The 57,671-nt window shown below is 60.6% G+C and carries 50 protein-coding genes and 1 tRNA gene (1 of these 51 running past the window's edge); 17 read left to right on the top strand and 34 right to left on the bottom strand.

The genetic code is table 11. The features are described 5' to 3' along the window. The 5 genes from FF098_RS03575 to FF098_RS03555 all read right to left on the bottom strand — a co-directional run. Nucleotides 1-403, bottom strand: partial view of an NUDIX domain-containing protein gene (locus FF098_RS03575; RefSeq protein WP_155137484.1) — the 5' portion only. Its footprint begins 191 nt before the window's first position; the window shows 403 of its 594 coding nt (coding positions 1-403); the start codon lies at nt 401-403; its stop codon lies off the left edge, out of view. Next, on the bottom strand, nt 400-1,311 hold the full coding sequence (locus tag FF098_RS03570; protein ID WP_166426300.1) for a peptidylprolyl isomerase: 912 nt from the start codon (nt 1,309-1,311) through the stop codon (nt 400-402). The genes FF098_RS03575 and FF098_RS03570 overlap by 4 nt, the downstream gene beginning before the upstream one ends. After that, nucleotides 1,311-1,775, bottom strand: a complete 465-nt coding sequence (queF, locus tag FF098_RS03565; protein ID WP_229714506.1) for a preQ(1) synthase — start codon at nt 1,773-1,775, stop codon at nt 1,311-1,313. The genes FF098_RS03570 and queF overlap by 1 nt, the downstream gene beginning before the upstream one ends. 77 nt (nt 1,776-1,852) lie before the next feature. Continuing rightward, nucleotides 1,853-2,950: a M48 family metallopeptidase gene (locus FF098_RS03560; RefSeq protein WP_155137479.1), complete on the bottom strand. Its 1,098-nt coding sequence runs from the start codon at nt 2,948-2,950 to the stop codon at nt 1,853-1,855. A 42-nt stretch (nt 2,951-2,992) separates the two neighbouring features. Further along, complete coding sequence (locus tag FF098_RS03555; protein ID WP_155139373.1) at nt 2,993-5,371, bottom strand: DUF305 domain-containing protein; 2,379 nt, start codon at nt 5,369-5,371, stop codon at nt 2,993-2,995. A gap of 243 nt (nt 5,372-5,614) precedes the next feature. Between FF098_RS03555 and FF098_RS03550 the strand changes: the two genes are divergently transcribed. The 5 genes from FF098_RS03550 to FF098_RS03530 all read left to right on the top strand — a co-directional run bounded on the left by FF098_RS03550 (nt 5,615) and on the right by FF098_RS03530 (nt 12,483). Beyond that, nucleotides 5,615-7,873, top strand: a complete 2,259-nt coding sequence (locus tag FF098_RS03550) for a M20/M25/M40 family metallo-hydrolase (protein ID WP_166426299.1) — start codon at nt 5,615-5,617, stop codon at nt 7,871-7,873. 78 nt (nt 7,874-7,951) lie between these two features. Continuing rightward, the gene (gene radA / locus FF098_RS03545; protein WP_155137473.1) at nt 7,952-9,313 is read left to right on the top strand and encodes a DNA repair protein RadA; all 1,362 of its coding nucleotides are present in this window, start codon (nt 7,952-7,954) and stop codon (nt 9,311-9,313) included. Nucleotides 9,314-9,417: 104 nt separating this feature from the next. After that, nucleotides 9,418-9,942 (top strand): CvpA family protein, encoded by a 525-nt coding sequence (locus FF098_RS03540; RefSeq protein ID WP_155137470.1) that lies wholly within the window; start codon nt 9,418-9,420, stop codon nt 9,940-9,942. A gap of 39 nt (nt 9,943-9,981) precedes the next feature. Further along, on the top strand, nt 9,982-11,520 hold the full coding sequence (gene purF / locus FF098_RS03535) for an amidophosphoribosyltransferase (protein ID WP_155139371.1): 1,539 nt from the start codon (nt 9,982-9,984) through the stop codon (nt 11,518-11,520). Between the two features lie 87 nt (nt 11,521-11,607). Beyond that, nucleotides 11,608-12,483: a phytanoyl-CoA dioxygenase family protein gene (locus FF098_RS03530; protein ID WP_155137467.1), complete on the top strand. Its 876-nt coding sequence runs from the start codon at nt 11,608-11,610 to the stop codon at nt 12,481-12,483. A 3-nt stretch (nt 12,484-12,486) separates the two neighbouring features. Here FF098_RS03530 and FF098_RS03525 read toward each other — a convergent pair whose 3' ends face one another. The 4 genes from FF098_RS03525 to FF098_RS03510 form a co-directional block, all read right to left on the bottom strand. Next, complete coding sequence (locus tag FF098_RS03525; RefSeq protein ID WP_155137464.1) at nt 12,487-13,503, bottom strand: hypothetical protein; 1,017 nt, start codon at nt 13,501-13,503, stop codon at nt 12,487-12,489. A gap of 70 nt (nt 13,504-13,573) precedes the next feature. Next, nucleotides 13,574-14,581 carry a hypothetical protein gene (locus FF098_RS03520; RefSeq protein WP_155137461.1) on the bottom strand — a complete coding sequence of 336 codons (1,008 nt, stop codon included), beginning with the start codon at nt 14,579-14,581 and terminating at the stop codon, nt 13,574-13,576. Nucleotides 14,582-14,655: 74 nt separating this feature from the next. Continuing rightward, complete coding sequence (locus FF098_RS03515) at nt 14,656-15,693, bottom strand: hypothetical protein (protein WP_155137458.1); 1,038 nt, start codon at nt 15,691-15,693, stop codon at nt 14,656-14,658. 70 nt (nt 15,694-15,763) lie between these two features. Next, nucleotides 15,764-16,762: a hypothetical protein gene (locus FF098_RS03510; protein WP_155137455.1), complete on the bottom strand. Its 999-nt coding sequence runs from the start codon at nt 16,760-16,762 to the stop codon at nt 15,764-15,766. A gap of 82 nt (nt 16,763-16,844) precedes the next feature. On the opposite strand from FF098_RS03510, the gene FF098_RS03505 reads away from it, so the two are divergent. Continuing rightward, complete coding sequence (locus tag FF098_RS03505; RefSeq protein ID WP_373291471.1) at nt 16,845-19,169, top strand: ATP-dependent helicase; 2,325 nt, start codon at nt 16,845-16,847, stop codon at nt 19,167-19,169. Between the two features lie 202 nt (nt 19,170-19,371). Next, complete coding sequence (gene acs / locus FF098_RS03500; protein WP_155137449.1) at nt 19,372-21,312, top strand: acetate--CoA ligase; 1,941 nt, start codon at nt 19,372-19,374, stop codon at nt 21,310-21,312. An 11-nt stretch (nt 21,313-21,323) separates the two neighbouring features. On the opposite strand, the gene FF098_RS03495 is transcribed toward acs, so the two are convergent. From FF098_RS03495 to FF098_RS03485, 3 genes are all read right to left on the bottom strand, one after another. Then, nucleotides 21,324-21,725, bottom strand: coding sequence for a metallopeptidase family protein (locus FF098_RS03495; RefSeq protein ID WP_155137446.1), 402 nt, complete (start codon nt 21,723-21,725; stop codon nt 21,324-21,326). Between the two features lie 72 nt (nt 21,726-21,797). Then, nucleotides 21,798-23,267 carry a UdgX family uracil-DNA binding protein gene (locus FF098_RS03490; protein ID WP_155137443.1) on the bottom strand — a complete coding sequence of 490 codons (1,470 nt, stop codon included), beginning with the start codon at nt 23,265-23,267 and terminating at the stop codon, nt 21,798-21,800. Continuing rightward, nucleotides 23,264-24,502: a putative DNA modification/repair radical SAM protein gene (locus FF098_RS03485; protein WP_155137440.1), complete on the bottom strand. Its 1,239-nt coding sequence runs from the start codon at nt 24,500-24,502 to the stop codon at nt 23,264-23,266. Before FF098_RS03485 ends, FF098_RS03490 begins: the two co-directional genes overlap by 4 nt. A gap of 108 nt (nt 24,503-24,610) precedes the next feature. On the opposite strand from FF098_RS03485, the gene FF098_RS03480 reads away from it, so the two are divergent. Then, nucleotides 24,611-24,892 (top strand): acylphosphatase, encoded by a 282-nt coding sequence (locus FF098_RS03480; RefSeq protein WP_155137437.1) that lies wholly within the window; start codon nt 24,611-24,613, stop codon nt 24,890-24,892. A gap of 184 nt (nt 24,893-25,076) precedes the next feature. Here the strand turns inward: FF098_RS03480 and FF098_RS03475 are convergent. The 6 genes from FF098_RS03475 to FF098_RS03450 all read right to left on the bottom strand — a co-directional run bounded on the left by FF098_RS03475 (nt 25,077) and on the right by FF098_RS03450 (nt 30,985). Beyond that, nucleotides 25,077-25,152: transfer RNA gene (locus FF098_RS03475), tRNA-Val, on the bottom strand. A gap of 149 nt (nt 25,153-25,301) precedes the next feature. Beyond that, on the bottom strand, nt 25,302-25,574 hold the full coding sequence (locus tag FF098_RS03470) for an HU family DNA-binding protein (protein ID WP_155137434.1): 273 nt from the start codon (nt 25,572-25,574) through the stop codon (nt 25,302-25,304). Between the two features lie 152 nt (nt 25,575-25,726). Beyond that, the gene (locus FF098_RS03465) at nt 25,727-26,059 is read right to left on the bottom strand and encodes a chorismate mutase (protein WP_155137431.1); all 333 of its coding nucleotides are present in this window, start codon (nt 26,057-26,059) and stop codon (nt 25,727-25,729) included. Between the two features lie 116 nt (nt 26,060-26,175). Further along, a complete protein-coding gene (lon, locus tag FF098_RS03460; protein WP_155137428.1) occupies nt 26,176-28,578 on the bottom strand; it encodes an endopeptidase La in 2,403 nt (800 codons plus the stop codon). Between the two features lie 309 nt (nt 28,579-28,887). After that, nucleotides 28,888-30,180, bottom strand: coding sequence for an ATP-dependent Clp protease ATP-binding subunit ClpX (clpX, locus tag FF098_RS03455; RefSeq protein WP_166426298.1), 1,293 nt, complete (start codon nt 30,178-30,180; stop codon nt 28,888-28,890). Nucleotides 30,181-30,355: 175 nt separating this feature from the next. Further along, nucleotides 30,356-30,985 carry an ATP-dependent Clp protease proteolytic subunit gene (locus FF098_RS03450; protein ID WP_155137425.1) on the bottom strand — a complete coding sequence of 210 codons (630 nt, stop codon included), beginning with the start codon at nt 30,983-30,985 and terminating at the stop codon, nt 30,356-30,358. 268 nt (nt 30,986-31,253) lie between these two features. On the opposite strand from FF098_RS03450, the gene FF098_RS03445 reads away from it, so the two are divergent. The 6 genes from FF098_RS03445 (at nt 31,254) to FF098_RS03420 (ending at nt 36,312) form a co-directional block, all read left to right on the top strand. Further along, entirely contained in the window at nt 31,254-31,823 is a 570-nt protein-coding gene (locus FF098_RS03445; RefSeq protein ID WP_155137422.1) for a lipocalin family protein, read from the top strand. An 86-nt stretch (nt 31,824-31,909) separates the two neighbouring features. After that, on the top strand, nt 31,910-32,902 hold the full coding sequence (locus FF098_RS03440) for a tetratricopeptide repeat protein (protein ID WP_155137419.1): 993 nt from the start codon (nt 31,910-31,912) through the stop codon (nt 32,900-32,902). A gap of 172 nt (nt 32,903-33,074) precedes the next feature. Next, entirely contained in the window at nt 33,075-33,746 is a 672-nt protein-coding gene (locus FF098_RS03435) for a 50S ribosomal protein L25/general stress protein Ctc (RefSeq protein ID WP_155137416.1), read from the top strand. 114 nt (nt 33,747-33,860) lie between these two features. After that, entirely contained in the window at nt 33,861-34,601 is a 741-nt protein-coding gene (pth, locus tag FF098_RS03430) for an aminoacyl-tRNA hydrolase (protein WP_155137413.1), read from the top strand. 18 nt (nt 34,602-34,619) lie between these two features. Further along, nucleotides 34,620-35,717: a redox-regulated ATPase YchF gene (gene ychF / locus FF098_RS03425; protein WP_155137410.1), complete on the top strand. Its 1,098-nt coding sequence runs from the start codon at nt 34,620-34,622 to the stop codon at nt 35,715-35,717. Nucleotides 35,718-35,727: 10 nt separating this feature from the next. Then, complete coding sequence (locus tag FF098_RS03420; protein ID WP_155137407.1) at nt 35,728-36,312, top strand: rhomboid family intramembrane serine protease; 585 nt, start codon at nt 35,728-35,730, stop codon at nt 36,310-36,312. A 4-nt stretch (nt 36,313-36,316) separates the two neighbouring features. Here the strand turns inward: FF098_RS03420 and FF098_RS03415 are convergent, their stop codons facing one another. The 4 genes from FF098_RS03415 to petA form a co-directional block, all read right to left on the bottom strand. Continuing rightward, entirely contained in the window at nt 36,317-37,192 is an 876-nt protein-coding gene (locus FF098_RS03415; RefSeq protein WP_155137404.1) for an S-methyl-5'-thioadenosine phosphorylase, read from the bottom strand. A 91-nt stretch (nt 37,193-37,283) separates the two neighbouring features. After that, nucleotides 37,284-38,207 (bottom strand): cytochrome c1, encoded by a 924-nt coding sequence (locus FF098_RS03410; RefSeq protein ID WP_155137401.1) that lies wholly within the window; start codon nt 38,205-38,207, stop codon nt 37,284-37,286. Between the two features lie 14 nt (nt 38,208-38,221). Further along, nucleotides 38,222-39,529 (bottom strand): cytochrome b, encoded by a 1,308-nt coding sequence (locus tag FF098_RS03405; RefSeq protein ID WP_155137398.1) that lies wholly within the window; start codon nt 39,527-39,529, stop codon nt 38,222-38,224. A 14-nt stretch (nt 39,530-39,543) separates the two neighbouring features. Beyond that, nucleotides 39,544-40,137: a ubiquinol-cytochrome c reductase iron-sulfur subunit gene (gene petA, locus FF098_RS03400; RefSeq protein WP_155137395.1), complete on the bottom strand. Its 594-nt coding sequence runs from the start codon at nt 40,135-40,137 to the stop codon at nt 39,544-39,546. A gap of 148 nt (nt 40,138-40,285) precedes the next feature. Here petA and FF098_RS03395 point away from each other — a divergent pair, with 148 nt between their 5' ends. Beyond that, nucleotides 40,286-40,735 carry a tRNA (cytidine(34)-2'-O)-methyltransferase gene (locus FF098_RS03395; RefSeq protein WP_155137392.1) on the top strand — a complete coding sequence of 150 codons (450 nt, stop codon included), beginning with the start codon at nt 40,286-40,288 and terminating at the stop codon, nt 40,733-40,735. A 15-nt stretch (nt 40,736-40,750) separates the two neighbouring features. On the opposite strand, the gene FF098_RS03390 is transcribed toward FF098_RS03395, so the two are convergent. After that, the gene (locus FF098_RS03390; protein ID WP_155137389.1) at nt 40,751-41,689 is read right to left on the bottom strand and encodes a hypothetical protein; all 939 of its coding nucleotides are present in this window, start codon (nt 41,687-41,689) and stop codon (nt 40,751-40,753) included. Between the two features lie 112 nt (nt 41,690-41,801). On the opposite strand from FF098_RS03390, the gene hemF reads away from it, so the two are divergent. Beyond that, nucleotides 41,802-42,695 (top strand): oxygen-dependent coproporphyrinogen oxidase, encoded by an 894-nt coding sequence (gene hemF / locus FF098_RS03385; RefSeq protein ID WP_155137386.1) that lies wholly within the window; start codon nt 41,802-41,804, stop codon nt 42,693-42,695. Between the two features lie 59 nt (nt 42,696-42,754). Here the strand turns inward: hemF and FF098_RS03380 are convergent, their stop codons facing one another. The 10 genes from FF098_RS03380 to FF098_RS03335 form a co-directional block, all read right to left on the bottom strand. Continuing rightward, entirely contained in the window at nt 42,755-43,222 is a 468-nt protein-coding gene (locus tag FF098_RS03380; protein WP_155137381.1) for a hypothetical protein, read from the bottom strand. Between the two features lie 156 nt (nt 43,223-43,378). Continuing rightward, nucleotides 43,379-44,596 carry a TIGR03087 family PEP-CTERM/XrtA system glycosyltransferase gene (locus FF098_RS03375; protein WP_155137378.1) on the bottom strand — a complete coding sequence of 406 codons (1,218 nt, stop codon included), beginning with the start codon at nt 44,594-44,596 and terminating at the stop codon, nt 43,379-43,381. A gap of 4 nt (nt 44,597-44,600) precedes the next feature. Next, on the bottom strand, nt 44,601-45,680 hold the full coding sequence (locus FF098_RS03370; RefSeq protein ID WP_155137375.1) for a FemAB family XrtA/PEP-CTERM system-associated protein: 1,080 nt from the start codon (nt 45,678-45,680) through the stop codon (nt 44,601-44,603). After that, entirely contained in the window at nt 45,677-46,513 is an 837-nt protein-coding gene (locus FF098_RS03365; protein ID WP_205967429.1) for an XrtA system polysaccharide deacetylase, read from the bottom strand. Before FF098_RS03365 ends, FF098_RS03370 begins: the two co-directional genes overlap by 4 nt. A gap of 86 nt (nt 46,514-46,599) precedes the next feature. Further along, nucleotides 46,600-48,396, bottom strand: a complete 1,797-nt coding sequence (locus tag FF098_RS03360) for an ExeA family protein (RefSeq protein WP_155137369.1) — start codon at nt 48,394-48,396, stop codon at nt 46,600-46,602. A 27-nt stretch (nt 48,397-48,423) separates the two neighbouring features. Continuing rightward, nucleotides 48,424-50,202, bottom strand: coding sequence for a TIGR03016 family PEP-CTERM system-associated outer membrane protein (locus FF098_RS03355; protein WP_155137365.1), 1,779 nt, complete (start codon nt 50,200-50,202; stop codon nt 48,424-48,426). A gap of 3 nt (nt 50,203-50,205) precedes the next feature. Then, nucleotides 50,206-51,213, bottom strand: a complete 1,008-nt coding sequence (locus FF098_RS03350) for a P-loop NTPase family protein (RefSeq protein ID WP_155137361.1) — start codon at nt 51,211-51,213, stop codon at nt 50,206-50,208. Next, a complete protein-coding gene (locus tag FF098_RS03345; protein ID WP_155137357.1) occupies nt 51,210-52,766 on the bottom strand; it encodes an XrtA system polysaccharide chain length determinant in 1,557 nt (518 codons plus the stop codon). Before FF098_RS03345 ends, FF098_RS03350 begins: the two co-directional genes overlap by 4 nt. A gap of 59 nt (nt 52,767-52,825) precedes the next feature. Beyond that, on the bottom strand, nt 52,826-53,515 hold the full coding sequence (locus FF098_RS03340; protein WP_166426414.1) for an XrtA/PEP-CTERM system exopolysaccharide export protein: 690 nt from the start codon (nt 53,513-53,515) through the stop codon (nt 52,826-52,828). Nucleotides 53,516-53,750: 235 nt separating this feature from the next. After that, on the bottom strand, nt 53,751-54,461 hold the full coding sequence (locus FF098_RS03335) for an exopolysaccharide biosynthesis polyprenyl glycosylphosphotransferase (RefSeq protein WP_205967360.1): 711 nt from the start codon (nt 54,459-54,461) through the stop codon (nt 53,751-53,753). Between the two features lie 382 nt (nt 54,462-54,843). Here FF098_RS03335 and FF098_RS03330 point away from each other — a divergent pair, with 382 nt between their 5' ends. Further along, the gene (locus FF098_RS03330; RefSeq protein ID WP_155137351.1) at nt 54,844-57,027 is read left to right on the top strand and encodes a glycosyltransferase; all 2,184 of its coding nucleotides are present in this window, start codon (nt 54,844-54,846) and stop codon (nt 57,025-57,027) included. A gap of 27 nt (nt 57,028-57,054) precedes the next feature. Here the strand turns inward: FF098_RS03330 and dksA are convergent, their stop codons facing one another. After that, nucleotides 57,055-57,471 carry an RNA polymerase-binding protein DksA gene (dksA, locus tag FF098_RS03325; RefSeq protein ID WP_155137348.1) on the bottom strand — a complete coding sequence of 139 codons (417 nt, stop codon included), beginning with the start codon at nt 57,469-57,471 and terminating at the stop codon, nt 57,055-57,057. Nucleotides 57,472-57,671 lie beyond the last annotated feature (200 nt).

Raw genomic sequence — 57,671 nt, 5'->3', positions numbered from 1 at the left:
AAGACAGGCCGGTGGCGATATAGGCGAAGGAGATCTCGTCGGTGACCGAATTCGACAACTGCCATGAGCCTATTGGCGTCAGCTTTTCTGCTTTCAGCCCGGTTTCCTCCTCCAGCTCGCGCAGGGCCGCCGCTTCCGGCTCCTCGTCCAGCGGACCACCGCCTTCGGGCAATTCCCAGCTATAGGCATCGAACGGAAACCGGTGCTGGCCGACGATCCAGGTGTATCCCTCCTCATCCAGCGGCAGGACACCGATCGCGCGATTTTTGAAGTGAACGACACCATAGCGGCCCGGATCACCGCTCGGCATCGTCACCGGGTATTCGTGGACGGCAAGCCATGGGTTGTCGAACGAGACGCTCTCGCCATGGACTGTCCAAGGTCCGCGCTTCACATCGCTCATTCGCTCTCGCCTTCGACCGGCTTCAACCGGACCGGCAGCTGCAGCTGGCACAGGTCGAGATAGTCGTGCTGGACATAGAAGAACTCGCCCATGCGGTTGCGGCGCGCCTCGATCAGCTCGAGGAAGACATCGCTGTTCGTGTCCATCATCTGAAGGTCGAGCAGCTCCTCCTCCGGCACATCACTGGCGAGGCGGGCCGACAGGATCGGCGTCCAGTCCTCTTCGTTTTCGATCACGCCGCCATTGTTCGGACGGCCGCGCTTGATCGCCTGGACCACATCCATGCCCCAGATCACCCGACCGAAGACGGTCAGGTTCCGGTCAAGGTAACGTTGCGGCTGCAGGGTGATGTAGAACTCGGTCGAGGCTGAATCGCGCTCGTTGTTGCGGCCAAAGGCGAAGGCACCGGTGCAGTGGGCAAGCCAGACACTGTCGCGCTCCCGGTCGATGCCTGCCGGCATGCCGTTGATGAAGCCTGCCTCCGGTGCATAGCCGTCGAAATTGCCGAGCGGCGTGAACGCCAACCCATCCGGGATCGGCTCTTCATATTCTGCGACGAGCGACGCCGCCGCGCTGCCCTTGTCTTTCTCTTCGGCAGCATCCCCGCCCTGGGCGACGAAACCGTCGATGACGCGATAGAAGTTGAGGCCGTCATAATAGCCCTCGCGCACCAGCGTCTTGACCTGCTCGACATGGCCGGGCGCAAGGTCATCGCTCAGCACAATGACGATCAGTCCGTGCGGCACGCGCATATAGATCGTGCTGTCCGGGTTCGGAGCAATCCAGTCGGCATCGCCAGCCATTTCCATGACTTCGGCAACAGTTTTCGGCGCCGCCTCTTCAGCCTCCTGCGCAATGGCAGGTGCCGTCATTGCCAGGGCCGCTGCCCCGATAAAAAACCTTTTCATCATCCTCTCCCTCGATATGGCTGGACGCCGGTTTCCGGCACATAGACGCCCTTGGGCACCTCGCCGGTCTGGTAGAACACGTCGATCGGAATGCCGCCACGCGGATACCAGTAGCCGGAGATGCGCAGCCATTTCGGACTGATCGCGGCGACGATCCGCTTGGCGATGGCAACGGTGCAGTCCTCATGAAACGCGCCATGATTGCGGAACGAGCCGAGGAACAGCTTCAGCGACTTCGATTCAACCAGATGCTCGCCCGGCACATAGTCGATGACGAGATGGGCGAAATCCGGCTGGCCGGTGACCGGGCACAGCGAGGTGAATTCCGGTGCAACGAAGCGAGCAAGGTAATCGACATCCGTGTGCGGGTTCGGCACCGGGTCAAGGGTCGCCTTGTCCGGATCCTCCGGCAGGTCCACCTTTTCGCCGAGCCGGGTATATTCCTGATACATATCGCCGGGCATGATTCTCTTCCTTCAATTCACTAACCGCGCTTTAGCAGCTTTCCGCCGGGATGGCACCGCCTGAAAACGAATAGGCGCTATTCCACCTTTTCCGGCAGCAACTCCTCACCCGCCGCGATCTTTGCCTTCACCTCTGCCACCGCTGCCTCGACGGCGGCATAGCGTTGCGGCGTCAGCGGATGAGTATATAGCAGCCAGGTCGATTCCGGCTTTTCCGTCGCGAAAAGGGTGAACAGGTTCGGCGCGGCATCGATATTCCCGCCTGCCCGGGCCAGCATGTAGAGCCCGACATAATCCGCCTCCGCCTCGAATTCGTTCATGTAGGGCACGGACGCCGCGAGCGCGCGGGACGAGAGAGACCCGGACCGCTGCGAGCCGGTCAGGCGCAGCACCGTGTCGGCGACCATGCCGCCGGCATAGAGGATCGGGCCATAAACCACCGCGCCGGAAACGACGGAGTTGCGGATCACCTTGGGCCGGTGGGCGAGCGCGATATGGGCAAGCTCATGGGCGATGACGAATTGCAGCGTGTCGTCATCGGCGGCCCGCATCATCCCGGCATGGATGACGATATCCCCCGTCGCGGCCATGGCGTTGATCGCGTCGGAGGTCGACATCTTCACCGGCGCAGCGCAGGTCTCGATGCCGTCTATGCTGATGTCCCTCGTCCCGGTCTCGTCGCGCACGGTGAGCGTGACAGTTTCGTCTTCATCCAGCGCCGCAACGATAGCGGCGACCGCCGTCTCTGCCTGCCTTGTCTCGATTTCCTCGCCATCGACCGCCAGCAACGCCATGCCCGCCTTCAGCCCCGCCTCTGCCGCCGGGCTGCCCGCCATTGCATGGAGCACGTTGATATCGTCCGCATACCCCAGACGGGTCAGGTAATCCTCATCGATCCCGCCGACAAAGGCACCCAGCTCCTTTCGCCCGGCGAGGATGACGCCAATGGAAGTTTTCGTCTGCGGGCACAGCGCGACATTCTCCTTCAGCACCGGCCAGGCAAGATCATAAAGCCGCGCGCGGCGGGCAAGCTGCAGGTCGATCGCCTCGCGCTGCATGTCCTGCTGGTAAAGCTCGACCGTATCCCCCGCCGGGTCCGGCGCGGCATAGTCGACGGTGGCGCAGGCGGTCAGCGATGCGCAAAAGAAAAGCCCCATGAGGAATGACTTCATCATGGGGCTATCATGCAATGTTATCACGCTATCGCAAAGGCGATATCAGCGCAGTTCGGCGGCGATGCCGTCCAGCGTCTCGGACAGGGCTGCCATACGCTTGGCCGTCATGCCTTCCCCGCCGTCGAGATCGTCGGCAAGACCGCGCAGGGTCGAGGAAAGTGCACGATCACGACCGCCATCGGCCAGTGCCGCCTCGGCATTGTCCAGCGCCTCTTTCAGCTGCGCCCCGAGCTCGGCGGACAACGCCTCGTCACGGTTCAACTGGTCGATATAGGCACGGGCAACAACCGGTACTGCTGGCCAGGTGACCGGGAATTGCTGCTGCGGGTTGAACACGTCGCCCTGATCGGCAAGTGCGGCAGCGGCAATCTCGTTCTCGGACAGATATTCGCTCGGCTCCAGCGAGAAGACGTCGAGACCGCGGACGATCTCTGTCGCGTAGATCTTGTCGCCATACCAGTAGCTCGACCAGTAACCGCCGAGCACCAGTTTCTCGTCCCAGATCGGGCCGCGGTCGAAGAAGGCGATCTCCTGCGCATTGGCGGAGTCGGTAAAGTCCATGATCGACAGGCCGCCCTGGTACCAGGACTGGACGAAGATGTCGCGGCCCGGCACGGGGATGATAGAGCCGTTATGGGCAACGCAGTTCTCTTCCTCGCTCTGCGGGGCCGGCATCTTGTAATAGCCCTTGAACTCAAGCTGGCCGTCCTCGATGTCATAGATCGCGTCAGCGCCCCAGGTCATCGGATCATAGGACCGGCAGCGGGCGCGGGCACCGCCGCCCCATTCGTCCGTGAACAGAACTTTCGTGCCGTCATTGTTGAACGTCGCCGAGTGCCAATAGGCAAAGCCCTCATCCGTCACATCGTCGATACGCTTAGGGTTCAGCGGATCTGAGATGTCGAAGATGATGCCATTGCCCGAACATGCCCCGGCGGCAAGGTTCGCCGACGGGAAGACCGTGATGTCGTGGCACTGGTTGGTCTGGCTCGTCGTCTGGGTATCATCGCCATGGTCGCCGCCGAGCCAGAGCCCGGCAATGCTGCCTGTTTCCTCGTCGGCGAAGACAGCCGGGCTGTCGACGATGCGCGAGGCCGCCGGATTGTCGACCGGGATCTCGATCACGTCGATGCGGAACAGCGCTGTGCGCTGGTCGCCCGGCACATAGCCGATGCAGCCTTCCAGTTCCTCCTCGTCGCGCACGCCAGCGGTGCCGGAATTGTAGACGACGATGGTCTCGTCATCGGCGGAGACGACGGAATGGGTGTGCGAACCACGGCAGGTCTGGACCTGGCCGACCTGAACGGGCCGCGCGAGATCGCTGATGTCGAAGATACGCAGGCCGCGGAAGCGATCTTCGCTGACGTCCTCGGCAATGCCCTGCAGGCCGCAATCGACACGCCCACGGGTCTGCTCGACCGACATGATCAGGATATCGCCAACGACAGACACGTCACCCTGACCGCCCGGACAGACGACGGAGCTATAAAGCTCCGGCATGCCGTCATCCCCGAGGTCATAGACGTTGAAGCCGTGATAAGAGCCGACAATCAGCTTGTCGCCGGCAAAGGCCATATCGGTGTTGGAGAAAGACAGGAGCGGTGAGCGCGTGCCCCACTGGGTGCCGGCAAGGCTCTGTTCGTTGTCGTCACGCTCGGCGGCCTCCTCGGCCCCTTCTTCGGCCATGTCCTCGGCCTTCTCGATCTTCGGCGGCAGGCCGGCAGGGTTGGCCGGATCGAAGAAGCCAGCCGGTTTCGGCAGCGCCGCGACAAGCGTCATGTTGGAAATCGCCTCGCCCGCATCGCGGAAGCCGGCAGAAAGGCCGACACGCGGGTCAGTCGACAGCCCGGCAAGGATCAGGCTCATGCGCTCGATCTCGGCGGTCTGGTCGTTTGTCACGTCATTGACGAAATCGAAAAGCAGCGGGTCGTAGGCCGACCCTGGCTGGTCGAGCAGCTCATCGACCATGGTCACCGCGCCGCGGTGATGGCGGATCATCAGTTCAAGGAACAGCCGGTCGAAGGCACTGCCTTCAGAAGCAGCGAGCTGCTCCATCTGGTCTGGCGTCGCCATGCCCATGGAACGCATCATCTCCATCGACATGTGCATGCTGTGCTCGCCCGGTTCCGGCGCATCCTCGCCGCGGGCACGCAGCCAGTCCTGCATGAACTCGATTTCGTCCTCCTGAGAGGCGGTGATGCGCCCTGAAGCGTCGAGAATATCCTGATTGTTCGTCCGCTCAGCTGCCAGCGCGGCCATTTCCACCGCCTGCCAGTGATGCGGGATCATGTGCTGCAGGAACATGACATCGTCCTGCGTATAGCGGGTATCGGCGATCTTGCTCGCCTCATCGGCGCTTAGGTCGCGCGTGTCCTGCCCGGGGGCACCGGGCTGCACGATCGGCGCGCTGGTCTGCGCCATGACTGGTACGGCAGACAAGGCAAGGGCTGCAGCAGAGGCAGCCAGAACATTGCGGTAACGGATAAAAGTCTCGGTTTTCAACGGATACGCTCCTGTTTCCCCATAACTGACCCGAGCATAGTTACGGCGATTTCCGCAAAAGGAAAGTCAGGCGGCGCACGGTGTGCCGGGGGTGTGGCATATGGGTCGCTTTTCGGGACGGCGCGGGCTAGGCTCGCCATGGGAAGAACCGTGGGGAACTCAATGTCATTTAACCGACCGCTCGCACTGCTGGCCATACTGGCCATAACGGTTCTGCTCTCTGTCTGGCTCGTCCAGCCACCCCGCGCCCTGCCCCTCGATGCTCCCGCAGACCGGTTCTCGGCAGAACGAGCGCTGGAACAGCTTGAAGTCCTCATCGGCGATGGCAGCGCCCGCCCTGTCGGCACACCAGCCAACAAGGCCGGCCAGCAACGGATCGCCGAAGCCTTCGCCGACTTGGGCCTGCAGTCTGAGACCATAACCCAGACGACCTGCAGGCAATCAGAGAGCTGGTCCTACGTAAGCTGCACGAGCGTGAACAACATCCTCGCCCCCGTCATCAATGGCGAGGGGCCCGCCGTCGTCCTGATGGCGCATCATGACTCGGTACCCACCGGCCCCGGCGCGGCGGACGACTCGCACGGTGTCGCGATCATCATGGAGATCGCCCGCATCCTGAAAGCCGAAGGTCCGAGTGGCCGCCCGGTCATGGCGCTGATCACCGATGGCGAGGAGGAAGGCCTGCTCGGTGCCAAGGCCTTCTTCGAAGAGCAGGGTCTGATCGAGGGGATCGGCGCCGTCATCAATGTCGAGGCGCGGGGCAATCAGGGGCCCAGCTTCCTGTTCGAGACGACGCCCGGCGGTGCGTGGATGGTGAAGGAATATGCGGCTCACGCAAAACGCCCCTCGGCCAGTTCACTGACCCAGACCATTTACGAGATGCTGCCGAACGATACCGACCTGACCATGGTCAAGGGCAAGGGTATTGCCGGGGCCAATTTTGCCTTTCTCGACCGCCTGCCACACTATCACACCCATCTCGACAATATCGAAAACCTCAGCCCGGACAGCGTTCAGCATCAGGGTGAGAACATGCTGGCCATGACCCGCGCGATGATCGCGGCGGACCTGACCGACATGCCCGAAGAAAACGCGATCTACAGCGATCTGTGGTCGTACGGATTTTTCTACGCGCCGCAGGGCTGGGCCTTGCCGCTCGGCTTGCTGGCGCTGGCGCTGATCGCTGTCGCCGCGTTCATCTCCAGTCGCGGCGAGCCGATGCAGCCGCTGAAGATCGTGGCGAGCGTTTTCGTCCTGCCGCTCTGTGCACTCCTCGCTGCTGCTGGCGGTTTCGCCATCTATTCGCTTGCCGGCCTGATGACGCCCTCACCGGGCTGGGCGACGCCTACGATCTTGATCGCCGGACTTGTCATTGCTGTCTGGGCATCGATCGCCATCACGGGAGCTAGCCTCGCTCGCTTTGCCGGTGAAAAGCTCTCCCTCTTCGCTCCATGGCTGATGATCGCTGCCATTGCCTGCGTCATTGCCTTTACCCTGCCCGGCGCGTCCGTCCTGCTGCTGCTTCCGGCGCTCGCCGCTGGCATGATCCTTCTCATCGGTGCTTTCCTAGACCGCACGGAAACGAAGTGGATCAGCACAGGCCTGGCGGGCCTACTCTTCGTGGCCTTCATCGCGCCGGTCGCAGTCTCAAACATCGCAGCCCTGACCGGCGAGATGCACGTCGCCATGACCGTGCCGTTAGCGCTCGCCGCCGCGACGCTGGTGCCGCTCGCCATCATCCGCAAGCAGGGTCTGCTCATCAGCGGCGGGGCCGTCGTCCTTGTGCTGATCGCTGCTGTCGTCCTCGGCCTGCAGCCGAGCTATACACCAATGATGCCGAAGGGGCAGAATATCATTCATGCCACGGACTATCGTGACGGCACCTCGCAATGGCGCATCCGCTCCGACACCCCCCTGCCCGACGAATTAGCCCGGAGCGCAGATTTCTCCGCCGAGCCCGGCCCTTACGTCGACGCGCTGTTCGCCAGTGCCTATGTCGCCGAAGCGGAAGGCACCACGCCGCCGCCCGCCCCGTCCCTGACCGTCGAGGAGCGCACCGCAGATAACGGCCGCACCCTCGTCCTCTCTGTCGATGGTTCAGAGGATCTCAACCGACCATGGTTCACGCGGCTCCTCATCCCGGTCGAGGCGCAGCCTGTCGCAGTCAGGGTCAATGGCGTGCGCACGGAATTCCTCCCCGACGACAAGGCTATTGACGGCTATCACGTATTCGTCTGTCAGGCCGTCTGCGGTCGCGTCTGGGTCGAGCTTGCCGCCACAGCGCAGACCGACTGGGTCGTAACCAACTGGTATAACGGCCTTCCCGAAGGCAGCGCATATATGGACGAGGCCCGGCCCGACTGGATGACGCCGATCCATGACGGCGACTTCACTGTCGCCATCGCCGAGCAGCGCCTCTGACGAGCCGATCCTGTTTGGCGAATCGGCCCCGCAACTCTAGAGTGGACAAAACAGGAACTTCCACCTAGAGACCATCCCATGGCGCGATCATCCGACTCTTATATCTGCCAGTCCTGCGGGGCTGCCTATGGCAAATGGGCCGGGCGCTGCGAGGCCTGCGGCCAGTGGAACACGATCGAACTCGAACAGACCGAGGCCGCGCCCTCCGGCAGCCATTCGGCCAAATCCTCCGGCAAGGGCAAAGCCATCGACCTCGTCTCGCTAAAGGGCGAGCTGAGCGAAGAGCCGCGTATCTCCACCGGCAACATGGAATTCGACCGCGCCGCCGGTGGCGGCCTTGTTCCCGGCTCAGCCCTTCTCATCGGCGGCGACCCCGGCGTCGGCAAGTCGACCCTCCTGCTGCAGGTCGCTGCGGGCCTCGCCAAGGGCGGCAGCCGCGTCGCTTATATTTCTGGCGAGGAAGCCGTCGCCCAGATCCGCCTGCGGGCCTCCCGTCTTGGCCTTGCCGATGCGCCGGTGCATCTCGCCTCCGCCACCGCGCTAAAGGACATCCTCGCGACGCTGAAGACCGCCAAGCCCGATGTCGTCATCATGGACTCGATCCAGACGCTCTGGTCAGACACACTGCCCGCTGCGCCCGGCACGGTGACGCAGGTGCGCACCTGCGCCCAGGAACTGGTGCGTTTTGCCAAGCAGACCGATACCGTCATGCTGCTTGTCGGCCACGTCACCAAGGACGGCCAGATCGCCGGGCCCCGCGTCGTCGAGCACATGGTCGATGCCGTGCTTTACTTCGAGAGCGAGGCCGGACGCTCCTTCCGCATCCTGCGCGCGGTCAAGAACCGCTTCGGCGCGGCGCACGAAATCGGCGTCTTCGACATGACCGGCGCCGGCCTGCGCGAGGTCTCCAACCCGTCGGAGCTGTTCCTGTCGGAAAATGACGGCACGATCTCCGGCTCAGCCGTCTTCGCCGGCATCGAAGGCACACGGCCGGTTCTCGTTGAAATTCAGGCGCTTGTCAGCCAGTCCTCCCTCGGCGCGCCAAGGCGTGCGGTCGTGGGGTGGGACTCAGCGCGCCTGTCCATGCTGCTCGCCGTGCTCGACACACGCTGCGGGCTCGATTTCGGGCGGCACGATGTGTTCCTCAACGTCGCCGGTGGCCTCCGGATAAACGAGCCCGCCGCCGATCTTGCCGCGGCTGCCGCCCTCGTCTCATCTCTCACCGATATCGCCCTGCCACGCGACACCGCCGTCTTCGGCGAGGTTGGCCTGTCCGGCTCGATCCGGCCCGTGCCGCAGGCCGATGCGCGCCTGAAGGAAGCTGCCAAGCTCGGCTTCTCCCGTGCGCTGACCCCGACCAAGCTGAAATCCCGCGACTTGAAGCTAAACAGCTTCGCCGGATTGGACGATTTTGTCCGCTGGGTCCGCCAGTCCGCATGATCCGAAATTAGATGAACCTTTTGCGAAATTGCCATGGCGCACGACGTGCAATCGCGTTAAGGAAGGGTCGGGGAAGGTAACAGGAACGGTGAAGGCGTGCGCTGATGACCTGGTTTGACCTTATTGTTTTGGGTATCTTAGGGCTGTCCGTTCTTTTCGCGGCATTCCGCGGCTTTTCCCGTGAAATTACCACCCTCGTCGCCCTCGCGGCCGGGGTCATCGCTGCCTACTATCTGGCTCCTCCTCTGGGGGAGCTTTTTGCTTCCGGCTCCACGATGACGGCGATCATCCTCTTCCTGGTCGTTTTTGCCGTCATCTTTATCGTTTCCCTGATTGTTCTAAACAGTCTGGTAAGCCGATTCATTGCAGAAAAGCCCGGACGTATCGACCGGGTGCTCGGCGTGATCTTCGGCTTTTTACGTGGCTATATCGTCGTCGGCCTTTTGTTTCTCGCCCTCGATTACTATTTCGAGGACGACCGGATGCCGCCGGCGATCACCGATGCACTTACACTGGGTCTTGCGGCGGGTGCTGCAGACCTGCTTGAGAGCATGGGACTAGAGACGGTGACGACCACCGCTGACACGAGTGACATGGCGGCATCGAGTGCCCCTGACAGGTTTATCTAGAGTATTTACGGAGCCAATCCTGTGACTGCCAATTCCGACATGAGCCCAAATCGCTGGGCAGCCGCCTTTTTGAAACGCGAAAACGCCAAGGTGAAGCGCCAGTCTTCGGCCCTTGCAGAGCTTTATGGCGGCGGACCGAAACTGAAGGAAGAATGCGGCATCTTCGGCATTATCGGCCATCCCCAGGCCGCCGCGAAAATCGCGCTCGGGCTTCACGCCCTGCAGCACCGCGGCCAGGAAGCGGCTGGCATCATCACCTGGGACGGCGCCCAGTTTTATTCCGAACGCCATCTGGGCCTCGTCTCAGACAACTTTACCGAGACCGCAACGCTTGACGGCCTGAAGGGCCATGCCGGGATCGGCCATACGCGCTATTCGACAACCGGCGACACGGTCGTGCGTAATATCCAGCCGCTTTATGCAGACATTGATCGCGGCGGCCTCGGCATCGCCCATAACGGCAACCTGACCAATGCCCGCACCCTGCGCAAGGAGCTGATCCGCAAGGGCTCAATCTTCCAGACCACGACTGACTCCGAAGTCTTCATGCAGCTTGCCGCGCTGTCGCGTGGCATCACCATGGTCGACAAGGTGATCGACAGCCTTGCCTCGATCGAGGGCGCCTATGCACTGTGCATCCTGACCCAGCATTCCATGATCGGTGTGCGCGACCCGCAGGGCATTCGCCCGCTGGTGCTCGGCCGTGTCGACGGCGCACCTGTACTGGCGTCCGAGACCTGCGCGTTCGACGTGATCGGCGCGGAATTCGAGCGCGAGATCAATCCGGGTGAAGTCGTCATCTGTCACGAGGACGGCACGGTGGAGACCCGCCAGGCCTTCCCGGCCCCGAAACATCCGCGCCCGTGCATTTTCGAGCTGATCTATTTCGCGCGCCCGAACTCCTTCGTCGACGGCCAGAGCGTCTATGAGATGCGCAAGAAGCTGGGCCGCAAGCTCGCCAAGGAAGCGCCGATCGAGGCGGACATCGTCTCCCCGATACCGGATTCCGGCGTGCCTGCCGCCATCGGCTTTGCACAGAAATCCGGCATCCCCTACGAGATGGCGCTGATCCGCTCGCACTATTCCGGCCGCACCTTCATCCAGCCGGACCAGGCGATCCGCGAGGCCGGCGTTGCCCGCAAGCACTCGGCCAATCTCGGTGTCGTCAAGGGCAAGCGCGTGGTGCTGGTGGACGACTCGCTGGTGCGCGGCACGACCTCTCGCAAGATCACCAGGATGCTGCGCGAGGCCGGGGCCAAGGAAGTCCATTTCCGCATTGCCTGCCCGCCGATCGTCTTCCCGGACTTTTATGGCATCGACACGCCGTCGCGTGAAGAATTGATGGCCGCCAGCCATTCTGTCGATGAAATGTGCGCCAAGATTGGTGCCGACAGCCTTGCCTTCCTCAGCCTCGATGGGCTCTACAAGGCCTTCGGCAAGGGCGCGCGGGACGACGAGGCGCCGGTCTTCACGGACCACTGCTTCACCGGCGACTATCCAACGCCGCTGACCGATCAGGCACAGGCCCACAACAAGGCGGTGATCGAACAGCTCTCCCTGCTCGCAGAGTCGAGCTAGGCAGGAGAGACAGACTGCAAGTCAACTGCGCCCCGTCATTGCTCCGTCATGGCGGGGCGTTATCATTCCTTCCAAAGGGAGGATGATATGGCCGACAAGAGCACCCCATCCGCAAAGCACCAGCCGGACGTGATCGGCTATGAAGACCTGCAAAAGGACCTGACCGGTACCCACAAGCTGGAAAATTACGAGCGCAAGGCCGATCCCGCCGATGTCGAACGGGACTGGCAGGCCTTGCAGCGCGATGGCTATGTCATCCTCGAAAGACTGATCCCGGAGGCGGAATGCGACCGCATCAAGCAGGTGCTGCTGCCACTGCTCTCCCATACCGGGCGCAACGAGTTCGAGGGCAAGGCGACCCAACGGCTCTATTCGGTGCTGACCAAGACGCGCGCCTGCGACCGGCTGGTCGACCATCCCCGCATCCTCGCCCTGCTCGACCGCATGTTCAGGCCCAATTACCTGCTCTCGCAGCTGCAGGTGATCAACATCCTGCCCGGCGAAACCGGCCAATATCTGCACCCGGACGATTCATTCTATCCGGTGGCCCGCCCTCGCCCGCCAATGGGCGCGGCAACGGTCTGGGCCATCGACGATTTCACCGCAGAGAACGGCGCGACCAATATAGTGCCGGGCAGCGAGACATGGGGCGATGACCGCCAGCCGACGGATGACGACAAGCGCATCCAGGCGGTGATGCCGAAGGGGTCCGTCGTCTTCTATGGTGGCACGTTGTGGCATGGCGGCGGCGAGAACCGGTCGGATGCCTCCCGCCTCGCAGTGACGGCGCAATATTGCGAGCCGTGGTGTCGGACGCAGGAGAACTATTTCCTGTCGACGCCAAAGGAGATCGTCCGCACCCTGACGCCAGAGCTGCAGACCATGCTTGGCTATTCGGTGATGCCGCCCTTCATGGGCATGGTCAACGGCATGCACCCGAAACGGGTACTGGCCGAAGGCTAGAAACTACGCCAGCGGCTGGGGCTCGTTGCTCAGCCCGCCGACCAGGTCGTCATCCCCGTCATCAGTGCGCGTCAGGCTCTGATACATTTTCGCGGTCAGCGTCGTGTCCAGCGCCATGCGGACCATCATGTAAACCATCATGAACACACCACCGGCGATGCCCAGCACAGCGAACAGGCCCCAAGGGATCGTATCGTCCTGCAACTCCCCGACCATGGAAAAGCTGCTGCCGAGGAAGACGAACATGAACACGAATTGCAGCACCATCTCCACCGCCATCAGGAAAAGAGAATAGAGGATGAAGGTCGCCAGAATGCGCCAGACATTGCCGCCAGTGAGGCCGAACGAGCCCATGGGCGCCACACTGTTCTCGATCGCGGCGGCTGTCGTGAAAAGGCTGGCGCGCAGGCAGTACCACGAAAACAGGACGATCGCAGTGATGTAGAACAATACAATCAGGGCGATCTGCGCAGCGGAAGGCGTATCAAGTGAACCTGTCCCCGCCTGGTCTGCGAAAATGTTTCCCCACAGATCGATCATCGCACCACCCATCATCACACCGACGAACAGGCCACCAACGACGAGGGCCAGCAGGAGGTAGACCACCATGGACAGCAGAAGAAGGACGATATGGGAGCCGAGGAAATTCCATTCCCTTGCACCGAAGCGGAAATAGCCGATACCGACCGGTGCAGACGCGGTCCCCGCGGCCACCTGCTTCAGCACGACCATGAACGGCGTCAACACGATAAACGACAGGAAGAACCAACCGACTATAGCGCCATAAACCCTGAAGAAGTCACCAACGGCAGCCATCGCCTCTGCTCCGCTGTCATCTTCGCCCAGCGCGGAGAAATTTCTCCAGTCGACACTGTCATAGATCGCATATCCCAACCCGGCAAAGACCAGCATGGACAACAGGATGCCGACCCAGCTCAGCCGGAAGATCGTCGGGATATTGGTGAATACGAATTTGAGCGTTTCGGTGAGGCTCTCGATAACCTGCAGTTTCGGCTTCATGGATACTCTCTTTACTGATGACCGGTGCCGGGTTCATTGCCCGCACCGGTCTGATACTCAGTCATTGAACTCAGGTTTCTACAGGCTCCGCCGACACATCCCGCGTCAGGCTTTGATACATCTTGCCCTTGAAGCCGATCTCCAGCGCGGCGAAGAACGCGATCATCAGCACGTACAGCGCGATGATCACGACACCGACGACCACCCCGCCAGCGACAGCGGCTGCGCCACCCTGCATGAAAAGCGGGATCATCATCGCGCCGACGATACCGCCGCCGATGAACATCACCGTGACCACCAGCATCTCCAGCGCCAGGATAACGACGAAGAAGAAGAGCACCGCCGCCAGGATGCGCCAGACATTGCCGCCGGTCAGGCCAAAGGCGCTGAACGGTGCGAATTCGTTTTCCACCGCAGCGGCGGTAGTGAACAGGATCGCCCGCAGCGAGAACCAGACATAAAGAATGATCCCGACAAGGAAGACCAGCCCGACGATCAATCCGCTCATGGCCGATTGCTCGCCATCGACATTGTTCTCGATCGCCTGCTCGAACATGTCCGGGTCTGACCCGATCGCCTGCCACGCCTCAACCGGCACATTGCTGAACACACCGATGATCAGCGCAAGATAGCCGGGCAGCAGGGTGACCATGAAGACCACGCTGGACAGGACGAACAGAATGACGTTGGCGACGATGAATTTTATCTCGCGCCCGCCGAACCGGAAGAAGGCAATTCCCCGTGGCGGTTCGATAGCGCCCGCGGCAATCTGGTGCATCACGACGATGAACGGCACCATCGCCAGCACACCAAGCAAGCCCCAGAAGAACAGCCCGGCATAAAAGCCGAGGATCGTGCCGATGAAGCGCGGGTCAAAGTCGCCATTTTCCATGTTTTCCAGCGACTCGATGAATTCCATGCCGCCGGACGCACCGAAGGTGACGGCCATACCGCCCAGGAAGATGACGAACATCAGGACGACGCCAAGCCAGCCCAGGCGGATGGTCATCGGCAAGTTGGAAAAGGCGAACTTCACGGTTTCGGTCACCGTGTTCACGATTTCAAGTTTGGTTTTCATTGTAATATCCCCTTCACGCCCGGGTTGAGGATATCATTGCCTAGCATTTTCTGCCAGCGAGATTTCAGTGCCCGTTATTGCGGCGCAGCATCATTTGCCTTCACCTGACCAGCCTCACTCTCGGGTTTTTTTGTACTGTCTTGACCATCCGGATCCGGCTCATCCTCGGGATTTATCGGCGTATCGTCGAGCTTGTCGATCAGATCCTGTTCTGTCGTGGGGCGTACGATGCCGAGATAAACCAGGGCCGCCAGCACGAAAGTGGCCGACGCGGAAAAAGCGCTGAAGCCATATCCGGCGACAAAGCCGATGGCAAAACCGATCATGGTCCCGACCTCGGCCGCGTGGGTGGAATCCTCGATCCCTGCCACCATGATCCCGATAAAGGCGGCAATCATGATGACGATCGCGACAATGATCATCAGCGCGATATAAAGCCCTATAAGGATGATCCCGAAAAGGATCAGCGCCCCGAAAATGTTCCAGAAATTGCCGAAGCTCAGCCCCAGCCCGCGGCCTATGTCCAGTCGGTTCTCGATAGCCACCATCGGCAGGTACGGTATAAGTTTCACCGACAGCCAGACCATGCCGATCAACAGCGCCAGAAATATCCAGACTTCCATGCCCTCTGGAATGCCGAGCAGCGCGTAGATGTCCGGCATGAAGTTGCCAAAAACGAACTCTGACAAGCCGCCTGGCAGCGCCAGGAAAAAGATCCAGGACACAGCTGCAACCAGGACCGATGCGATGGCGTAGCGCCATTCGCGCGCGCCAAAGCTGAAATGCCAGAAGCCGCCTGGCGGCTCGATGTCGCCGGCGATGATCCGGCTCAGCCGCACCGTGCCGGGCGCAAACAGGATCATGCTGATCACATAGCGAGCACCGTCGGCCAAATAGTAGGACGGGCCATAGGCCTCCGCCTCGATGGCGCCAGCATCGCCCTGCAGGATCGCCAGCCACAGGTCCCCGAATGCGGTCACCAGATAGATCACTTCGATCGCCAGCACCGCCAGCGCCGGAAACAGGAAAAGCCTGATGATGAGCGGGATGTTCCGCGCCGTAAGCCCAAGCGCACTCGTCGCCAGCTGCCCTGATCGAAGTTTCGGCTTCATGTCCCCAATTCCCCTCGTCTACTCATACGCCCCGCAAACAGCCTAACCGGAAATGACCCGGATACAATGATTAGTTGTCCTGGCCGCCAGGCATCGGAGAGTCTGATCCTGATGCAGCCGCTTCTACCGCAGGCTCATCGACTGCAGGGCGAGCCAGCGCCAGATAGACCTTCGTTCCCCACGCATGGAACGAGCCACCCATGAAAGCAATCATGGCAAAGTAAAATACCAGGGAAACAAGACCGAGGACGACGCCGAGGATGATCGTCAATGCCCCCGGCTCGCCTCCCTGCATTGTCAAGGAAAGCGGGATCATGACGATGCCGGAAACGAGGGCGACGCCAAAGAAAACAGCGAAATATATGCCGACCAGCATCAGGTAAAGCAGCAGGAATGACCCGACGATCCGCCAGACATTTCCTTTTGTCATGCGGAAGGCATCACGGAAGGAAAGCCGGTCTTCTATTGCGATCATGGGCAGGAAGGTGACCAGTCGCAGCATGAACCAGAGGAATACGAGCATGATGATGAACATCAGTAATGGCAACATACTGAGGAATGCAGGTATTTCGCCCGTTTCCAGGTTCACGAATGCCATGGGCAGCATGGTGGGCACGAAGACGAGAAACAGGTAGATCAGCCCCAGTATCACCATCCCTTTGACATATCGCCACTCGCGCCCCGTAAACTTCAGATAGCCTATTCCGGATGGCTCACCTGCATCTCCAGCGATAATCCTTGCCAAACGCACAGACGCCGGCGCGAACGCAAGGGCACCCAGACCCATCACCACGACAAAAACCAACAGGAACGGCCAAAACGGCACTGCCGCTTCCCCGCTTTCCAGCGCGTCGAACCCGCCCGCAAGCTGGATGGCGCCGAGAAAGCTCAGCGCATAACCGCCGACAAAAAGCAGCATGCCGACCCAGTAAAGCTTCAGGGTCAGAAGGATATTGTTCATGCCGAATTTGAGCGCGCCCGTCGCGGTTGAGACCGCCTGTATTTTTGCTTTCATGATTTCGTTCCCTCGTCGATCACCAGCGTATCGTGCATTCTGCCTGACCGCCAACAAAAGGTTGCAGGGTTTTCATCAAGATCCTGCCCCGGCGCGGCATTCGGCCCTTGTTCCAGAATCGTTCTCTTGGTCCTATATGTTCACCATGAGTTCCGAGAATATCCCCCTGTCCCAGCGTGCTGCCGCTGCCGCACGCCCCGCCCCCGTCGATGCCGCCGCTTACCTCGAGGGGCTGAACGATGCCCAGCGCGAGGCGGTCATGACGACCGAAGGCCCCGTGCTGATGCTTGCCGGTGCCGGCACCGGCAAGACGCGCGCGCTGACGACCCGCCTCGCTCATATCCTTGCCACGCGCCTCGCCGCGCCGTGGCAGGTACTGGCCGTGACCTTCACCAACAAGGCCGCGCGCGAGATGAAGGAGCGGATCGGCCACCTCGTCGGCGATGTGGTCGAGGGCATGCAATGGCTCGGCACGTTCCACTCCATCGCCGCGAAGATCCTGCGCATCCATGCCGAGGTTGTGGACCTCAAGTCGAGCTTCACCATCATCGACACAGATGACCAGGTGCGCCTGTGCAAGCAGGTGATCGAGGCGGCGGGGCTGGACGAAAAACGCTGGTCCGGCCGCGGGCTCGCCAGCTTCATCGACGACTGGAAGAACCGGGGCCTGACGCCGGACAATGTGCCCAAGGGCGAGGCCCACCATTTTGGCAATGGCAAGGGCATCGAGCTCTACAAGGCCTATCAGGAGCGGCTGGTCACCCTGAACGCGGCGGATTTCGGTGACCTGCTGGTGCACAACATCACCATCTTCCAGAAGCATCCTGACATTCTCGCCAAATATCAGGACAAGTTCCGCTACATGCTGGTCGACGAGTATCAGGACACCAACATCGCGCAATATCTGTGGCTGCGGCTGCTCGCCCAGAAGAACAGGAACATCTGCGTCGTCGGCGATGACGACCAGTCGATCTATGGCTGGCGCGGGGCGGAGGTCGCCAACATCCTCAATTTCGAGAAGGACTTTCCCGGCGCCAAGGTGATCCGGCTGGAGCGGAACTATCGCTCGACGCCCGCGATCCTCGCCGCCGCCTCCGGCCTGATCGAGGCCAATCGCACCCGTCTCGGCAAGACGCTGTGGACCGACGACGAGAGCGAGCATGAGAAGGTGAAGCTGCGCGGTGTCTGGGATGGCGAGGAAGAGGCCCGCACGGTGACGGACGATATCGAGAGCGAACAGCGCAAGGGTCGCTCCCTCTCCGACATGGCCGTGCTGGTGCGTGCCTCGTTCCAGATGCGTTCGTTCGAGGAACGGTTCAACACGGCGGGCATCGCCTATCAGGTCGTCGGCGGCCCGCGCTTCTACGAACGCGAGGAGACCCGCGACGCCCTCGCCTACCTTCGCCTGACCCGAAACCCGGAAGATGATTTGTCGTTCCTCAGGATCGTCAACAAGCCGCGCCGGGGCATGGGCGACAAGGCGATCCAGGCGCTGACCATCACTGCCCGCAAGCAGGGTGTGTCGCTCGCCCGCGCCGCGCAAATGCTGCTGGAAACAGACGAAATCAAGGGCAAGGCCCGCACCGGCCTGACGCAATTCCTCGAAGGCCTGATGCGCTGGGGCGAAGCCGCGCGCGAAGCACGTCCCGATATTCTAACCGAGACGATCCTCGAAGAAAGCGGGTATACGGAGTTCTGGAAATCGTCCAAGAGCCCGCAGGCGCCGTCCAAGCTGGAAAACCTGAAAGAACTGGTCAACGCCGCCGGGGAGTTCGACACCCTCGCCGGCTATCTCGACCATGTATCCCTCGTGGCCGATATCAATCAGGACACGTCCGAAGGCCAGGTCATGCTGATGACCCTGCACGCGGCCAAGGGCCTCGAATTCCCCGTAGTCTTCTTACCCGGCTGGGAGGAGGAAATCTTCCCTTCCGCCCGCTCGCTCGACGAGAACGGCAATGAGGGGCTGGAGGAAGAGCGCCGTCTGGCTTACGTGGGCATCACCCGCGCGCGGGAGAGCTGCCGCATTTCCTTTGCCGCGAACCGGCTGGTATACGGACGATGGCAGAACGCCATGCCGTCCCGCTTCATCGACGAACTGCCGGAGAAACATGTCGAGGTCGTCTCAGAGCCCGGCCTCTATGGCAATGCGGCATCGGAGCTTGCGGCCTATTCCTCCTTCAACGACATGGCCGAGACGAACGATACCTATGACACGCCGGGCTGGCGCCGCGCCAAGTCGGCGAGAGGCCGGACAGGCTCTGCACCGATGCTGGAGGGCCGCGCCGAGCTGGTCGCCACCTCCTCCCCCGGCTCGACCAGCTTCCGCGTCGGCTCTCGCGTGTTCCACCAGAAATTCGGCTATGGCAATGTCGTCGCTGCCGAGGGCAACAAGCTGGAGGTCGATTTCGACCATTCCGGCCACAAAAAGGTGATCGATTCATTCCTCGAGCAGGCGTGAGGAAGCGACTTGAGCATGACTGCATCGTCGCCCCCCGCTGACTCTGTCAAAAACTAGCAAGTTCATGTTGTTGGAATATGATCACCCCGACCACGTCTATACTATAGGGGAACGCCAGGTGACGGTTTCTGCTCGACGGGGCTTGTCCGTACGCTAGTTTCTTTCAATAACACCTCTCAAAGAAGTCCGGAGGAGACGAGACATGTCGCAAGAGAAGATCACCGCCGCCAGCCTGCCGCCCGCAAAGTCCGGCTATGCCCCCGCCGATTACGACGCCGATTATCACCGCTCCATCGACGAGCCGGACGCGTTCTGGGCAGACCAGGCAAGCCGCCTCGCCTGGATCAAGGCGCCCACAAAAATCAGCGACGTTTCCTGGGACAAGGACGATTTGCACATCAAATGGTACGAGGATGGGGTCCTCAACGCTTGCTACAATTGCGTCGACCGGCACCTCGCGACCCGTGGCGACGAGACCGCGATCATCTTCGAGGGCGACGACCCGTCCGTAGCCGAGCACATCACCTACAAGCAGCTGCACATCCAGGTGTGCCGCTTCGCCAATGCGCTGAAGGCCCGCAACGTGAAGAAAGGCGACCGGGTCATCATCTACATGCCGATGATCCCGCAGGCGGCCTATGCCATGCTTGCCTGCGCCCGCATCGGCGCGGTGCATTCGGTCGTCTTCGGCGGCTTCTCTCCGGAGGCGCTGGCCTCACGTATCATCGATTGCGGCGCGACCGCGCTGATCACCGCCGATGAAGGCCTGCGCGGCGGCAAGAAAGTGCCGCTGAAGAAGAATGTCGATGCGGCGCTGGCAAAAAAAGGCGTAGACCTGCGCACCGTCCTGATCTGGCGCCATACCGGGGCTGACATCGAGCTGGAAGGTTCCCGCGACCATATCCTCAACGACGTGCTGATGGATGTGCACCCGGACTGCCGGCCGGAACCGATGAACGCCGAGGACCCGCTGTTCATTCTGTACACGTCAGGCTCGACCGGCAAGCCCAAGGGCGTCCTGCACACGACCGGCGGGTACATGGTCTATGCTTCCCTGACCCACGAGAAAGTCTTCGACTACCAACAGGGAGATGTCTTCTGGTGCACCGCCGATGTTGGCTGGATCACCGGGCACAGCTATATCGTATACGGACCGCTCGCCAATGGTGCGACGACCCTGATGTTCGAGGGCGTGCCGACCTACCCGGACGCAGGCCGCTGCTGGGAGGTGGTCGACAAGCACAATGTCTCGATCTTCTACACCGCGCCCACCGCCATCCGCGCCCTTATGCGCGAGGGCGATGAGTGGGTGACCAAGCATGACCGTTCGTCCCTGCGCCTGCTCGGCACGGTCGGCGAACCGATCAACCCCGAGGCGTGGATGTGGTATTACAATGTCGTCGGCGATGGCCGCTGCGCCGTGGTCGACACCTGGTGGCAGACAGAGACCGGCGGCATCCTCATCTCCGCCCTGCCCGGCGTCACCGACCTGAAACCCGGCTCGGCGACGAAGCCCTTCTTTGGCATCAAGCCGGCACTGGTCGACAATGAAGGCCATTTCATCGAGGGCGCGGCGGACGGCAATCTCGTCATCACCGGCTCATGGCCGGGCCAGATGCGCACCGTGTACGGAGATCACCAGCGCTTCGTCGAAACCTATTTTTCGACCTATCCTGGCCTGTACTTCACCGGCGACGGCGCCAAGCGCGACGAGGATGGCTATTTCTGGATCACGGGCCGCGTCGATGACGTCTTGAACATCTCCGGCCACCGCATGGGCACCGCCGAAATCGAAAGCGCTCTCGTCGCCCACAAGGCCGTCGCCGAGGCCGCCGTCGTCGGCTATCCCCACGACATCAAGGGCCAGGGCATCTATGCCTATGTGATCCTCAAGCAGGGCAAGTCAGAGAGCGAAGAGTTGGTGAAAGAGCTGGTCGCTCAGGTGCGCGAGGAGATCGGCCCGATCGCCAAACCTGACCATATCCACATCACGCCGGGCCTGCCCAAGACGCGCTCCGGCAAGATCATGCGCCGTATCCTGAGGAAAATCGCCGAGAACGACTACGGCGCACTGGGCGACACATCCACCCTCGCCGATCCCGGCATCGTCGACACGCTGATCGAGAACAGGAAGAACAGGTAGGAGATGGACCGCTAGTCCATTTCCTCGCCATCGGCTTCATCCTCAAGGGCGTGCATCTCGTCGTCTGACAGGCCGAAATGGTGACCGATCTCATGGATCAGCACATGCTCGATGATATGTTCCAGCGTGTCGCTGGACTGGCGCGCCATGTTCAGGATCGGCTTGCGGTAGAGAAAAATCATGTCGTTCTGGACATTCAGGTCCCACAGGCTTTTGCGGGTCACGTCGACACCGTGATAAAGCCCGAGCAGGTTGAACGCGTCGGGGATGTCAAGATCGGACAGCACCTCAGGTTCGGCGAAATCCTCCACGCGGATGGTAATATCATCGGCAAGCTTGCGGAACTGGATCGGCAGCCGGCCATAGGCCTCCATGGCGATGGCGTAAAAATCCTCGTGGCTTGGTTCGCGCATACAATGCCCCCTTACTGGTCTCCGGAAACATATAGGGCTTTCAGGCGTGGATAGCAGCCCTGTCCTGAACGATCACACTGGCAGCGACAACTTTGCTTTTTGCGATAGCGGCGGCAGACCGTCCAGCAAGCGGGGAATGCGCGACAGGTCCTCGACAAAGGCCTCGTAGGCCGGTGCCTGCTCTGCCTCGGGCAGGCGCAACAGATAGGACGGATGAACCGTGATAGCGACCTGCGCCGCATCATAGCCCCAGAGTGACTGGCGCAGGTCGCGCATCGGCTTGCGCGTGTCGAGCAAGCTATAGGCCGCCGTGGCGCCCAATAGCAGGATCAGCTGCGGCTGGACGATCTCGACCTCGCGGCGCACCCAGTCGCGGCAGCGCCTGATCTCGTCCGCCGTTGGGCGCTGGTGCTGGCGCCGCTTGCCGCGCATGGAATATTTGAAGTGCTTGACCGCATTGGTGACATAGGCTTGCTGACGGTCGATGCCGGCCTCGTCCAGCGCCTTGTCGAGCAGCTGGCCCGCCGGGCCGACAAAGGGCCGCCCGCGCAGGTCTTCCTGGTCACCCGGCTGCTCGCCGATGATCATCAGACGGGCATCGAGCGGCCCCTCGCCTTTCACCACCTGCGTCGCGCATTCTCCGATCGGACAGTCCCGGCACTTGGCAAGCTGGCGGTTCAGGGCCTCCATCGGCGGCAGGCCGGTTTCTTCTTCCAGTGCCCGCTTCTCGCGCCATTTGTCCGTCTGCGGATTAGGCATGGACGGCCCCGCCGCCTGCATCGCGGTAACGCGAGCCTGCGCCCCCGCGATGAGATCGGGGATCAGTGCCGCCTCAGGCAGGTTCTTCCAGTATTTCTTCGGCATCTCCGATGTCATGGCATTCACCTTGACCCGGGCCGGATTGAAGATGGAGACGTAATAGGCCTTCCACTGGTCCTCCACCGCGTCTTCCGCGGGCACGCTGTCGCGCGTCGCGCCGGGGCCAAAGACAAGTTGCTTGCCGTCCCAAGCGACGCTGCGCCGGGGCGTGTAGATCGCCCAGTCCATACTGGCAAAGCGGCGCATGAAGAACGGTGCGGTCAGCTCGACAATGTAATGGTCCGGTTCGAACCAAGCGGCAAAGCGTTCGCGCGCCCCTTCCATGCCGATATCGCGGAAGCGGACGAACGCCTTCATCTTGTGACAGTCGCGGCTGACCGACTTGATCAGCCCGTTTAGCTCGATCGTGTCGGTATCGGCGGGATTGGACAGCAAGCGCGGTTCCTTTTGCAGGCGCCAGAGCAGCCGGTAAAGCAGGGAGAAACGTGCGGGATCGCTGTGGCAGATTGCGCGTTTAAGCAAGTCTGGAAACGCTTTCGGCACGGACAGTTTGCGTGGGCCCGGCTCGGCTGGTGGTGTTTCACCGCCGAACAAGTCGTCAACCATCGCGCCCGGGGCGGCCCAGCTTACATCTGCCGGTTCAATGCCATGCGAACAGAGCAGCCGTGCCATCTCCCGCCATTCATCGGCATCATTTTGACTGTCGAGAGTTACACGGATCATATCAGCGACAATTGTTCCGGTGCGGGGGCAAGGCGCTGGCGCAGGTCGACGGCATCGAGCATGCCGCCGGGCGTCCAGTCGCCGGTAACGATGAAGGGCGCGATCTTGCGGACGGACTGGACGAGCCGTGAAAGGTCAGCGTAGCGCAGGCGGCCATGGCGGCGGGCGGCGATGATGCGGTTCACGGCCTTCACCCCGAGACCCGGCACGCGCAGCAGAGTTTCGCGATCAGCGCGGTTGATGTCGACCGGGAACCGGTCCCGCGCCGTCAAGGCCCAGGCAAGCTTCGGATCGATATCGAGGTCGAGCATCGGCCTGTCAGGCCCGGCGATCTCCTCGATCTCGAAGCCATAGAACCGCATCAGCCAGTCGGCCTGATAAAGGCGATGCTCGCGGATCAGCGGTGTTTTCAGCGGCGGTAGGTGCAAGGATGTATCCGGGATCGGGCTGTAGGCGGAGTAATAGACGCGGCGCAGGCCATAGCCGGCATAAAGGCTGGAGCTGGTCTTCAGGATATCGCCATCGCTCGCCGCATCGGCACCGACGATCATCTGGGTCGACTGGCCGGCCGGGCTGGCCGCCTTCACCTTCCTGCGGCGGGCCGTCTTCGCCTTGTCGGCCTCGTCATCGAGGTGCGTGCGCATATGCGCCATGGCCGAGCGGATCTCGGTGCCGGACTTTTCCGGCGCGAAGCGGTCGATCGACTGGTCTTTTGGTAGTTCGATATTGATCGATACCCGGTCAGCGAACTTTGCCGCCTCCAGCCGCAGGATCGGGTCTGCATTGGGGATCGTCTTCAGGTGGATATAGCCCTGGAACAGATGCTCCTCACGCAGGGTGCGCACGACCTCGATCATCTGCTCCATCGTGTAATCGGCATTGCGGATGACGCCGGAGGAGAGGAATAGCCCCTCGATATAGTTGCGCTTGTAGAAGTCGAGTGTCAGCCGCACGATCTCCTGCGGCGTGAACCGCGCCCGCTCGACATTGCTGCTGACGCGGTTGATGCAATAGCTGCAGTCATAAATGCAGAAATTGGTCATCAGGATCTTCAAGAGAGAGATACACCGCCCGTCCGGCGCATAGGCGTGGCAGATACCCATTCCCTCAGTCGAGCCTATCCCTCCCGACTGGAGCGAGTTGCGCTTGGAACTGCCTGACGACGCGCAGGACGCATCATATTTGGCCGCGTCCGCCAATATCTTCAATTTGTCGATGATCGTCTGCGCCGCCATATCTGCTCTCCTGATCCGCCGGGAGACAGAGAATGGAACAAATAAGGAACAAAATCAATCTGCAGACACTGCGACGGAATGATCCGGCCTGTTAGCTGTCTGGGTATTATGAGCACAACCGTGAAGACCATTGCGGCAAGGATTACCGGCAAGGTTCAAGGCGTTTCCTATCGCGCCTGGACACGCGGCGAAGCCATGGCTCGCGGCCTGAACGGCTGGGTCAGGAACGAGGCTGACGGGTCTGTCAGGGCTGTCTTCAGTGGATCAGAGGATATGGTCGATGAGATGGCGGACTTGCTTTATGAAGGCCCGCCAGCAGCGCGCGTCGATGGACTTGAAATGCAGAAAGCGAAACCGCCAGAAGAGATCGGCTTTGGGATTTTGGGGTGACAGGGCGGATTGGCTGACATCCGCGTGGTGTCCGTAGGCCCCTGCCGGGGCATTCTTCGCTTAAAATCGATTCGCTGGATTTCGCTTTTAAGATCAAAAGTCCTTCTTCGCCAAGGCTTCGAAGGACACGCCTACTTCTAACTGCTTGCGAGTGGCTACGCCACCCGAAGCCGAAGGCGTAGGGTGGTGGGCGATGACAGGCTCGAACTGCCGACATCTTCGGTGTAAACGAAGCGCTCTACCAACTGAGCTAATCGCCCCCATGGATGACAGCCGCGAAGGCCGTCCGGGTATTTGTCGCTGCCTTAAAAACAACAACGCTCACCATTGCTGGTGAGCGTCGTGCTATAGCGCGGGGCGGCGTCCGGATCAAGCGGACAATCGCGCACGCGCGGCAAAAAAATCGCGCCTAGTTGAGGGCGTCTTTCAGGCCCTTGCCAGCGGAGAATTTCGGCTGGATGGAGGCCGGGATCTTGATCGTTTCGCCGGTGCGCGGGTTGCGGCCGTCACGGGCAGCACGCTTGGCAGCGGAGAAGGTGCCGAAACCGACAAGGCGGACATCGTCGCCCTTCTTCAGGGTCTCTGTGATTGCGTCGAATACAGCATCTACGGCACGGCCGGCATCGGCTTTCGTCATGCCGGACAGGTCTGCTACCCGATCGATAAACTCGTTCTTGTTCATTGGCCTCCCCTTTCTATGGTGGCTTGAGTGGTAGAATAGAAGCTCCACTACTATGGGCCGCGGGGCACCCCCGTCAAATGCTGAACATCCTGCAACGCAGCATTCATGCGGGTTTCAGGCTAGTTCCTTGCTTTTACTGGATAAATAAAGCCCTATGCGCGGTGGGTACGCCAGGCTTTTTCCTCGTGTTCGATGCATTGTTCGATCAAAACGCGCCAAACAGGCTCTGCGATTCGTTCTGAAAGCCCCAGAATCCGGGCTTCTGCGAGCACTTTGGTCACCACATCCTCGATCCGCCAGGGCACCCGGACGTCGTCAATCGTGGGCTTTATGCGGGCCGCAGCCTCCATATACCCCTGCCGACGGACGAGCATCGCGACCAGTTCGCGGTCGAGCGCATCGACCCCTGCCCTGACCTCTTCCATGGTCTGGCAGTCTTCCGGATTGAGGGGCTGTGTCGGGGTGTCGGATACGCTCTGGCTCATGTTTTCAGGCCATAGAGGAAGCGGACGCGCACGGCAAGGGAGCCGATTGGCGCAGTTCATGATGGGCAAAAGAAAACCAGCCCCGAAGGGCCGGTTTCCATGTTCACTGATAGTGCCTAGTGGGTGACGACCGGGCCCGGCTCGTCCGGTTCGCCCGCAGGGGCGGCCGGCTTCATCGGCTCTTCCTCTTCGTTCCACTCGACCGGCGTCAGCTTGCCTTTGAGGGCATAGCCGAGAACCTCGTCCACGGTCTTGACCGGGATGATCTCCAGCGCCTTCTTGACGTTGTCCGGAATGTCGGCGAGGTCCTTCTCGTTCTCTTCCGGGATCAGCACGGTCTTCACACCGGCCCGGAGGGCGGCGAGGAGTTTCTCCTTCAGCCCGCCAATGGCGAGCACGCGGCCACGCAGGGAAATCTCGCCGGTCATGGCGATATCCTTGCGGATCGGGATACCTGTCAGCACCGAGACGATGGCAGTTGCCATGGCGACACCGGCGGACGGGCCGTCCTTGGGCGTTGCGCCTTCGGGAACGTGAATGTGTATGTCGGTCTTGTCGAACACTGGCGGCTTGATGCCGAACAGGGTCGAGCGCGAACGCACCCAGGATGCCGCTGCGGAGACGGATTCCTTCATCACGTCCTTCAGGTTACCGGTCGGGGTCATGCGGCCCTTGCCGGGCATCTTGACCGCTTCGATCTTGAGGATGTCACCGCCGACGGAGGTCCAGGCAAGGCCGGTAACCACTCCGATCAGGTCATCGCCATCGATCTCGCCATAGCGGTATTTCTGGACGCCGGCATAGTCACCGAGATTTTCGCTCGTGACCTCGACCGTTTCCTTCTTGCCCTGCTCGAACTCGCGAACGGCCTTGCGGACGAGATTGGCAATCTCGCGTTCCAGGTTCCGTACGCCCGCCTCGCGGGTGTAGAAACGGATCAGGCCGAGCAGTCCATCATCGGTGATCTGCCACTCGCCCTCCTTGATGCCATGGTTTTCCAGCTGCTTCGGAATGAGGTGCCGGCGAGCGATTTCGAGTTTCTCGTCCTCCGTATACCCCGGAATACGGATGATCTCCATCCGGTCCAGCAGCGGTTGCGGCATGTTCAGCGAGTTGGCGGTCGTCACGAACATGACATCCGACAGGTCATAGTCGATCTCCAGATAGTGGTCGGAGAAGGTGTTGTTCTGCTCCGGGTCCAGCACCTCCAGGAGCGCCGATGCCGGATCGCCACGGAAATCGCGGCCCATCTTGTCGATTTCATCCAGCAGGAAGAGCGGGTTCGTCTTCTTGGCCTTCTTCATCGACTGGATGATCTTGCCCGGCATGGAGCCGATATAAGTCCGGCGGTGACCGCGGATCTCGGACTCGTCACGCACCCCGCCCAGAGAGACGCGGACGAATTCACGACCCGTCGCCTTGGCGATGGACTTACCCAGCGAGGTCTTGCCGACGCCCGGCGGACCGACGAGGCACAGGATTGGGCCTTTCAGCTTGTTGGTACGTTTCTGGACCGCGAGATATTCAAGGATGCGCTCCTTGACCTTCTCAAGGCCATAGTGATCCGTATCCAGAACTTCCTCGGCAGCGTCGAGGTCTTTCTTGACCTTGGCCTTGGAGCCCCACGGGATCGACAGCATCCAGTCGAGGTAATTGCGCACGACGGTGGATTCAGCCGACATGGGCGACATCTGGCGCAGCTTTTTCAGCTCGGCCTCTGCCTTTGTGCGGGCTTCCTTGGACAGCTTGGTCTTCTCGATGCGCTCTTCCAGCTCGGACAGCTCGTCGCGACCGTCATCGGTCTCGCCAAGCTCCTTCTGGATCGCCTTCATCTGTTCGTTGAGATAATATTCGCGCTGGGTCTTCTCCATCTGCCGCTTGACGCGGTTGCGGATCTTCTTCTCGACCTGCAGCACGCTCATCTCCCCTTCCATCAGGGAATAGACGGCCTCGAGGCGCTCCGTAACCGGAATGATTTCCAGAAGCTCCTGCTTTTCGGACAGCTTGATGTTGAGGTGCGAGGCGACCGTGTCAGCCAGCTTCGACGGTTCCTGGATCTGCGTCACCGACACGATCACATCCGGCTGGACACGCTTGTTCAGCTTCACATAGGACTCGAACTGGGTGTTCACCGAACGGGCCAGCGCCTCGATCTCGGCGCTTTCGCTCTCGTCTTCGGGAAGGGCTTCTGCCTCGGCCTCGAAGAATTCCTCGCGGTCGGTATAACCGGTGATTTTTGCGCGCGTGCCGCCCTCGACCAGAACCTTTACGGTGCCGTCGGGCAGTTTCAGCAGCTGGAGTACCTTGGCGATGACGCCGATCTCGTAGATATCGTCGGCCTTCGGATCGTCATCGGTCGCATCCTTCTGGGCGACCAGCAGGATCTCCTTGTCGGATTGCATGACGTTTTCGAGGGCACGGACAGATTTTTCCCGGCCGACAAACAGGGGCACGATCATGTGGGGAAAGACCACAATGTCACGCAGCGGCAATACGGGATAAGTCCTGGATTCAGACATGAATTACTCCTTACGGCAGTCGGTGCCGGGCCTTCATCGAAGCGCTACCGGCAGTGTGCTAAGCGTCGCACCGCTTGCAAACGGTATTTCTACATTATGTGGAAACATTATGCCGGGAAACCAGCCGTGAGTGGCTGAAATGGCACGCTTGCGGTTTGACTATAAAGGAAATGGCGACTGGTGGGCACATTTCAAGAACCGCGGCTGCTGTCAGTGTGCTCGCAAACGAATTTGTTACCCGCATCGGACCCATAAGCAAAAGGCCGGGCATAAAGCCCGGCCTCGCTGATTGTTTTCTGCGAAGAAAGCTTACGCCGAAGCGTCGACCTCCTTGGAGTCGCGGGAATTCTTGGAATAGATGTAAAGCGGCTGGGCATTGCCGGCAACGACCTCGCCATTGATAACCACCTCTTCCACGCCTTCCAGGGTCGGCAGGTCGAACATGGTATCGAGCAGGATGCCCTCCATGATCGAGCGCAGGCCGCGCGCCCCGGTCTTGCGGGCGATCGCGCGTTTGGCGATCGCCTTCAGGGCATCGTCGGAAAAGGCGAGCTTGACGTCTTCCATCTCGAACAGGCGCTGATACTGCTTGACCAGCGCGTTTTTCGGCGAGGTCAGGATCTTGATCAGGGCATCCTCATCGAGGTCTTCCAGCGTCGCGATGACCGGCAGGCGACCGACGAATTCCGGGATCAGGCCGAATTTCAAGAGGTCTTCCGGCTCGACTTCGCGCAGGATCGCGCCAATGCGGCGTTCGTCGACTTCCTTAACCTGGGCACCGAAACCGATAGAGGCCCCTGCCCCGCGGCCTGCGATCACCTTGTCGAGGCCGGCAAAGGCGCCGCCGACGATGAACAGGATGTTGGTCGTGTCGACCTGCAGGAATTCCTGCTGCGGATGCTTGCGCCCGCCCTGCGGCGGCACGGAGGCAACGGTGCCTTCCATGATCTTCAGCAGCGCCTGCTGCACGCCCTCGCCCGATACGTCACGGGTGATGGACGGGTTGTCTGACTTGCGGGAAATCTTGTCGATCTCGTCGATATAGACGATGCCGCGCTGTGCCCGCTCGACATTGTAGTCGGCAGACTGCAGCAGCTTCAGGACGATGTTCTCGACATCCTCGCCGACATAACCTGCTTCGGTCAGGGTCGTCGCATCGGCCATGGTGAACGGCACATCGAGAATGCGTGCCAGCGTCTGGGCCAGCAGCGTCTTGCCCGAGCCGGTCGGACCGACCAGCATGATGTTCGACTTGGCCAGTTCCACGTCATTGTTCTTGGTGGCGTGGTTCAGGCGCTTGTAGTGGTTGTGCACGGCAACGGCGAGCACGCGCTTGGCATGGGCCTGGCCGATCACATAGTCGTCGAGGACGTTGTGGATATGCTGCGGGGACGGCACGCCGTCACCGGACTTGACCAGCGAGGATTTCGACTCCTCCCGGATGATATCCATGCAGAGCTCGACGCATTCATCGCAGATGAAGACTGTCGGGCCGGCGATGAGTTTACGGACCTCATGCTGGCTTTTCCCGCAGAACGAGCAATACAGGGTGTTCTTGTTGTCGCCGCTTCCGCCGGAATTTTTGCCGCCAACTTTGCTCACAGGCTACTCCTTTGCCGGTCTTTCTAGAATCTGGTCAGTGTCACAAAATCTGCATGATTAGTGCCACTCACGCAATACGTACCAGCTATTTTCAATCTTACTCATCAACATAAGGTTTAAAACGGCGGGATTTTGTCACACTGGACCCAACCCGCCATTTTTCGCCTTTTCCCGCCTACTCGCTGGTTGCGGGCTGCTCGCGCCGGTCGATGACCTTGTCGATCAGGCCGAAATCCTTGGCCTCCTGCGGGGTCATGAAGTGGTCACGGTCGAGCGTGCGTTCAATAGTTTCGTAGTCCTGACCGGTATGTTCCACATAAATTTCGTTCAGGCGGCGTTTGGTCTCGAGGATATCCTTGGCGTGACGCTCGATATCGGAGGCCTGGCCCTGGAAACCGGCTGATGGCTGGTGGACCATGATGCGGCTGTTCGGCAGCGAGAAACGCATGTCCTTCGCCCCGGCACACAGAAGGAGTGAACCAGCAGACGCCGCAAGGCCGATACACATTGTGGACACAGCCGGGCGGATGTACCGCATGGTGTCATACATGGCGAGCGCTGCCGTGACCGAGCCACCCGGCGAGTTGATGTAGAAATTGATCTCTTTCTTCGGGTTCTCGGCCTCAAGGAACAGCAGCTGCGCCACGATCAGGGTCGAGACCTGGTCATGCACCGGACCGGACAGGAAGATGATGTTTTCCTTCAGGAGCCGCGAATAGATATCGTATGACCGCTCCCCGCGGCTGGTTTGCTCCACCACCATCGGCACGAGCGTGTTCATGTAAATGTCATGAGGGTCTTTCATCGGTAGGCTCCGGAAATATGACCGCAGGATAGCGGCTTTTTAGAAATGATCTGTCTTTATCGAGATGCGTTGGTTAAGGCTTTGCAAACGTCCTGCCAACACCTGGCCAGCTTGCCCAAGCTCCCGCAATGAGACTTTCCACAGAAATAAGCGGCTTTGGACACAGTCTCAACCCCGCTATTGTAAAGCATTAGCAGTAGTGCGGTGTACGGCCTCGACGCAAACGCGGCAAACCCTATTTCCCTTATGTGCAAAAGGAGACGCCGCAATGCGCACCTTCATCCTGTTTCTGGCCGCGACGGCCCTGCTGGCGGCCTGCAGCCGCCCCCCCGTCAATCGCGCCGGAGATACGCCGCCACAGACCGAAGCCTCGGTCGACCTGACCCGGTATGAAGGCCTGTGGTACGAGATCGCCCGCTACCCCAATTCCTTCGAGGAAGGCTGCGAGGGCGTGACTGCCGAGTACGCCTTGCGCGAGGATGGCAAGGTCAGCGTCACCAATACCTGCCGCCAGGGCTCGGTCGATGGACCGGTAGACATCGCCGAGGGAGTCGCCCGGGTTGTTGACGAAAGCTCGAATTCGAAACTGAAAGTGAAATTCGCGCCGGCCTGGGTGCCGTTTGCCTCCGGCGATTACTGGATCCTCTATCTCGACCCCGAATACGAGACTGTCCTCGTCGGCTCTCCGGACGGGCGCTATCTGTGGATCCTCGCCAGGTCGCCCCAGATAACCCCGGAAAAGCTGGAGGAAATGCGCAACGCGGCCAGTCAGCGCGGCTATGATACGTCAGCCCTGCGCATGACGGAGCAGCCACTTGGCCGGCGCGAGCTATTCTAAATTCTTGATCTGGCCTCATCCTTGCTGTGAAATGCATTATCGGGCCGAAGGGGTAGATCACCGGCCCGCGACAGGGATGTGGGCACATGCGTTTCTTTACCAACCTGCTCGTTTTGCTGATGGTCGCCTTTTGCGGCTATTCGGTCTGGGCGCTGAAAGTGGATGGAGGCTTCACGCCGCCCATCCCCCGCGACCAGCTGGCGGTGGCAACGCCGGAAATAACCAGCATCATGGACCGCCACCGTGAGAGCCTCGCCACGACCATGAGTGACAATGTCGTGCCGCAGATCGACGAGAGCCTGCAGGTCATCGCTGATGAGTATGGCGAGAACTCCCCCCAGCATATACAGGCGCTGTCAGATGCCTCGATCATGCTCGCCGCACAGGCCCGCAATGATCTGGCCGAGCGCTATATGCAGGAGGCGGCGGCAGGCGCGCGGGTGACCTATGGCGACAATCACCGCGAGACCGCCCTGATCCTGCATGACCTTGCGAACCTGAAGATCAGCAACAAGCGTACCGGCAGCACCGATGAGGCCGTCACGATCCTGGAAGAAATCGTCGATACCCGCTCACGTATTCTCGACGCCGATCATGCCGAAACCAGAGGCGCACGCCTGAGCCTTGCCGATGCCCTGTTCACCAAATGGCTTGAAAATCCGGATGCCGGCCCGTCGAGCGATCTCCTTATCAGGGCTGAGGAAATGCTGGAGAAGCGCACCGCAGCGCCGGACGAGACCCCGGCTAACCAGGCAAATGCCGCCCCTGACCGGAACCAGCTGCTTCAGGACAGGGCTGGCCGGCTGCTCTATGCCAGGATCAACTTCGCCCAGCAGGATTATGAGCAGGCGCTTGCCGCTTTCAACGAGACGCTGACAGGACCAGAAGAAACCGAAGATCCGCAGATCTACCTGATGCTCTCGACCGCCTATTCAGAACAGATTGCCAGCCTCAGGCATCTCGGCCGCGAGGACGAGGCGGAAGCCCTGCGCGCTGCCATCAACCGCCAGATCCAGGCAGCCCGCGTGCAGCCACAACAGCAGGCCCAACAGGCATCGGGGCCTGTGCCACAGCCATAGCGCCAAAAGCCCGTCCTGCGGCGGATTCCTGTCGTTTGGAGTGTTGCCATCAGGACGGCTCGCGTGTATAGACCGCGCTCGATTTATTTCTTGCCTGCCGCGAACGGAAAGTGGCCGCCCAGACGGGCGGCTTTGTTTCTGGTACGGAGGGCGTTTCAGAAGGATTAGACCAATGTCTGACGAAGTAGCTGTATTGACTTGTGAATTGCGCCAGCGTGCTGGCACCGGTGGCTCGCGGGCCGTTCGCCGTGATGGCTGGGTACCTGCGATCCTGTATGGTGGCGACATGGAGCCGGCAAACATCAAGCTGCGCTATAACGAAGTGCTGAAAGCCTACAACACAGGCAAGCTGATCTCCGTCCTGTCCAAGATCGTTGTCGACGGCGAGGAACAGTCCGTTATCGGCCGTGCGATCCAGGTCGATCCGGTAAAAGACCTGCCGCTGCATGTCGACCTGATGCGCGTCTCCGAGAAGACCCGGATCAACGTCGAAGTACCGATGCACTTCCTCAACCAGGAAGACTGCCCGGGCCTTAAAGAAGGCGGCGTGCTCAACATCGTCCGTCACATGGTCGAGGTTATCGCCCCGGCAACCGCCATTCCGGAAGCACTGGAAGCTGATCTTGCCGCTGGTGATTATCAGGTCGGCGATTCGATCCACATTTCCGCCGTCACGCTGCCGAAAGGCGTCGAGCTGACGATCACCGACCGTGACTTCACGATCGCCACCATCTCCGCCCCGTCCGCCATGCGTTCGCAAGCAGATGAGGACGAGGAAGAGGCCGTCGCCGCTGACGAAGTCGCCGTTGTTGGCGAAGAGGAAGAAGGCGACAAGGAAGAATAGGCCTTTGCCTGTCCCTTCCCTTGCCTTGAGGCCAGAAATGACCGAACACAGAAAAGCAGGCCGCAGGGTCTGCTTTTTTGATATCCGCCTCCTGAGAAACTGGGGACTTATTCGATGCTGCTGATCGTCGGGCTTGGCAATCCGGAAGACAAATATGCGGGCAACCGGCACAATATCGGCTTCATGATCGCCGATGCCATTGCCACGCGTTACAACTTCCCCCCTGCCCGCACGAAATTCTCCGGCCTCGTCACAGAGGGCCTGCTCGACGGTCATGGCGAGCGGGTAAAGGCGCTGATCCTGAAACCGCAGACCTATTACAACGACTCAGGCCGCGCCGTGCGCGAAGCCGCCCAGTTCTACAAGATCGAGCCGGAAGACATCGTCGTCTTCCATGACGAGCTGGATCTCGCCCCGGCCAAGCTGCGTATGAAGATGGGCGGCGGCACGGCCGGCAATAACGGGCTGAAATCGATTACCGCGCATCTTGGCGGGGATTTCCGCCGCGCCCGCGTTGGCATCGGCCATCCGGGCGACAAGAACCGGGTGACGCAATATGTGCTTGGTGATTTCTCAAAGGCCGAGCGCAGCGACTGGGTCGAAGAGATGATCGACGCCTGCGCCGACGCTGCCCCCCTCTTGGGCGCGCGCAACGATGCCGATGCCCGTTTCATGTCGCGGGTCGCCCTGCGCCTGAACCCGCCGAAGAAGACAGGCGATGTAAAGAAGCAGGAAAATACACACAATGCAGGCAAGGAAGTTGAGGCCAGCACGCCCTCTCCCCAGCCTGCGGACAAACAGCAAAAACCGGCCAGCCCCTTTGACAAGCTCAAGGGCCTGTTCGGATCGGAATGATGAGCAAGGACAAGAACCATGGGTTTTAAATGCGGTATCGTCGGCCTGCCCAATGTCGGCAAATCGACACTCTTCAACGCACTGACGAAGACGGCGGCGGCGCAGGCGGAGAACTATCCGTTCTGCACGATCGAGCCGAATGTCGGCGATGTCGCCATCCCCGAGCCGCGCCTGTTCAAGCTGGCAGAGATCGCGAAATCCGCTGAGGTTATCCCCTCGCGCATGCAATTCGTGGATATCGCCGGCCTCGTGAAAGGTGCGAGCCAGGGCGAAGGCCTCGGCAACCAGTTCCTCGCCAATATCCGCGAGGTCGATGCCGTTGCTTATGTACTGCGCTGTTTCGAGGATGACGACATTACCCACGTTGCCGGGCGTATTAATCCGCTGGAGGATTTCGAGATCGTCGAGACAGAGCTGATGCTCGCCGACCTGGAGAGCCTGGAGAAACGCCTGCCCGCTCTGGAGAAGAAGGCCAAGGGTCAGGACAAGGATGCCAAGGCAACCATCGTGCTGGTCGAGAAGGCACTGGAAGTCCTGCGCGATGGCCGCCCTGCCCGCTCGGTCGAGATCGACGCCGACGACCGCAAGGCATGGAAAGGCCTGCAGCTCTTGACCCAGAAGCCTGTCCTGTTCGTTGCCAATGTCGACGAGGACTCCGCTGCCACGGGTAATGATTATTCGAAACAGGTCGAAGCGAAAGCCGCCGAGGAAGGCGCGAAAGCTGTCATCATCTCCGCCCGCATCGAGGCCGAACTGGCCCAGCTGGAGGATGATGAGCAGGCGGAATACCTAGAGACGCTGGGGCTGGAAGAGCCCGGCCTCAACCGGATGATCCGTACAGGCTATGAGCTTTTGCACCTGCAGACCTATTTCACCGCCGGCCCGAAGGAGGCCCGCGCCTGGACCATCCCTATCGGTGCGACAGCGCCGAAGGCGGCAGGCGTGATCCACACCGATTTCGAGAAAGGCTTCATCCGGGCGGAGACGATTTCCTTTGACGACTATGTCGCCAATAATGGTGAGGCAGGTGCCAAGGAAGCCGGCAAGGTGCGCCTGGAAGGCAAGGAATATATCGTGCAGGACGGCGATGTGATGCATTTCCGCTTCGCCAACTAGAGCCACTCGAATGGGCTTTGTCACTTCAGCGCCTGCGGTTTTCATCCTCATCGCCATCAATGTGGTGGTGAGCCTCTATGCGCTGTATGTGGATCAGAAATTCCTGAACCGCTGCCTGTTCTCCATCCAGCGGCTGCGCCGGAATGGCGAGTGGTATCGACTCATAACCGCATCCTTCTTGCACGGATCGATCCTGCACCTGCTCGTCAACATGTATGTGCTGTTCATGTTCGGCGTCGCGGTGGAGCGAGAACTGGGCACGACGGATTTCCTGATCGTCTATTTCGGCTCGCAACTTGCCGCCAAGGGCGTCTCGCTGATGCTCAACTGGAACAAGCCTCAATATTCTTCCCTCGGTGCGTCAGGCGCGGTGTCCGGTGTGCTCCTGTCCTATTGCACCTTCGCGCCGTTCAGCATGCTGTATTTCCTCGGGGTCGTGCCGGTTCCGGCGATCGCCGTCGCGGTGATCTATATCCTCTATTCGCGCATCGTCATGAACCGGAAAAGCAATGTCGCCCATGAAGCGCATCTGGGCGGCGCGATCGGCGGCATCGTGCTGACGATATTGCTGCACCCGGAGCTTTTGCCGTTCTGACAAACTAGCCCAGGACACGACTTGCAATGGCTTTCAGCTTATCGACCATGGCCTTGTCGCGGGCATGTGGCGGCGTGATCAGCGCGAAGTCGAGACAGGTTTCGATGCCGAGCGGCGATGGTGTTCGGTCCGGCCCGAGCTTCGGGGCCACAGCCTTTATCAGGTCCCGGCCTTTTTGCGAATTCTGCTGCAGGATTTCCAAGACGTTCGTCACCTCCACATCGGCGATGTCGTCGCGCCAGCAATCGTAATCAGTGACCATGGCGACACTGGCATAGGGCAGCTCCGCCTCACGGGCGAGCTTGGCCTCCGGCATATTGGTCATGCCGATGACATCGCAGCCCCAGGAGCGATAGAGATGGCTCTCCGCCTTGGAGGAGAATTGCGGACCTTCCATGGCCAGGTACGTTCCGCCGCGCACCACGGGGATATCCAGTTCGCGGCACCCGGCCTCCAGCGCATCGGCGAGCTTCGGGCAGACCGGCTTGGCCATGGACACATGGGCAACGAGGCCGGTACCGAAAAAGCTCTTTGCCCGCGCGTGGGTGCGGTCGATAAACTGGTCGACGATGACGAAGGTACCGGGCGACAACTCCTCCCGGAACGATCCGCAGGCGGAGACGGAAATGACATCCGTCGCGCCCAGCATTTTCAGCGCGGCGATATTGGCGCGGTAATTGACTTCCGATGGCGGGATCGCATGGCCCGGCCCGTGGCGCGGCAGGAACCGGACGCTGACACCGGCCAGCGTACCGGTGACGACCGGCCCTGACGGCTTGCCCCAGGGGGTATCGACCTCTTTCAGCTCGACATTATCCATCTCGTCCACGGCATAAATACCGCTGCCACCGATAAAGCCGAGTACCGTCCTGTCACTCATATGCTTGTCCCTTTTCTCATTTCCATCCTGCCAAGAAAAAAGGCCGCGGCAAGTGCCTGCGGCCTTCAATTTTCAGTCAGTCAGCAATGGATCAGTCCGTGTCCTTCACGTTCTTCCACAGCTGCTTGTAGGAGAGATAGACGATGATCGCGAGGATGAACAGGTAGACGAACACGACCATGCCCATCTGCTTGCGCTGTTCCATCTTCGGTTCTGCCGCCCACATCAGGAAGCTTGCGACGTCATAGGCATATTGCTCGACCGTCTCGTCGGAGCCATCGGCATAGGTAACGGCCCCATCACGCAGCGGCGCAGCCATCTTGAACGCACCGCCGTATGGGATTTCGACGCCGTCCAGCGGATGGCCTTCCTCATCGAGATATTCCTCGTTCAGAAGCGAGGTGGTATCACCCGGATAATAGACGTTGTAATGCGTGCCCGGAGCCACGGTGATGCTTGCCGGCGGCTCTTCATAACCCAGCATCAGGGAATAGATATATTGCGGGCCGTGATGACGCGCCTTGGCGATCAGCGACATGTCCGGAGGCATCGCGCCGCCATTGGCCGCCATCGCCTGTTGCGGGTTGGCAAAGGGCGACGGGAAATAGTCGGACGGCAGGCCGGGGCGCATGAACATGTCACCGGCATCGTCCGGACCATCCTCGATCATGTATTCGGCAGCGAGCGCCTTGATGATCGGGTTATTGTTCGGGTTCGAACAATCGGTCCCTTCCGGCACGCCGACCGGGCACTCGTCCATGGCATAGGGGCCACCCGGATCACCAAGATGGCGGAAGGCGACATAGTTGAGCGAGTGACAGGCCGCGCAGACCTCGCGATAGACCTGGAAGCCGCGTTGCAGCGCGTCCTGGTCATAGGAGCCGGTGACCCCTTCGAAGGCGAAGTGCGGGTGCTTGAGCGGCTTGGTCTCGCCGCCTGCAGCATGGGCCATGCTGCCGATCATCATGACCGGGAGAGCGACAGCCGTCAGTGTCTTGAGAAATTTTTTCATCATTCAGTCTCTCAGTCTTATTCCGCCGGCTGGGCGACGCCACCGGATACATCGGCAGCTGGTTTTTTCTTCTTGGCTTTCTTCTTCGCCAGCACATCTTCCGAAATGGATTTCGGCAGCGGCTTCGGTGTCTCGACGATCGACAGGATCGGCAGGATCACCAGGAAATAGGCGAAGTAGTAAAGCGTCGCGATCTGGGCGAGCAGGATGTAGGGCTGCTCTGCCGGCATACCGCCTAGCCAGCCGAGGAACACGGCATTCACCACGAAGATGAAGAACCACATCTTGGCCCACGGACGATAGCGCATGGAGCGGACCTTGGAGCGGTCGAGCCATGGCAGCACGAACAGGATCGCGATCGAGCCGAACATGACGAGCACGCCGCCGAGCTTGGCCGGGATAACCCACAGGATGTCGAAGGTGATGGCGCGCAGCATCGCGTAGAACGGCAGGAAGTACCATTCGGGCACGATGTGCGCGGGCGTTACCAGCGGGTTCGCCTCGATGTAGTTATCGGGGTGGCCCAGCGAGTTCGGCATGAAGAACAGGAATGCCGCAAACAGCATCAGGAAGAGCACGACCGCGAAGCCATCCTTTACCGTGTAGTACGGGTGGAATGGTACAGTGTCCTTCTTCACGTTCTTGATCTCGACACCGGTCGGGTTAGTGTTGCCCGGTACATGCAGCGCCCAGATGTGCAGGACGACAACGCCCGCAATAAGGAACGGCAGCAGGTAGTGCAGCGCATAGAAGCGGTTCAGCGTCGGGTTGTCGACCGAATAGCCGCCCCAGAGCAGCGTCTTGATGGAATCGCCGACGACAGGGATGGCACCGAAGAGCGAGGTGATGACCGTCGCGCCCCAGAACGACATCTGACCCCACGGAAGGACATAGCCCATGAAGGCGGTGCCCATCATCAGGAGGAAGATGACGACGCCGAGGATCCAGATGATCTCGCGCGGTTCCTTATAGGACCCGTAATAGAGGCCACGGAACATGTGCAGATAGACGGCGATGAAGAACATCGATGCGCCGTTCGCGTGGGCATAACGGATGATGTGGCCGAAGTTCACGTCGCGCATGATGTGCTCGACCGACCAGAAGGCATAATCCTCATGCGCCGTGTAGTGCATGGCGAGGATGACGCCGGTGATGATCTGGATCATCAGGCACAGCGTCAGGATGCCGCCGAAGGTGTACCAGTAGTTCAGGTTCTTCGGCGTCGGGAAGCCCATGAAATCATCGCCGAAGCGGATCAGGGGAAGGCGTTTGTCCAGCCAGCGCTCGAAGCCGCTATTGGGGACGTAGGTGGATTCGTGACTCATTCTCTTGTCCTCTCCTAGCCGATCCGAAGCGTCGTTTCGGTAAGAAACGCATAGGGCGGAACATCAAGGTTCTGCGGTGCCGGCCCCTTGCGGATGCGACCGGACGTATCATAGTGCGAGCCGTGGCATGGGCAGAACCAGCCATTGTAGTCGCCCTTGTTGTCGCCTTCGTCGGTGCCGAGCGGCACGCAACCAAGGTGGGTACAGACGCCGAGAACGATCATCCATGCCGGATTTTCGACGCGGTTATCGTCGGTCGCTTCCGGGCTGCCGCCGAGATTTTCATTCCGGGCAACCGGGTCTTTCAGGGCCGTCAGCGGTACGGCGCGGGCTTCCTCGATCTCGCGTTCCGTCCGGTGACGGATGAAGACCGGCTTGCCCTGCCACATCACCTTGATTCCCGAGCCAACCTCGACGGCACCGATGTCGACTTCCTTCGTCGCCAGCGCGCGTACAGAGGCATCAGGGTTCATCTGATGGACCAGCGGAATCGCAATGCCGATACCGGCTGCAGCAGCAGCGCTGCCAGCCAGCAGGTGGATGAAATCGCGGCGGGAGGGTTCTTCGTGACCTTCGCCAGCCGCCGGGGCATCTGTTGTGGAACTCATGGCTACCCTTTGAGTTTGACGGTAAATTTCGAGCGGGTTTGACATGACTTCCCTGTAAAGTCCAGTACTCACAACGCCCGTTTGGCAGGGCATGGTGTCGCAAACGGCACGGATGACAAAGGCGCCGTTTCAGGCCCATAAAAGCTCAATGCGCCTTGTCCTCTATCAACCCGAAATAGCCGCCAATGTCGGGGCCGCCATCCGCATCTGTGCCTGCTTCGCGGCCGGGCTGGATATCATCGAGCCATGCGGTTTTCCCTTCAAACACAAGGACATAAGAAGGGTGGGTATGGATTATGGCGCCCTCTCGCAGCCTCTCCGCCATGATTCATGGGCTGCCTATGGTGATGGCGACCATGGCTACAGCCGCCTGATCCTGCTCACCACAAAAGGCGACAGCGATATCGGCAAGGTGGAATTCAGGCCCGATGACCGGATCATGGTCGGGCAGGAAAGCGCCGGTGTGCCCGATGATGTGCGTCGCAGCTGTCACCTCGCCGTGCGAATCCCCCTCGCCCCGAACGCCCGGTCCCTGAACATGGCGGTATCGGCAGCGATTGCACTGGCGGAGGCGCGGCGGCAGCTTGGTTATGAGTAAGTGGCGTCAAGCGCCCTACAGGAATTCGTGACCGCCGGAATAACGGTGGCGCAGCACGTCCACTGCCTTGGTGTCCTGCAGGATCAGGTCGTAGTAATCGCCTGAGGCGTCGCAGGCGAGACGCGCGTCATTCTCGTTGCCCGGCTGTTGCGTCGCCATGATCAGCCCGACCTTTTCGTCCCCGAGCTGATTGTTCAGCACCACCCGCACCTCATCGAGGACGATCATGGCATGGGTCTCGTCATAGTCAGGCAGGATATCACTGGCCCCGCGCACCACCGCGCCAAGCCGGGTCTGCATTTCCATATGGGTCGCCGGGCCGATTGCGGCGAGATAGCGGTTGAAGTCAAATGGCTCGCCCAGCATGCCGCCATAGAGCCAGGTGTGACAGGTCATCGGGTCATTGTCGCTCAGCGTGGCGATGACGACCCTGATCTGTTCGACAGCGGAAATGAGATCGCTCGCCTGCGCCCGGGCCATGTAATAGGGGAATGCCGACTGGAGGATTTCCTGGTCCGCCTCCATCAGCGATGCCAGCAGGGCATCTTCCCCGCCGCGGCGATAGGCAGCAGCGAGACGCGTACGAATCTGGGCGGAGCGGTTCGGCTCGCGCTCGAGCACTGCATCGAAGAAGGGATCGTTGAGGCCCGTCATGGCATCTTCTACAGCGTCTGAAACGACCTCCTCGGGAATTTCCGGGGTAACTATCGCAGCAGCAGCGGTTTCGCCAGCAGCCTCCCCCGCATATTGATCAAGCCGGGGCTGGACGAACGGGCTGATGACCGATGGCAGGAAAGCATAGCCCGCAATGGCACCGGCGATGACCATGATGCCACCCACCGACTTCTTTGCCTTCGCCCCTGCCAATGGGGAAACAAGCCAGCCGAGCACCAGACCGGCGATCATGCCGGCGCTGCATGCCAAGGCTATAATAAGGATTTCGTCCCAGCTCATCACATCCCCCTCCTCACCTTAACAGTAAAATGCCAGCCGGGCCGTGACAATCTGCGCATTTCAACATCCTGAAGCAGGTTGCAGTTCGGCAACACCTGAATAAAGTGCGCCAATGGATAATCTTGATTCTAGCGGGATAACCGAGAAAAAACGCCGGGCTGCGGAGTGGTTCGCCAGCCTGCGCGATCAGCTGTGCGCGGCCTTCGAGACGCTCGAGACCGAGGCCGACCCTGCCCTGTATGGCGAATCGGCCCCCGGGCGATTCGTTCGCACCGACTGGCAACGGTCAAAAACAGGTACCGACGAAGGCGGCGGCACCATGGCGCTGATGCATGGCAAGGTGTTCGAAAAGGTCGGGGTGCATATCTCCACCGTCCATGGCGAGTTCTCGCCGGAGTTCCGCGCGCAGATACCGGGCGCGGAGGAAGACCCCCGCTTCTGGGCCGCCGGCATTTCGCTCATCGCCCATACCCGCAATCCCCACGCGCCGGCGGCGCATATGAACACGCGGATGATTGCAACGACGAAGACATGGTTCGGCGGCGGCGGCGACCTCAACCCGATGATGGATGCCTATCGCGGCGAAACCCACGAGGATACTCTGGCCTTCCATGCGGCCTTCAAGAGTGCCTGCGATCGTCATCACGAAGACTATTATCCGCGCTTCAAGGCATGGTGCGACGAGTATTTCTTCCTGCCCCACCGGGGCGAAGCCCGCGGCGTCGGCGGCATTTTCTATGACCGGCACGACAGCGGCGACTGGGAGGCTGACTTTGCCTTTACCCAGGACGTCGGCAAGGCGTTCCTGGGGTCATACCCGGCGCTGGTCGGCAAGCGCATGAACCAGAAGTGGACCAAGGATGAACGCGAGGAACAGCTGATCCGTCGTGGGCGCTACGCCGAGTTCAACCTTCTTTATGACCGCGGCACCCAGTTCGGGCTGAAGACCGGCGGCAATGTCGACGCTATCCTGTCTTCCCTGCCCCCTGAAGCCAAATGGCCCTGACATGAAAAAACGCGCCCCGGAGAGGAGCGCGTTCATGTTTTCGGTACCGGTATTCAGGTCTAGTCGGACTTGCTGCTCATCGAGCTCATGCCGACGAGGATCGTCAGCAGCGATGCGGCAAGCGCCGCCCACATGAACCACTGGACATCGCCCAGCATGTCGCGCTGCCAGATCTGATAGAGCAGCGTGCCGGAGGCGGCCGTGCCGGCAGCACCGGACAGGAATGTCAGGAAACCGGAAATCCCGGCAAGGAACGGCAGCAGGCCGAGAACGCCGATGATCGCGGCAACCGCACTAACGGCAACGGCGGCATAGACAACCCAGCCGGTAATGCCGTTTTGCGGTTCGCAGCCATCCGCGAGCGGATTGAAGTTCAGCTCCATCGCGCAATCGACAGACGTGCCGACATAGGCAGCACCGGTTACCATGTCAGTGCCCTGACCGGTAAAGGCGCCTTCGCTCGTTTGCTCGAGCAGCGGCGCATAGATGAACAGGCCGGCGATGACGAGCGGCAGAATAATTCTCATGAAAGGCATAACTATCCCCAAACTGGTTTCTTCCCGGAGCGAGGTTAACCTTTCCACAGGGGATCAACAAGTCTCAATTATATGACACGCAAGGATTGCGCGTTTGGAGTTTTATAAAGGAAATCAGGTGTTTGGATCGGTCTTTGGAAGCGGTTCCTAAATTCCGTGCCCATCGAGTACATTGCCCAGAAGCGTTAACTGGGCTCCCCAGCTGCCCGTGGCGACCATGTGTGTGCGAGCCGCCTGTCCGATAGCGACGGCAGTATTCTCGTCCTGCAACAATGCGACTATGCGATCGCGGAATGCCTCCGCCCCATCGGCGATGAAGAAGTGCTCGCCGGGTATTGCGGCGATACCGGTCGCGGCGCCGGGGCTGGCGATGACCGGGCGGGCCATGGCCATGGCTTCCAGCACCTTGTTCTGGACACCGCGGGCAATCTGCAATGGCGCAACGGCGATGCGAGCCGCCGCAAGCCAGGGGCGCATATCCTCCACCCTGCCGGTGACGGTGATGCCGGGCAGGTCGGCGAGCTTGCTGACTGTTGCAGTCGGTCGTGCGCCGACGATGGCGAAGGTCAGGTCAGGGTCAGCCTGGCGCAGCTGCGGCCAGACCGCATCAGCGAACCATGTCACCGCCTCGACATTGGGCTGGTAGTCCATCGCACCGTTGAAGATGAGGTCGACACGCTGGTCGAGCGGCGTGAAATCGGCTTCAGGATCGAAATAGTCCGTATCGACACCATTGCCGTACCAGCCAATGTTTTCGGGGTCAGCCTGCGGGTGGGCCTTGACGATGGCCGCCTCTTCCGCCGTGATCAGGAAAGTGTGGCTCGCGCGGCGGGAGATGGCGGCTTCGGCGTCGGCCAGCACCCTGCCCTCCCGGGCATAGAGCGCGGACATGGGAAAGGATGCCTGGTCGCCATAGCTCGACCATTTGGCGCTGTCGGCGTCGACCAGATCGGCGAAGACGGGACAGGCGGCCCTTTCAAGGTAAGGCATGACAGCAGCCGAAAAGCCGAAGGCAGCATCAACACCACGCCCCAGCGTTTGGGCTACCCAGTCCGTCATCTCTTTGCTGCGATAGAAGTCGAACGTCATCGGCCTGCCATTGGCAAGCGCTGTCAGCGAACGCAGGCGGGCTAACCGGGGATCGATCTTCACCGCTTTCACGTCATCACAGAACTGCGCGAGATGATCGACATGGACCATGTCAGCCGGGTCATCGACGAAGAACCCGCAGGAAAGCCTGTAGCGGTCAGCCAGGTAGCGGAACAGCCGCCATGAGCGGATCTTGTCGCCCTTGTCCGGTGGCCACGGAATGCGGTGCACCAGCAATAGTGCACTCTTGCGATTATCGGCAGGTGCCTGGCTCATCGCCCTAGCCCAGCTGTCTGGCGATCAGCGGTCCCAGCCGGTTGGCCATGAACAGGGGCATCCTGCTCCAGACATTTGTTAGCAGCCGGAATTTGGGGTTGTTCGGATTGATGTCCGGCATCTCGTCCGCCTTGACGAGGTAATAGTGATAGGCAAGCGGCTGAGGATCGAAACCCCAATAGCGCTTGTAGTCATAGGCGCCGGTGCCTGTCTTGGAACGTCCGAAATCAAAGCTTGTGCAGCCCCGCTCCGCGGCATGGCGCATCTGTGACCAGTACATATAGTCATAGGCATGCAGCGACCGGGCCGCAGGCGATGCGCCGCCATAATAGGGCATGACGGTGCCCTTGTGATAAAAGCTGACGAGCCCCGCGACAGGCGTGCCGGAGGCGAGCACGACCGAGACATCCATATCCGCGCCGAAGGCCGCGGCAAGGTTGGTAATGAGGTGTTTCGACAGGACCGGCGTGCCGAGATTTCGCACGCTTTCCGCATAAAGAGCATAGAAAGTGTCGATGTCACCAGCACGATCGACCGCCAGATCACCGACCTCGGCCGCCTTGATGCCCTTGCGCACATCTGCGCGTTTCTTGCGCGGGATCGCGGAGAGATTCTCCTCCGGATCTGCCGGAATATCCTTAACGAAGCCGGCATAGGTCGCGTCTTTCGTCTGCCAGTCAGGTGCAGCCGCGCCACCGCGCAGTTCGACATAATCGACACCCCGCTCCTGCCCCAGCCGCTCGGCAGCGGCCATTAGAGAAGCCTCGGCTGCGGCATCATCCGCAAGCACGCCCCCGCCGACGGTGAAGGCTGTCGATATCAGCGCCCTGCCGAATAGCGGGCTGCGAACATGGATCAGCGGCAGTATGCCGTTGATATTGCCGTCCGGGGCATTTGCGATGAGGAAGACCGCTTCGTGGCCGTAGGTCTGGCCGATGACCTTGCCCCACTCGAAACGATGAAAAAAGGACGAGTGCGGATGAGCGAGAACATAGTCATTCCATGCGCGCGCATCCGACGGCTGCGCCCGGCGCACCGTACAGGCCGCTTGTTGCGGAGCGATGGAGGAAACAGGCGCGTTCATGCTGCCACCTGCAGGGGCTGGAGCGGAAACACGTCGTCCATGCGCCGCCAGGTGTAGTTGGTGAGCAGCTTTTCCAGCCTGGCTTCCATGCGGTCCAGATTGGTATAATGGCGCAGGCGAGACTTCGCGCTGATCCCGTCGACGCGCGGCTGGCCGGGATCAACCTCCCACGGATGAAAATAGAAGACGGCGGACCCGCCCTCGCCCTCGATCAGGCGCTGTAACAGGTGCTTCGACCAGGCATAGGGCAGCAGCCTGAACCAGCCGCCCCCGGCACAGGAAAAGCGCTTGCCCCATGCATCGACCGTGGAGACCGGAATCTCTACGAAGTCGGACCCCTCGATCGGATGCCAGGCGTGGCGCGGTGCCTCCGGCATGCCGTAATGATCGTGCACGATAGGGTGTACGGAGGAGCTGTAGAGATGGCCTGCCTCGGCGAGGATTTCGAATGCCCATGGCGTGCGGGAATCGATGGAGAACCCGGCGGCGCGGTAGCCATTGGCCGGCTTGCCAGTGACATCCTCAAGGATCTTTTTCGTCCTTGTCACGTCAGCGCGAAACTCGTCCGGTGTCTGGTCGAACACCTTCATATGCTCATAGCCGTGGCTGCCGACCTCGTGACCCGCCTCGACAATATCGCGCATCAGTGACGGGCAACGCTCTGCCACCCAGCCGAGGGTAAAGAAGGTCGCCGTCGTGCCGGTGCGGGCGAACAGGTCGAGCACACGGCGCGTCGTGTCTTCCACGCGCAGGGAGTAACTGTCCCAGTCCTGACGGTTGATGACGCTCGACAGCGCCCAGACCTGGAAATAGTCCTCGACATCCACAGACATGACGTGAACGCCGTTTTTCCGGGGGATGGGGCGATCAGGACCGGCGGCGCGGCGCTGGTCGCCAATGCTGTGGTCCTGAGCCATCGTCAGTTTCTTTCCTGCAGGCGATCAAGCATGGTCTCGACATTGTGGAGCTTGTCTTTCAGCAAGCCATTGCGGCTGTTCTGCCAGGCTTCGATCTCGGTGATCTTGTCGTTCACGACCTGCATTGACTGTTCCAGGTCGCCTAGGCCGCTGCGGACTTCTTCGAGAAAGGTCTCCAGATCTGATTTCAGCGTTGCGACGCGTTCCCTGCGGGCATCGGGATCGCCCTCGGCAACAGCCTGTTCCAGCACATTTCCATCCTCGAATTGTGTGCGCAATTGCCGGCCGAGCTCCTCGAAATCGTCATTCGTATCTGCCTCAGGCGCAACGGCAACGGGCACATCGTCCGATACGGCCTGCTCGTCGCTGGCACCAGACCCTGGGAAATATTTGCGTTTCGCGGCCTGCAGCCGGTCCAGTACGCTCATCGGGTAATCCTCCTCTGTCCTGCTCTCCGGCTGCGCGGCGACAGGCACTTCAGGCTCTTCTTCAATTTCGGTGTCGTGGCTGTTCTCTTCTTGGGCAGCCATGACGTCATTGTTTTCGGTTTCTTCAAATTCATCAGCATGGGGCGCTGTTTCCTCGCGCTGTGTGCTGAAAATCGGATAGACATTGCTCGGGCTCTCAGGAGCGGATTCAAAGACCGGCTCAGCCTCAGAGGCAATATCGGCATAGTCATCGGCAGCGTAGCCGTTCTCATCGAAAGGCGCTTCCTCGCTGACGCCCAATGTAACGACGTCGTCGGGCGCAACATCGGCATCGGTACTCTCTTCACCCTGGGGCTCATCCCCGGAAGCGAGGACAGCAGCGGCCTCGTCGATCGCCTCATCGAGGGTATCATCCGCAAGGACATCGTCCTGATATGGCTCTTCCTCTACCGGCAAGGAAATATCGGCTTGTGACCCGGCACTGACATAATCTGGCTGGTCCTGTACGGGGATAAAATCTTCCCCCGGTTCCTCGACCTGCTCTTCCCGGGTGAGGCCCATTTCCTGATCCAGATCGTCGATCACGGCCTGGACGCAGGCGGCATCGACAAAGTCCTTCTCGTCCAAGGCCGTCTGCAGCAGAACCCGCGCGCACAGCTTGTTGATGCGCCGAGGCACACCGCCCGTATGACGATAGATCAGGTCCTGCGCGCGATCGGTGAACAGCGACTGCTCATCCTTGAAGCCAGCCGCATAAAGTCGGTGGTCGATATAGGCGGCGGTCTCGTCGCGGGTGAGCGGAGAGACATGATAGGAGGCAATCACCCGCTGGCGGAACTGTTCCATGTCCGAGCGCGCAATCATGTCCTGCATCTCGCTCTGCCCGATCAGGAATATCTGCAACAGCGGCAGGCCGTCATAGGACAAGTTCGTCAGGATACGCAGCTCTTCCAGCGTCTGCGGCGAGAGGTTCTGCGCTTCATCGACGATCAGCACAGCCTGGCGGCCATCGCCGACCTGATCGGTCAGGAATTCCTGCAATGCTTCGATACTGGCGCTTGCCCCGGTGCCAGCCGGTTCTATCCGGAAAGCGGACAAAACCTGTGACAGCGTCTCGCCCGGCGCGACGTGACTGATATCCATGGTCGCGGCGACGATCTGGCTGTTGTCGAGACCATTGAGCAGTTGATGCACCAGCGTCGTCTTGCCGACGCCAGTATCGCCGGTGATGACGACAAACCCCTCCGCCTGCTGGATGCCATATTGCAGGTACGACATCGCCTTGCGATGGGTCGGGCTGTCAAAATAGAAATACGGGTCAGCGCTCAGCTTGAACGGCGCTTTGATCAACCCGAAATAATCTTCAATCATTTCAACACCCTGGCGGCGTCGCGCCGGTTAAAAGTCGTAACTCAGGCCGACGGTGACCGAGTTTTCAACGTATTCATTGGCAGGTGTATCGGCAAAACGTTGGCTTCTGCTTAATGCCGCAAAGGCATTCAGGTCGCGGAACAGCAGGTAATCAAGCCCAGCGGAGAGGATCAGCGTGCGCGTGTCGAGGGCGAGGCCCTCGCCGCTTTGGCAGATCGCCTGCAGCATGGCGTCGGTCATGCCTGCATTGTCCGGATTCTGGCGCAGCGCCGTCAGACAGTCTTCCAGGCTGCCGCCGATCTCGCCACTGGAATCCTGATAATTGGCGCGGGCATAGGCATCGAGGCGACGGGAAATACGGTGATTGAGCAATCCGGAAATGGACCAGGTGTCGATCTCCTCGAACCCGAAATCGGACTTGTCATAACCGGTGCGCAACACGAGCGAACTGCGCGGTGCCTGGGCGATCATATCGGCATAGACACCTGTGGAGCGCGACAGGCCTGCCTGCTGGCGCGTCAGGTCGGACAGGCCCTCGTTGAATTCCAGCACGCGCTCGAGAATATTCTCGGAGGTCAGATTGCCTAGCTGGCGCAACTCCTCCGCATAGGACAGGGTTTCTTCCTGCAGCACGTTGAAGCGCTCAGCCTGTGCCTGTGCCGTCGTCATCAGGCGGTTATTGGCGGACAGGCGGAATTGCAGCCGGCTTGAATACCGCCAGGACGCGGAGGCATCGACCCATGTGCCGCCATAGCGCTCGCCAAGCTCCAGGCTCGCCTCGCTGCGGCGACCGGGTGTCAGCGCGACACCGGCCTTCCAGAAGGTACCGCTGAGGTCGTCATCATCGAACGGGCTGGTGCCATTGGTCTCGACATCATCATAGCCGACGGTGCCAACCAGAGAGACCTTGCGGTTCATGGCATAGCGCAGATCGCCGGAAATGCTGGCCTGGCTGAAATCGACCTCCGGCAATACCTGGCTGCCTGTTTCCTCCGTCGAATTGGCAAAGGCGCGGACGGAAAAGCCGACGCGATCGAACAGGCGGCCGCTGGAATATTCCGCGATCAGTTCGTGTGACTGCGAGTCATTGAGATAATCATCAATGCCCTCCACCGACTGGTCGTCATCGACAGAAACCGCGACATAGCGGTAGCGCGCCTCAATCGTGGCCTCGCTGCCGAGCCGGCGGAACAGATACGGGCTGGCGCTGACGGCGTAGGAATTGGCAAGGCGCTGATTGCCGGCCAGTGACGTGCCGCCTGAAGAGCGCGTCGTCTCGTCCAGCGCCTGTTCGCGGGCCGATGCAGCAAGGTCGAAGTAGAACAGATTATCGACCAGCTTTGTCGTGCCGCCCGCAATCACGTTCGGGCTGAAGACGGTGCGGTCGTAGAGGGCCTCGCCGCCGACTTCCGGCGGATTTAGATAGCTGCCAACCTCGATCGAGCCATTGACGATGCCCTTGAACCGAACGCGATCGACCAGCGCCCCGCCCGACATGTAAACGGAGGCGAGCGCATCCTGTTGTTCAAAGCCCTCAGGGGCAAGCTCGACATTGTCCGAATACGTCACCCTTGGGCTGACCCGCAGCACATAGGAGAGCGGCCTTGCCTCATAGGCCTGGCGGCTTGCACGGTCGCCCGGCTGGGTTCCCGCAGTTTCCGGGAGAGCTGTCGTATTCTGGCGACCTTCGAGATAGCGCTCGGACAATCTCTCGCGGGTATCCTGGCTTTGTGCGTAGGCTGACGGCACAACGCTGCCGGCGGCAACGCCAGCCAGCAGGGAGAGCCTGAGGAGCCGCGCCATCATGTCCTACCGCTCCCTGCGGTTCAAATGGCTGGATTTCAGTTCAGAACCCTTTGTGTAATATTCCTCATAGGAACCGTAATGAGCCGCAGCCTGCGGTGCGAGGCACTTGTTCAGGATAAGCGAGATGTTCTCGTTGTTATCGAGCAGTTCTTCCAGAGCGATCGCCACAGCCGGTTCCGGCGTTTCATTGGCCTCGACGAGGAAGATGGTCTCATCGACATGGCGAGCGAGAACGACCGCCTCTGGCGTCGCCAGCACCGGGGGTGCATCGAAAATGATGATGCGGTCCGGATAACGGCGGGAGACTTCCTCAACAAACTCAGCCATTTCCTCGCTGGCGAAAAGCTCGATCGGATTGACCTTCGCCCTGCCCTGGCTGAGCAGCGACAGCGGATAAGTGCCCTCTCTTACGATCAGCTCTTCCATCGGTGTCGAAGAATCGAGCACCCGGTCTGTCAGCCCCTCGCCCGCCTCAAGCCCGAAATGATGAAAGACTTTCGGGCGCGGCACATCGGCATCGATGAGCAGCACACTGATATTGTCTTCCAGCGCCAGGCTGAGCGCGAGGTTGATGGCAGAAAAGGTCTTCCCCTCTGCCGGACGCGTAGAGGTGAACAGAACGGTGTTGCGCACCGGGCCGCGGGGTGTCGGGCGGCGGCGGCTGGAGTTTTCGGTGCGATAGAAATTGAGACGGCGCAGGAGGCGGCGTTTGACCGCCCGCATTTCAAGCGCCAGCCGCTTGTCTTTCGTATCCGGCACGAGGAAGCCCTGCCTGGCCAGCAAATCCTTGTTCAGTTCGAACACCCGGCTCCAATCGGTATTGTCCAGATCGAGGTCGAGATCGTCCTCGGAGAACTGCTCTTCTTGTGGCTGGACCACCGGCAGGTTGCGATCGGCACTGGCGCGGTTGGTCGCCCGGCTCTCTGACCGATCTCCAGCAGCCTCATGCCGGGTGTCGTCTTCGTTACGTGTATTGCGCTGTGCGTTTGTGGCGCGTTCGATCAGACTCATACAGCCTCGCTTGCGGCCAGAAGGCCGGGTCTGGTGTCGTCCGCATCGACATGGATTTCATGGAGCCAGAACAGGGCGCAGGCGGTCACGAACAGCAACCCTGCAACACCGACAATGGCGGTCTGGTCAAAAAAGTTTTCGCGGCGGCGGGCCGGCGTCTGCGCCGGCGAAATGGCGCCGAGGACAGGCAGGCCCAGCGCCTTCTCAAGGTCACTGGCCTGGGTATAGGTGCGGTCGATCTGGGCCAGCAGGAACGCAACACCCACACCGGCACCAAGGGCAAGCACGAACACCGCAAGGCTCATCAACCCGCGCGGCGGCCAGGTCGGTTCTGCTGCGATTGTCGGCGCTTCGTAGAGATTGTAGTCGACAGTGCCACCACCCTCCGACAGGGAGGCGGTGATCGACTGGCGCTCACGCTCGGACAGGAGGTCCTTGTAGCTGGACTCGATCTGCTCGTAATTGCGCATGATCTCCTGCAGCTCGGCCTGCACGGCCGGTACCTGGCTTGCCGTCAGGGTCAGCTGCTCGATCTCCGTGCGAAGGTCAGCCTGGCGCTGGCGCAGCACGGCAAGTTCATCCTCGACAACGCGAATGGACGCTTCGAGGCGCTGGTACTCCGGATTGTTCGGCAGGCTGGCGCCGCCATTTTCAAGCTCGGCGATACGCGCCTTCAGGGCGATGATGTCCGGGTAATTGTCGCGGTACTGGCTTTGCAGCTGGGCAAGTTGCAGCTTCAGCTGGTCAAGCTCCGTACCCGACGAATTGCGCGGCGTCGTAGCAAGCTCGCCGATCAGTGTCTGGCGGCGGCGGGTCGACTGTTCGATGGAAAATTCGATACCGGACAGCTCACCCTCTTTCTGATCAAGGCGGCGGGTCTGGTTTTCATTGCCCGTCAGCTCGTCCGCATTCTCCCTGCGGAAGGCGGCGATTTCCTGGTCCTTATCCGAAAGCAGCGCTTCATAGCGCTGAATCTCCCGGTCGAGGCGTGACAGGGCCGTCTCGCTCTGGGAAATGGCAGTCCCCACATCCTTCTCGATGAACTGATCGACAACAGCAGCGACGATGCGCTGGGCCATTACCGGGCTCTTGTCCATGTAGGAGATCGTATAATACTGCTCTTCGGAACTGGAGATCTTGATGCCTTCGCCAAGCGACTGGATCTTCCGTTGCAGGAGGACATTGCGGATACGCTCCTGCTCGGCTGCATTGCCCGGCGCGCGTTCCGCGGCAGCAGTAGCGATCTCCTGATCGATACCGACTTCGGCAATGACCTGTTCGAGGTTTTCACGTGACAGCAATTGTAGCGTCATGACCCGCACGCGCTTTTCGAAATCGGCGCGTCGGGCGCTTTCTTCCAGCGTCTCGTTCAGAGCCGTGTCGGTGTCGACATAGATCTGCGCGCGGGATTCGTAATTGTCCGGCATCAGGATGATGGCGAGCCAACCGATGGCGGCCAGCAACCAAGCGACGGACAGGACCAGCCAGCGGCGGGTCCATAACCCCACGGCATAGCGGACAATCGGTCCGGGAAGATCGTTCAAGGTCAGCACTGTACTCGTTACCCTCTCGCCGTCGCCCTTCCCGAAGGGCCGGCATATTATTGCCTGATCTAGAAAATGCTTTCAGGGATCAGGATGACATCGCCCGGCAGCACCGGCACATTCGCTTTCACATCCGCACGGCGCATCAGGTCGTCGAGCTGCAGACGATAGCTGCGCTTGTTCTCGCCCTGCCCGCGGATCAGAACCGCCTTGTTGCCGGCGGCGAATTCCGTCAGTCCGCCGACGGCAACCATGACATCAAGCACGGTCATGCCGGCCTGATAGGGCAGCGCGACAGGGCGCTGCGCCTCGCCCAGCACCCTGACCTGCTGGTCAAAGGTCGAGGAGAATTTCTTTACGCTGACGGTGACTTCCGGATTGCGGACATATTCAGACAACTGACGCTGCAGGTCGACGGCGAGCTGTGTCGGCGACTTGCCGGCGGCCTGCATGTCCTGCACCAGCGGTGTGGAGATGCGCCCGTCCGGACGGACGGTAACATCGCCGGACAGCTCCGGCGCGCGCCAGACGAAAATGTTCAGTTCATCGAGGGGGCCGATCAGATATTCAGGCGATGCCTGTAGAAGCGTGCCCTGGGACTGTTGTTGAACGGCTGCTTGCGAAGCTTGGCCGGGACCTTGTCCGGGAATTGGCCCGCGCCCGAGGGAATCGCTGATCGATCCCGGTGGTGTCGAACTGCAGGCAGCCACGAGCAACAACAACAGTGCCGCCCCCAGTTTCGATACAAAAAACTTCATACTCGTCATCTGTCAGTCCTCTCCTCGCCCTGCAGGTGCGAGGTCTGTGCCGAATCTCGGCTTAACCAACGATTTTGCACATCTTTCTGGTGCAAACCGCTTCATTACTCGCGTTCAGGACCCGCCGGCACGAATGGGGCTCGTTCCAGACGGGCGGAAATTAACGCCTTTATTCTTTATGGCCCGTTAAGAAACATCCCCCGCCGTCACAAAACGGCACAATTTCCTGCTGGTCCTATCGGCTGCCCGTCCCCAGAAGCGCGACCGATACGGTGCGCACGATGATGAACAGATCGAGGATCAGGCTGTGGTTCTTGATGTAATAAAGGTCATAGCGCAGCTTCATGCGCGCATCCTCGACCGATGCCCCGTATTCGTAATTGATCTGCGCCCAGCCGGTCAGGCCCGGTTTGACCCGGTGGCGCTCCTCGTAATGGGGGATCTGTTCGTTCAGGATGGCCGTGAATTCAGGCCGTTCCGGGCGCGGGCCGACAAAGCTCATGTCACCACGGAGGATGTTGATTGCCTGCGGGATCTCGTCGATCCGTGTCTTGCGGATGATCTTGCCGATCCAGGTAACGCGCGCATCGTTCGTTCCTGCCCATTTGGCACCATCGCGCTCTGCATCGACTGTCATGGAGCGGAATTTCAGGATGCGGAAATGGCGCCCATGACGCCCGACACGGGTCTGGCTGTAGAAAACAGGTCCGCGAGAGGTCAGCCTGATCAGCGCGGCGACCGTCAACAGCAGCGGCAGCGTGAACAGGATGAGCGCCAGGCTGATGATGATATCGCTGAGCCGCTTGCCGCCACGCACCCACAGATCGCCGCGAACGACGGGAATACCGTCGATCTCCTGCTCGGCGAACAACTCCAGATTTACCCGCCCGTCCAAATGCTCAACCCCAGACTTGTCAGCATCCATAATGATGGACTTACGCAGCAAGTGAGTGAAAGGTTTCCGCCAGAGGCGCCCGGGAACAGCAAAAAAGAGCGCTTTTCGCGCAGAACGGTGCAAGGAGCCCAGATAAAGGAGGGCAAGACATCCCGACAGGATGACTTGTATAAACAGGACAGTAACAGGAATGCCCCAGATGTCTGTTAGACTACTCACTATACAACCCTCACGCGGCGCCTTGTTACTCACTGTGACAGATCATGGCAATGCCGCACATCTGGCTAGCAGGAAGCATGCCACTCGCCCCTGAAGTGTGTTTGCGGAGGGCGGCAAAGCTCTTGTATTGCGTTGAAGTTCTGGAAACGGTTGCCTGCTATTACCTGAAGACAAGCAGTATTACTGCCGTTTCGGACCGGACTGACTGATCCCTATGCGTATCCTGACCCTGACGACACTCTATCCCAACGCCGCCATGCCGACCCATGGCGTGTTCGTGGAGAACCGTCTGCGCGCCTTGCTGAAGGAAGGCGGTGTCGAGGCGAAAGTCATCGCGCCGGTGCCGTGGTTTCCGTTCAGGCAGCCCGTTTTCGGCAAGTATGCCGCCTTCGCCGCAGCCCCGCAGGCCGAGACCCGCCATGGGATCGAGGTCGTCCACCCGCGCTATCCGCTGCCGCCGAAGATCGGCATGACATGGGCTGCGAGCGCCCTGACCCGCTGTTTTGAGCGCGAGGCACGCCGCCTGATCGCGCAAGGCTGGGACTTTGACCTGATCGATGCGCATTACTACTACCCTGACGGTGTCGCCGCCGTGGAGGTCGCCCGCCGTCTCGGCAAGCCTGTAACGGTGACCGCACGGGGTACCGACATCAACCTGATCCCGTCATATCCGCGCCAGAAGCGGATGATCCTCGATGCGGCGGCAAAGGCCGATGCGTCGATCACCGTCTGCCGTGCCCTGAAGGACGAGATGGCGACACTGGGCGCGGAGGATGGGAAAATCCATGTACTGCGCAATGGCGTCGACCTCGACCTGTTCCACGAGACTGAACGGGAAGAGACGCGCAAGCGCCTTGGCCTGTCAGGCACTGTCCTTCTTTCTGTCGGTCACCTGATCGAGCGCAAGGGACATGGCCTCGTCATTGAAGCGCTGAAAGACCTGCCCGGCGCAACGCTGGTGATCGCCGGTTCGGGGCCGGATCGTAGCATGCTTGAGGCACAGGCGGATAAGTCGGGCCTGACAGAACGTGTGATTTTCACCGGCGGTCTGCCCCATGAAGAACTACCCGCCCTCTATAGTGCTGCCGACGTGCTGGTGCTCGCGTCTTCGCGCGAGGGCTGGCCCAATGTGCTGCTGGAAGCGATGGCCTGCGGCACGCCCTGTGTTGCAACACCTGTCTGGGGTTCCGGTGAAGTGGTCGCAGCGCCAGAAGCGGGCCGGCTGACGGAGAACCGCAGTGCCGAGAGCATCGTGACCGCTGTGAAAGACCTGCTGGACAATCCACCCGCCCGGATCAGGACAAGGGCCTATGCGGAACAGTTCTCCTGGAAGGAAACGTCGCTGGGCCTGAAATCGCTATTCGACAGTATGACGGGAACACAGCCCACCGCATCGCATACGGCAAAGCCTGACTGGCAGTATGACCGCCCCTATATCCATGGCACCGCGCCAGCCATGGTGGTGACGGTGGATACGGAGGAAATCTTCGACTGGTCGGCCAATGACTTCGCCAGCCATTCGATCGCCGATCCGTTAGGCATTGCCCGCTTCCAGATGCTGTGCGAGAGCCATTCCATCAAGCCGATTTACTTCATCACCTGGCCGCTGATGCAGGATGAAGCGACAGCGCGCTATTTCCGCGAGTTGCAGGACAGTGGCAGGGCCAGCCTAGGCCTGCACCTGCACCAATGGGTGACACCACCGCACACGACTGAGAACACGCCGCGCACCTCCTATCAGGCGAACCTGCCGGCGGACCTGCATCGCGAAAAGCTGGGCACCCTGATCGAAACTTTCCATCAGGTTTTTGGCATCAACCCGATTGCCCATCGGGCGGGACGGTATGGCGTGTCGCCCGCCGTGCAGGCGGACCTGCTAGCGCAAGGCGTGTGGCTGGATTCATCGCCCTCCGCAGGCTTCGATCAGGGCGGCGATGGCGGTCCGGACTTCACCGGTCATTCGGCAAAGGCATGGTGGCGCAAGCCGGACGAGAACGGCACGGCGATGCTGTGCCTGCCTGTGTCCGGCGGGCGCGTGCTGCGCGGCACACAGCTGATACTGCCCGGTACCAAGGGCGCGCCGGACGGGAATGGCCCCCTGCCCACCCTGCTCAAGCACATGACAGCGCCGGTGCGCCTGTCGCCCGAAGGTTATGAGATTGACGATCTGAAGAGCCTGACCCACGCGCTCATACGCGAAAAGGTCAGCATCATGACCTTCAGCCTGCATTCGACCTCGTTGACCGAAGGCGCGACACCCTACAGCGAAACCGCCGAGATGGTCGACGCCTTGCTGGCGCGGTCAGATGCCTATTTCACCTGGTTCAAAAATGAAAAGGGCGGCACATTCGCCACCCTTGATGATTTTATCGCTCTCGGAAAAGCCGACGCTGCCTGATCAGTCGTCGCTCTAATCGTCGCCCTGTCAATCGTCCCTGTGGACTTTTTCCTGGCGCTCGTGGCGTTCCTGCGCTTCCAGCGACAGGGTCGCGATCGGGCGGGCTTCGAGACGGCCAAGGCTGATCGGCTCACCAGTATCTTCGCAAAACCCGTATTCGCCGGTATCGATCCGACGCAGGGCAGCATCGATCTTGGAGATCAGCTTGCGCTGGCGGTCGCGGGTGCGCAGTTCCAGTGCCTTGTCGCTCTCGCTCGAGGCCCTGTCAGCGGCATCCGGCAGGTGGAGACTGTCTTCCTGAAGCTGGCCCAGCGTATCCTTGCTGGCCCGCAGGATGTCCTCTTTCCAGTCGAGCAACTTCTTGCGGAAATATTCGAGCTGGCGCTCGTTCATGAAGGGCTCGTCGTCTGACGGACGATATTCTTCAGTTTCAGTTGCCGACATCCTGTACTCCCTGAATGATGTCCCGACCCATGGCAATGCATGTGCGTCATAGGCAAAACGGCCTGATTCAGCAAGGCGAGACCTTCCCCATTGCATAAAATTTGTGTGACGAAAAAGAGACTCTTCCGTGTCATTTCGCCAACTGGTTGGGACAGAAGCAAAAATCAGGCCCGGTTTGCGATCTTTTCCCCGTCTCAGGC

The organism is Aquisalinus luteolus (assembly GCF_009712425.2).
In the GTDB taxonomy this organism is placed as follows: domain Bacteria; phylum Pseudomonadota; class Alphaproteobacteria; order Caulobacterales; family Parvularculaceae; genus Aquisalinus; species Aquisalinus luteolus.
This window is presented reverse-complemented; position numbering and strand designations above follow the sequence as displayed.

Bases quoted from the DNA above. Each gene is read 5' to 3' on its own strand.
- FF098_RS03570 (WP_166426300.1), bottom strand. From the start codon at position 1,311: ATGAAAAGGTTTTTTATCGGGGCAGCGGCCCTGGCAATGACGGCACCT.
- queF (WP_229714506.1), bottom strand. From the start codon at position 1,775: ATGCCCGGCGATATGTATCAGGAATATACCCGGCTCGGCGAAAAGGTG.
- FF098_RS03560 (WP_155137479.1), bottom strand. From the start codon at position 2,950: ATGATGAAGTCATTCCTCATGGGGCTTTTCTTTTGCGCATCGCTGACC.
- FF098_RS03555 (WP_155139373.1), bottom strand. From the start codon at position 5,371: ATGGCGCAGACCAGCGCGCCGATCGTGCAGCCCGGTGCCCCCGGGCAG.
- FF098_RS03550 (WP_166426299.1), top strand. From the start codon at position 5,615: ATGTCATTTAACCGACCGCTCGCACTGCTGGCCATACTGGCCATAACG.
- radA (WP_155137473.1), top strand. From the start codon at position 7,952: ATGGCGCGATCATCCGACTCTTATATCTGCCAGTCCTGCGGGGCTGCC.
- FF098_RS03540 (WP_155137470.1), top strand. From the start codon at position 9,418: ATGACCTGGTTTGACCTTATTGTTTTGGGTATCTTAGGGCTGTCCGTT.
- purF (WP_155139371.1), top strand. From the start codon at position 9,982: ATGAGCCCAAATCGCTGGGCAGCCGCCTTTTTGAAACGCGAAAACGCC.
- FF098_RS03530 (WP_155137467.1), top strand. From the start codon at position 11,608: ATGGCCGACAAGAGCACCCCATCCGCAAAGCACCAGCCGGACGTGATC.
- FF098_RS03525 (WP_155137464.1), bottom strand. From the start codon at position 13,503: ATGAAGCCGAAACTGCAGGTTATCGAGAGCCTCACCGAAACGCTCAAA.
- FF098_RS03520 (WP_155137461.1), bottom strand. From the start codon at position 14,581: ATGAAAACCAAACTTGAAATCGTGAACACGGTGACCGAAACCGTGAAG.
- FF098_RS03515 (WP_155137458.1), bottom strand. From the start codon at position 15,693: ATGAAGCCGAAACTTCGATCAGGGCAGCTGGCGACGAGTGCGCTTGGG.
- FF098_RS03505 (WP_373291471.1), top strand. From the start codon at position 16,845: ATGTTCACCATGAGTTCCGAGAATATCCCCCTGTCCCAGCGTGCTGCC.
- acs (WP_155137449.1), top strand. From the start codon at position 19,372: ATGTCGCAAGAGAAGATCACCGCCGCCAGCCTGCCGCCCGCAAAGTCC.
- FF098_RS03495 (WP_155137446.1), bottom strand. From the start codon at position 21,725: ATGCGCGAACCAAGCCACGAGGATTTTTACGCCATCGCCATGGAGGCC.
- FF098_RS03490 (WP_155137443.1), bottom strand. From the start codon at position 23,267: ATGATCCGTGTAACTCTCGACAGTCAAAATGATGCCGATGAATGGCGG.
- FF098_RS03485 (WP_155137440.1), bottom strand. From the start codon at position 24,502: ATGGCGGCGCAGACGATCATCGACAAATTGAAGATATTGGCGGACGCG.
- FF098_RS03480 (WP_155137437.1), top strand. From the start codon at position 24,611: ATGAGCACAACCGTGAAGACCATTGCGGCAAGGATTACCGGCAAGGTT.
- FF098_RS03470 (WP_155137434.1), bottom strand. From the start codon at position 25,574: ATGAACAAGAACGAGTTTATCGATCGGGTAGCAGACCTGTCCGGCATG.
- FF098_RS03465 (WP_155137431.1), bottom strand. From the start codon at position 26,059: ATGAGCCAGAGCGTATCCGACACCCCGACACAGCCCCTCAATCCGGAA.
- lon (WP_155137428.1), bottom strand. From the start codon at position 28,578: ATGTCTGAATCCAGGACTTATCCCGTATTGCCGCTGCGTGACATTGTG.
- FF098_RS03450 (WP_155137425.1), bottom strand. From the start codon at position 30,985: ATGAAAGACCCTCATGACATTTACATGAACACGCTCGTGCCGATGGTG.
- FF098_RS03445 (WP_155137422.1), top strand. From the start codon at position 31,254: ATGCGCACCTTCATCCTGTTTCTGGCCGCGACGGCCCTGCTGGCGGCC.
- FF098_RS03440 (WP_155137419.1), top strand. From the start codon at position 31,910: ATGCGTTTCTTTACCAACCTGCTCGTTTTGCTGATGGTCGCCTTTTGC.
- FF098_RS03435 (WP_155137416.1), top strand. From the start codon at position 33,075: ATGTCTGACGAAGTAGCTGTATTGACTTGTGAATTGCGCCAGCGTGCT.
- pth (WP_155137413.1), top strand. From the start codon at position 33,861: ATGCTGCTGATCGTCGGGCTTGGCAATCCGGAAGACAAATATGCGGGC.
- ychF (WP_155137410.1), top strand. From the start codon at position 34,620: ATGGGTTTTAAATGCGGTATCGTCGGCCTGCCCAATGTCGGCAAATCG.
- FF098_RS03420 (WP_155137407.1), top strand. From the start codon at position 35,728: ATGGGCTTTGTCACTTCAGCGCCTGCGGTTTTCATCCTCATCGCCATC.
- FF098_RS03415 (WP_155137404.1), bottom strand. From the start codon at position 37,192: ATGAGTGACAGGACGGTACTCGGCTTTATCGGTGGCAGCGGTATTTAT.
- FF098_RS03410 (WP_155137401.1), bottom strand. From the start codon at position 38,207: ATGATGAAAAAATTTCTCAAGACACTGACGGCTGTCGCTCTCCCGGTC.
- FF098_RS03405 (WP_155137398.1), bottom strand. From the start codon at position 39,529: ATGAGTCACGAATCCACCTACGTCCCCAATAGCGGCTTCGAGCGCTGG.
- petA (WP_155137395.1), bottom strand. From the start codon at position 40,137: ATGAGTTCCACAACAGATGCCCCGGCGGCTGGCGAAGGTCACGAAGAA.
- FF098_RS03395 (WP_155137392.1), top strand. From the start codon at position 40,286: ATGCGCCTTGTCCTCTATCAACCCGAAATAGCCGCCAATGTCGGGGCC.
- FF098_RS03390 (WP_155137389.1), bottom strand. From the start codon at position 41,689: ATGAGCTGGGACGAAATCCTTATTATAGCCTTGGCATGCAGCGCCGGC.
- hemF (WP_155137386.1), top strand. From the start codon at position 41,802: ATGGATAATCTTGATTCTAGCGGGATAACCGAGAAAAAACGCCGGGCT.
- FF098_RS03380 (WP_155137381.1), bottom strand. From the start codon at position 43,222: ATGAGAATTATTCTGCCGCTCGTCATCGCCGGCCTGTTCATCTATGCG.
- FF098_RS03375 (WP_155137378.1), bottom strand. From the start codon at position 44,596: ATGAGCCAGGCACCTGCCGATAATCGCAAGAGTGCACTATTGCTGGTG.
- FF098_RS03370 (WP_155137375.1), bottom strand. From the start codon at position 45,680: ATGAACGCGCCTGTTTCCTCCATCGCTCCGCAACAAGCGGCCTGTACG.
- FF098_RS03365 (WP_205967429.1), bottom strand. From the start codon at position 46,513: ATGTCTGTGGATGTCGAGGACTATTTCCAGGTCTGGGCGCTGTCGAGC.
- FF098_RS03360 (WP_155137369.1), bottom strand. From the start codon at position 48,396: ATGATTGAAGATTATTTCGGGTTGATCAAAGCGCCGTTCAAGCTGAGC.
- FF098_RS03355 (WP_155137365.1), bottom strand. From the start codon at position 50,202: ATGATGGCGCGGCTCCTCAGGCTCTCCCTGCTGGCTGGCGTTGCCGCC.
- FF098_RS03350 (WP_155137361.1), bottom strand. From the start codon at position 51,213: ATGAGTCTGATCGAACGCGCCACAAACGCACAGCGCAATACACGTAAC.
- FF098_RS03340 (WP_166426414.1), bottom strand. From the start codon at position 53,515: ATGAAGTTTTTTGTATCGAAACTGGGGGCGGCACTGTTGTTGTTGCTC.
- FF098_RS03330 (WP_155137351.1), top strand. From the start codon at position 54,844: ATGCGTATCCTGACCCTGACGACACTCTATCCCAACGCCGCCATGCCG.
- dksA (WP_155137348.1), bottom strand. From the start codon at position 57,471: ATGTCGGCAACTGAAACTGAAGAATATCGTCCGTCAGACGACGAGCCC.